Raw genomic sequence first — 55,269 nt, forward strand, 5'->3', positions numbered from 1 at the left:
TCGCGATCTCGATCGCCACATGCCCCGCCGGGAACGACGTCCTCGACACCTCACACGCCGTGTCCGACGCAGTCACCTTCACCGCGTCCGACGACGCCTTGTCGTCCTTCTTCTGCGAGCAGCCGGCCAGCGCGGCGCTCGCCACGGCAAGGGCGAGCAGCGTGGCGGCGGTGGAACGACGGGACGGCATGTGGGGGCTCCAAGCAGGGGGAAGGCAGGATCGACCAACCGCCCGGGCAGGCAGCCCCGTACAGTTAGCTTAGGCGTACCTTAATGAAAGAGGACCTGGTCGTCTACATCGCCGTAGTCGTCATCAGGGACGGGCACGGACGCTGGACGCGGGGCCCATCGAGGACAGGAGCGGCGTACATGTCGGACGGGAGCGACCCCAGGCGGCCGCACGGCGAGCTCGTGGCCGACGTGCTGGCCGCCCTCTGGGCGGCACCGGGGCCACTCACGGCCGGCCAGGTCAGGGATGCCCTCGGCAACCGGCTGGCCAGGACCACCGTGACGACCATCCTCACCCGCCTGCACGAGAAGGGGACGCTGCGGCGCGAACGCGACGGCCGCGGCTTCGTGTACTCCCCCGTGCACGACGCACCCGGCCTGACCGCCAGCCGGATGCACCGCGAGCTGCACAGCGACCCGCACCGGGCGCTCGTCCTGGAGCGCTTCGTCTCCGCCCTCTCCCCGGACGACGAGGACGTACTGCGCCGCCTGCTGCACACCGCCGAGGAGGGCGGCGAGTGAACGTCCTCGTCGTCGTCCTGCTGGTCCTGGCCCTCGTCTGGCCGTGGGCGGCCGTCCCCGCGGCGCGGCGTCTGGCCGACCTCCTCCCGCCGAAGGCCGCCGCCCTCACCCTGGTCGGCTCGGCCGTGGCCCTGGCCGGCAGCACGGTCTGGGCGCTGGGCGGCCTCGTCGCCGGCGGGCTGCTCGACCTCCAACTGCTCGTGTCCGACGGCACGCTCGCACACTCCTGGGCCGACGCGGATTCGTCCGCCGCCCTCGCGGCCGCCACGGTCGGCGCAGCCGCCCTGCTGGTCGTCGCGGGCCTGATGGCGCGCCTGTGGCGCCGGCAGCAGCAGCTGCTCGAACAGACCTGGCAGACCGTCGGCGGGCATCCGGACGGCGGCGAACTCGTGGTGGTCCCGGGAGAGTCCGCGGACGCCTTCGCACTTCCCGGCCACGGCGGTCGGACCGGCCGGATCGTGGTGACCGCGGCCATGCTGCGCACCCTCGACGTCCACGGGCGCGACGTCCTGCTCGCCCACGAGCGGTCCCACCTCGCCGGGCGCCACCACCTGCTCGCGCGGACGGTCCAGCTCTCCTCGGCCGCGCACCCGGCCGTCCGCGGCCTGGCGTCCGCGACGTCGTTCCAGCTGGAGCGGTGGGCGGACGAGGACGCGGCCACCGCGGTGGGGAACCGGAAGACGACGGCCGCCGCCGTCGCCCGCGCGGCCCTGGCCTCGGCCTCCTCGGGGCGGCACCCCAGCCTGCTTCCGGCCATGGGGACCGGTCCGGTCCCGCGCCGGGTCAGCGCACTGCTCGATCCTCCGCCCGCACCCCCGCGCGGGCGGGCCCTGCGGACGGCGGCCGTCGCGCTGCTCGGCGTCGTCGCCCTCTCGCTCACCCTGAGCGTCGGCTCCGCCTACGGCCTGCACGAGTACATCGAGCAGGTCCGGGAGATCGTCCAGCCGTAGCGCGGCCACCGGCCACCGGCGGCCGCGCGGTCCGCATCAGCGCAGCCCTTCGGCCTCCGACTCCGCCGACGCCGCAGCCGTGGACCCGGCGGACGGGGGCCGGCCGACCAGCGGGACCAGCGGCAGGGTCAGGCCGAGCCAGAACGCGGCGAGGAGCCAGCCGCCGACCACGTCGAGGGGCCAGTGCACGCCGAGGTAGACGCGGGTCAGGCCGACCGCGGCCGCGGTCAGGCCGAGCGCTGCAGCGACCGGCACCGCCCACTGCCGCCGGGCGCTGCGGAGGATCGCCCAGCCGAGCAGTCCGGCGGCGACGGCGGCGGTGAAGCTGTGGCCGGAGGGGTAGGCGTAGCCGCTGGGCGAGGCGGCGACCCAGTCCGCCACCGGCGGGCGCGGGCGACCGCAGGCCCTCATGAGTCCGTTGCGGACCAGCTGTCCCACGGCCAGCACCACCAGGGGTGCGCAGGCCCGGGCGATCCGGGCGGTCCGGCGCTCCGGACTCACCGGATTCGCCGGGCGCCGGGCGAGGAGGAGGCCCGCCGCGACGGCCGCGAGGTAGGGCGGGAGCCCGGTCCCCAGGTCCGTCACCAGGCCGGCGATGTGCACCGCCGACGGGGGGCGGTGCGCGACCGCCCAGGAGTGCAGGGCCGATTCCACCGGATACGGGCCCCAGCCGTGGACGGCGACCAGGGCGGTGAGCAGGCCGAAGAGCAGCAGGGGGATTCCGGCGGCCACGGCCGACCGCCCGGGGGGACGCGGCATGGGTCGGCACCTCTCGTCGGGGGATGCCTCCACATCCATCTCCGTCTACATTACTGTAGACATTCAGGAGCCAAGGACGCCAAGGACGCCCAGAACGCCGGGAACGCCTGAAGCACCGAGGGCGCCCGAGACACCGGTGACGGCCGCGGCGCGACCCGCCCCGGGCCCCGCACACGCCTTGCCGGACCGGCATCCCCGCACCACCCGATTCGTCTACACTTCCGTAGACGGTGCGCGCGGCTGTTCCCTGATACAGCCATCCCGGTCGACGGGCGCGCGGACACCGTGACCATGGCGGCGGAGCAGACGGCACAGCGGTCCGGCCGCACCCCGGCGAGGCGGACCCCAGGGCAGCCGTGCGGATGGAGCGCAGATGTACGACGGCCGGAAGGGATCTTCGAGCCCGCTCCACCAGGCCATCCACCTCCTGCCCCTGGCGGGCCAGGCCGCCGAGCTCCGGCTGGCCGAGCGCCTCGCCGAACGCGGCATGAGCCGGCGGCACCTGTCGGTGCTCGCGACGCTCACCGAGCACGGGCCGCACGGGAAGGCCGACCTGGCCGCTCGCATCGGACTCCCCCTCGCGGAGACGCTGCCGGTCGTGCAGGACCTCCTGACCGCCCGGCTCGTCGAGGTCTTCCACGTCCACCTCGACCGCCGCCACGAAGTGGTGATGGTGAACTCCGCCGGGCGGGAGGCGCTGGAGCGGATGCACGCCGACGCCGCCGCAGCCCAGGACGACCTCCTGCGCCCGCTCACCAAGGGCGAGCGCATCCAGCTGAACGCCCTGCTGCGCCGGGTCTGCGCCGCGGCGAACCGGACCGGGCCGAACAGGACCGCCCCGCCCGAGTCGCCTGCCGAAGCCCAGGACTGACGAACCGTCAGGAGCCCGGACGCAGCGGCCGGGTGGGGTGACACCGACGGCTCCGGCCGGGTCGAGCGCGCCGAGCCGCTCCCGGGGCGCGAGTCGAACGCCTCGACCCCGACCCCGGCACCCGCCCTGCGGCCGGGCGGGGTCCGGACCTCCCCGCCCCCCGGCCCTGCCGCCGCAATCGGAACGCGGGGAGACCACGCGTCGACAGCGACGTAGACAAGCACCTCGAAACTTAGGTTAGCCTCTCCTGCATGAATCACGCCCACCTGACCGTTGCGGCCGGCTACGCCATGCCCCCGCTCTATCGAATCCTCACCAAATCAGGCTATTTCGTCGGATTGTCCGGAGCCATCGGCGCCACGGTCACGTACGCCGCGGTGGTCCGCCCCGCCCTGCGCTCGGCGGCCGCAGCGGCCGGAGACACCGCGGTGCTGCGCCGAAGAACGGCGTCGTACCTGGCCTGGTCCGGGCTGGTCCTGCTGGTCGCCGGGTACTTCCAGCTGGCCGCCCGGGTGGCCAGGGCGGGCAAGGGCACGGCCTTCGGTGACGCCCTCGCGCCGGGGAGGATCTGGGACTACCTCCGGGCGCCGGCAGGCAAGGGCGCCTGGGTGGCCCAGGGCACGCTCTTCCTGGTCCAGAACGCCGTCCTGGTCCTGGCCTCCGCCGTCCTGCTCGCACTGTTCCTCCCGCAGGCCCGACGGCACCTGGACGCCCTCGCGCTGACCGCCCTTCCGCTGTCGCTCCTGGTGACGGTCATCGCGGGGATACCGGCGGTCAAGCCGAAGGACACGGACGCCACCGTCAATCCCGTCCTCGACCAACTGCACATCGTCAGCGGCGTGGTGTGGATCGGCGGCCTCGCCCTGCTGGTGGCGCTCGCCGGCGCCCGCCGCGCGCTCGGCGCCGGCGCCGGGGTGCTGTGGGCCGATCTCTGGCGCCGCTTCAGCCTGGTCGCCCTGGTCTGCGTCGGCGTGGTCCTCGTCTCCGGCCTGTGGCTCGGCTGGAAGCACGTCGGAGGCCTCGGCCAGCTCTGGACCACCGGCTACGGCTTCGCCCTGCTGGTCAAGATCCTGCTGGTCCTCGCCATGATCGTGGCGGGCGGTTTCAACCAGTTCTGGCTGATGCCCCGGATCGCCCGGGCCCGGCAGGCCGACTCGGCCGCCTCCCTGCTGCACCTCACGCTCCGGCACTTCCCGAAGGTCGTCTGGGTCGAGGTCGCCCTCGGCGTGGCGGTCCTCGGCGCCGTGCCCTTCCTCGCCGGGTCCGCCCGCACCGAGGCCGGCAGCCCGCCGGCCGTTTCGAGCGGCAGCATCTTCGCCGCGGGCGCCGCGCTCGTCCTCACCCTCGCGGCCTCCTTCCTCGTCACGGTGCGGGTCTCCGACGCCCTCGCGCGGCGCGAGGACGCCGTCACCGCCTGACGGCGGTCGGGCCCCGTCAGGTCCCGTCAAGTCCCGTCAGGCCCTGCCCGGGCCGGAGGACCTTCCGCAGCGCCAGCGCGTCGGGGGCGGCCGCGGTGAGCAGCGCGGTGTCCGGACCGGGCAGGGCGAGCAGGACCGCGTCGCCGCCGGCGGGCGCCGCGGGCGGCGGGCAGCCGACGGTCAGCAGCTGCCCGGTGGCGCGGTGGCCGCCGAGGACGGCGGGGCCGTCCCAGCCCGGGGCGCCGGCGCCGAGGTCGGTCTGCTGGTCGAGCAGCGTCCGCCCGGCCCGACGGACGGTCAGCCGGGAGGTGATCCGCCCGGGCGGGACCAGCCGCACCCAGTCGTGGTGGCGGCCGAGCACCTGCTCCTCGCGGTAGTGCAGCCGGGCGCCGGCGGCGAGGGTGATCCGGGTGCGCAGGAGGAGGTGGCTGCCGGCGGCGGCGATCACCGGCTCGGGCAGCCAGTCGAGCCGGCCGCCCTCCCCCACCGTCAGCTCGACCTCGTAGGAGGCGGGCCCGGTGCCCGGCCGCCCGGGGAGGCTGAGGGTGGCGGCCGCGCCGGTCACCGTGAGGGCCGCCCCGGGCGCCACCTCGACGGCCAGCGCGAGCCGGTCCCCGCCGAGCGGCGCGGCCATCGAGCCGACGATCACGACATGGGCGCCCGGCGCGGCGCCCGTGGTGCGGCGCGGGGCGAGCGGTCCGGCGCCGGCCAGGACGGGCAGGGCGGTGCCGCCCCGCCCGTCGGGCTCGGCCACGATCCGGGCCGGGGCCGCCGCGGCCGCCGTCACCGCGCCCCGCGCCAGTCGGCGAGCCGGTCCCGGAGCCAGGCCGCGACGGGCTGCACGCCCTCGGCGGAGGTGAGCGAGCAGAAGACGGTCGGCAGCGCGCCGCGCTGGGCGGCGGCGTCGCGCGCCATCACCTCCAGGTCGGCGCCGACCAGGGGGGCCAGATCGGTCTTGTTGATCACCAGCAGGTCGGAGGTGGAGACGCCGGGGCCGCCCTTGCGCGGGATCTTGTCCCCGCCGGAGACGTCGATGACGAAGATCTGGTGGTCGACCAGGCCCCGGCTGAAGGTGGCGGTGAGGTTGTCGCCGCCGGACTCCACCAGGACGAGGTCGAGCGGCCCGACCGCCTCCTCCAGGTCCTCGACGGCCTCCAGGTTGGCGGAGATGTCGTCGCGGATGGCGGTGTGCGGGCAGCAGCCGGTCTCGACCGCGGTGATCCGCTCGGGCGGCAGGACGGCGTTGCGGAGCAGGAACTCGGCGTCCTCGGTGGTGTAGATGTCGTTGGTGACGACGGCCAGCGAGAGCTCCTCGCGCAGCAGTCGGCAGAGCGCGGCGACGGTGGCGGTCTTGCCGGAGCCGACCGGGCCGCCGAGGCCGATCCGCAGGGCGCGGCGGGTGCCGTCGGCGGAGTGGGTGTGCCGGATCGGTGCGTCGACGGGGTCGACGTGGTCACGATGCAAAGAGGCGGACCTTCCAGGAGCTGTGCTGTTCGGCGTAGACGTCGAGCAGCGGGGCGGAGGCGGCGGGCAGGGCGTCCGGGTCGCCGAGCAGGGCCGCCGTCACGGCGGCCCCGGCCACGGCGTCGAGCTGCGGCGCGAGGCCGGCGAGCGCGGCGGCGACCTCGTACGGGTCGAGGCCCAGCAGCCGGACGCAGGCGGTGGCCGGGCCGTTGACGCTCTCGTAGGCGGCGACGGACGCGGTCTGTCCGGGGGTGAGTCCGGCGGCCAGGGCGGCGCTGCCCAGGGCCACCGGCTGGTGCGCGCCGCGCGGGAAGTGCTCGGCGAGCCGGTCGAGCCGCTCGTGCGGCCAGGCGGCGCGGGCGGCCCGCAGCAGCTGGCGGCCGAGGCGCCGACTGGTGTGGCGCAGCGCGGGCGAGGGGGTGCGGGCGTCCGCGGCCGCGTCGAGCAGGACGGTGTCCTGCCCGGCGGCGGCCGCGGCGGCGAGCGCGGCCGTGGTGAGGCCGGTGGTGTGCAGCCGTCCGGTGAGGAAGGCCGTCATGCTCGCGGTGTCGTGCACCCGGCCGGCCTTGACGGCCGCCTCGGCGCCGCCGGAGTGGGCGTGGCCGCCGGCCGGGAAGCGGCCGTCGGCGAGCAGCAGGAGCGCGGCGGTGGAGGCCATCGCGGCGCGCCGGTCAGAAGAGGAAGTACCGCTGGGCGAGCGGCAGTTCGGTGGCGGGTTCGGGGGTGACGACCTCGCCGTCGACGGTGACGGTGAAGGTGTCGGGATCGACCCGGACGTCCGGCCGGGCGTCGTTGTTGACCATGTGGTCCTTGGTGACCCCGCGGGTGTTCCGGATCGCGGTGAACTCCTTGGCCACGCCGAGCTGTTCGGCTAGCCGCTCGGGCAGGCCGCCCTCGATCGCGGCCCCTGACGTGAAGTTGAGCGAGTTGCCGGCCGCCGAGCGTCCGATGGCGCCGAACATCGGCCTGGGCAGCACGGGTTGGGGGGTGGGGATGGAGGCGTTGGCGTCGCCCGTCTGGGCCCGGGCGATCTGGCCGCCCTTGATCACCAGGTCGGGCTTGGCGCCGAAGAAGGCGGGCGTCCAGAGCACCAGGTCGGCGAGCTTGCCGGGTTCGACCGAGCCGATCTCGCCGTCGAGGCCCTGGGCGACGGCCGGGTTGATGGTGTACTTGGCGACGTAGCGCCGGGCCCGGTGGTTGTCGGCGCGGCCGTCGCCGGGCAGCGCGCCGCGCCGGGCCTTCATCACGTGGGCGGTCTGCCAGGTGCGCAGGACCACCTCGCCGATCCGGCCCATCGCCTGGGAGTCGGAGCTGATGATGGAGATCGCGCCGAGGTCGTGCAGGACGTCCTCGGCGGCGATGGTGGCGGGCCGGATCCGGGATTCGGCGAAGGCGAGGTCCTCCGGCACGTGCGGGCTGAGGTGGTGGCAGACCATCAGCATGTCGAGGTGCTCGTCGACGGTGTTGACGGTGTGCGGCCTGGTCGGGTTGGTGGAGCTGGGCAGCACGTTGGACTCGCTCACCACGGTGATGATGTCGGGGGCGTGCCCGCCGCCGGCGCCCTCGGTGTGGTAGGCGTGGATGCCCCGTCCGGCGATCGCGGCCAGGGTGTCGCCGACGAACCCGGCCTCGTTCAGGGTGTCGGTGTGGATGGCGAGTTGGGCGCCCGTCCGGTCGCAGACCCGCAGGCAGGCGTCGATCGCGGCCGGGGTGGCGCCCCAGTCCTCGTGGATCTTGAAGCCGAGCGCGCCGGAGCGCAGTTGGTCGTGCATTGACGTCTGGTTGACGGTGTTGCCCTTGCCGAGCAGACCGATGTTGACCGGCAGGTCGTCCATCGCGGCGAAGATCCGGCTCAGGTGCCAGGCCCCCGGGGTGATGGTGGTGGCCTTGGTGCCCTCGGCGGGGCCGGTGCCGCCGCCGACCAGGGTGGTGACCCCGGAGGAGAGCGCCTCGTCGACCAGTTGCGGGCAGATCAGGTGGACGTGGGCGTCGACGGCTCCGGCGGTGACGATCCTCCCGTTGCCGGAGATCACCTCGGTCTCCGGGCCGATCACCAGCCCGGGGTGGACGCCGTCCATGGTCTCGGGGTTGCCGGCCTTGCCGAGGGCGGTGATCCGGCCGTCGCGGATGCCGATGTCCGCCTTGACCACGCCCCAGTGGTCGAGCACCACGGCCCCGGTGATCACGGTGTCGGCGGCGCCCTCGGCGCGGCTGGTGCGCGCCTGGCCCATCGACTCGCGGATCACCTTGCCGCCGCCGAAGACGGCCTCGTCGCCGCCGCGGCTGCGGTCCTCCTCGATCTCGATCAGCAGGTTGGTGTCGCCGAGCCGGATCCGGTCGCCGGCGGTCGGCCCGTACAGGGCGGCGTAGCGCTCGCGGGTCAGGATCAGGGCGGGCCGGTCAGCCATCGAGCGGCCCGCCGGTCTCCCCGCGCAGGCCCGCGACCTCGCGGCGGCCTCCGATCGGGACGAGTCCGACCTCCGCCGGGATGCCCGGCTCGAAGCGGACGGCGGTGCCGGCGGGGATGTTCAGCCGCAGGCCGCGGGCGGCCGCGCGGTCGAACTCCAGGCCCGGGTTGGCCTCGGCGAAGTGGTAGTGCGAGCCGATCTGCACGGGCCGGTCGGCGGCGTTGACGACGATCAGACGGGTGACCGGAAGACCGGCGTTGAGCCGGATGTCGCCCTCGCCGTACAGGATCTGACCGGGGATCAGGCCCTCGCCGGTCGTCACAGGATCGGCCCGTGGACGGTGACCAGCTTGGTGCCGTCGGGGAAGGTCGCCTCGACCTGGACGTCCGGGATCATCTCGGCGATCCCGTCCATCACGTCCGCACGCGTGAGGACCTTGCGGCCGGACTCCATCAGCTCGGCCACCGTGCGGCCGTCCCGGGCGCCCTCCAGCACGTGCGAGCTGATCAGCGCGACGGCCTCGGGGTGGTTCAGCCGCAGGCCGCGGGCCCGGCGCGAGCGGGCCACGTCCGCGGCCACGTGGACGAGCAGGCGCTCCTGCTCGTGAGGGGTGAGTTTCATGCGCGCACCTTCGAGGGGGTAAGAGCGCGCGGACACGACGCTGTGCCGCGATGTGACGCATACCGTAGCCGACGAACGACCCTTGGAGGCAGGGCATCGTGGCGACCACGCCGGTATCACTATGCGTCGGCCACTATTTCTATAACCCTATGGGCCGTTAAGAATGCCCGACGGACGACGGAAGCTCAATTCATGCTCAAATGCTGAAACTACTCACGAGTCACGTAACACGCGCATGAACAGATGGCCCCCTACCTGCGAGGATATCCAGCAAAGTAGGTAAACATTCAGTAATGAAATCTGTGCATAGGCCTATGAATACGCCTACTGTGTGGCAACTCTCCGCGCTCCGACTGCGGGGCCCCCACACCACAGAGAGATTTCGCATGGCATCCCTCAACCAGCTCTCCCCGCCGGGTACCGACACCACCGGCACCGGGGCCCCCGCCCACCGCTCGCTGCGCCGCGAGGTCGGCCTGATCGGCCTCCTCTGGGCCTCGGTGGGCTCGATCATCGGCTCCGGCTGGCTGTTCGGCGCCAAGAACGCCGTCATCGTGGCCGGTCCGGCGGCGCTCATCTCCTGGGGCATCGGCGCCGTGGCGATCGTGCTGCTCGCCCTGGTGCACGCCGAGCTCGGCGGGCTCTTCCCCGTCGCCGGCGGCACCGCGCGCTACCCGCACTACGCGTTCGGCGGCCTGGCGGGCATGTCGTTCGGCTGGTTCTCCTGGCTGCAGGCCGCGACCGTCGCCCCGATCGAGGTCGAGGCGATGATCGGCTACGCGGGCCACTGGGAGTTCGCGAAGAGCTTCCTCAACGACAACGGCACCCTCACCACCAGCGGCTTCATCGTCGCCGTGCTGCTGATGGGCGTCTTCGTCGCGGTCAACTTCCTCGGTGTGAGGGTGCTGGCCCGCACCAACTCGGTCGCCACCTGGCTGAAGATCTTCGTGCCGCTGCTCGCGATCTTCGTCCTCGCGCTGACCAACTTCCACGGCTCGAACTTCACCTCGCACGGCTTCGCCCCGTTCGGCATCAAGGGCGTGCTCGCCGCGATCAGCTCCAGCGGCATCATCTTCGCGCTGCTCGGCTTCGAGCAGGCCATCCAGATCTCCGGTGAGAGCCGCAACCCCAAGCGCGACATCCCGCGCGCCGTGCTCGGCTCGGTGGCCATCGGCACCCTGATCTACGTCCTGCTGCAGGTCGTCTTCATCGGCGCGCTGCCGGCCAGCTCCTTCGCGGCCGGCTGGGACAAGCTCGACTTCCCCGGCATCGAGGGCCCGTTCGCCGGCCTCGCCACCCTGGTCGGCCTCGGCTGGCTCGCCTGGGTGCTGTACTTCGACGCCATCGTCTCCCCCGGCGGCACCGGCCTGATCTACACCACCTCCACCTCGCGCATCTCCTACGGCCTGAGCAAGAACGGCTACGCGCCGCAGAAGTTCGAGCAGCTCGACAGCCGCGGCGTGCCGTGGTTCGGCCTGATCCTCTCCTTCGTCACCGGCGTGATCTGCTTCCTGCCCTTCCCCAGCTGGCAGGAGCTGGTCGGCTTCATCACCTCCGCCAGCGTGCTGATGTACGCCGGCGCCCCGCTCGCCTTCGGCGCCCTGCGCCGCCGCCTGCCCGAGCGCGACCGCTCCTACCGGCTCCCGTTCGGCGGGGTGATCTCCCCGCTGGCCTTCGTGGTCGCCAGCCTGATCATCTACTGGGCCGGCTGGCACACCCTGTCCCGCCTGGGCATCGCGATCGTCCTCGGCTACGTCCTGCTCGGCAGCTACGCCGCCTACGCGATCCGCAAGGGCCTGCCGAACGCGCCGCGCCTGGACTGGCGCGCCGCCCAGTGGCTGCCGGTCTACCTCATCGGCCTGGGCCTGATCTCCTGGCAGGGCGGCTTCGGCGACGGCCGGGGCAACATCCCGATGTGGTGGGACATGGGCGCCGTCGCCGCCTTCGCCCTCGCCGTCTACTTCTGGGCGATCCGGGTGGCGCTGCCCGCCGACGCGATCGAGCAGAACATCGAGGACATCGAGGTGGTCGACGCGGGCGGCCACTGACACCCCCGTCACCGACGAACGGTCACACACCAGGACGGGCCCGCCGGTTCACCCCGGCGGGCCCGTCCCGTTGTGGCGCGGCCGGTGCTACGTGCTCAGCACCGTGCGCAGCGCCGCCTCCACCGCCGCCTCCGGGTCGTCCGCCGCGCCCGGCGAGCGCCAGGCGACGAAGCCGTCGGGGCGGACCAGCACCGCGCCGTCCGGCCGGAGGCCGTGCAGCTCGGCGAAGTCCGCGCCGGGCTCGGGCGCCAGGTCGTCCTCCGCGCCGGTGCCGATCCGGTAGGCGTCCAGCGGGACGGCCAGCCGGTCGGCCGCCCGCCGGGCGCCCTCGTGCCAGGCCGTGCCCTCGGGACCGGTCAGCAGCACCATCGCCTGCTCGTACAGGTCGAGCGTGGACAGCCGCACGCCGGCCCGCAGCAGCCACTGGTGCGGCGCCCGGCTGCCGGGCTCGCCCGCCGACTCGAACGCCTCCGGCACCACCGGGCCGTCGCGGTCCGTCCCGGCCACCGCGCCCGCCGGGTAGCGGTAGCCGAGCGCCACCGCCAGCACCCCGGCCTGCCGACCCACCCCCGGCACCACCGCGTACCCCGGGTGGCTGTGCTCCGCCGAGCGCGCCGAGGCCCGCTCACCGGTCACCTGCGCGACCGGCCGGCGCTCCTCGCCGTAGCTCTCCAACAGCCCCGGACCGGCCCAGCCGCAGAGCACCGCGGCCAGCTTCCAGGCCAGGTTGTGCGCGTCCTGGATACCGGTGTTGGAGCCGAACGCACCGGTCGGCGACATCTCGTGCGCCGAGTCGCCGGCCAGGAACACCCGACCGGTCGAGTACCGCTCGGCCACCCGCTCCGCCGCGTGCCAGGGCGCCTTCCCGGTGACCTCGACGTCGAGGTCCGGCATCCCGACGGCGGTCCGGATGTGCCGCACGCACCGCTCGTCGGTGAACGCCTCCAGCGGCTCCCCGTGCTCCGGGTGCCAGGGCGCGTGGAACACCCACTCCTCGTGGTTGTCCACCGGCAGCAGCGCGCCGTCGGCCTCCGGGTTGGTCAGGTAGCAGGCGATGAAGTGCCGGTCGCCCACCACCTCCGCCAGCCGCTTGGCCCGGAAGGTGATGCTGACGTTGTGGAACAGCTCGCCCTTGCCGCTCTGGCCGATCCCGAGCCGCTCCCGGACCGGGCTGCGCGGGCCGTCCGCCGCGATCAGGTACTGCGCCCGGACCGTCCGCTCCTCACCCGTCTCCCGGCTGCGCAGCAGCGCCGTCACCCCCTCGGCGTCCTGCTCGAAGGAGAGCAGCTCGGTGCTGAACCGCAGCTCGCCGCCCAGCTCGCGCGCCGCCCGCAGCAGCACCGGCTCCAGGTCGTTCTGGCTGCACAGGCACCACGAGCTGGGGCTGAACCGGGCCAGCCGACCACCCGGGTCGATCTCCCGGAACAGCCACTCCTGCTCCGGCCCGGTCAGTGAGGGGGCCTGCAGGATGCCGTGGTTCGCGGCGAGCACCGAGGCCGCCTCGCGGATCGGCTGCTCGATCCCGGCCCCCCGGTAGAGCTCCATCGTTCGGACGTTGTTGCCTCGGCCACGCGGGTGATGCGAGGTGTCCGCGTGCTTCTCGACCAGCAGGTGTCTGACACCCAGTCGGCCCAGGAAGAGCGACGCGGACAGCCCGACCAGCGAGCCCCCCACGATCAGGACCGGCACCCGGTCGTCAACCTTCGGATTCATCAATTGCTCCAGCCTGTACGGGGATCCGCGGCCCGGCTACGGGGCTCGGCGCCGCCCTCGGCGGGGCCCGCACACACGGCGGCCCCGTCCTTCCATCCCCCGCGCCGAGGGTCTTGTGCCGCCTCTTCGCTCGGATGGCCCGCATATCTCGCGCAGCCCGGGCCCGCCGCGCACGATCGACCTCAGGCCTGGCGCCGCCGCCCGGGCCGACCGACCACCGCACCCTCCGCCCGTCGGGGACCCTCGCCGGATGCCGCCCACCGCGCGGCCCGACGCGTGCGGCCCAGAGCAGAAAGTGGATCATGACGACTCTGTCCGAACCGCAGGCGCACCAGCACGCCGAGTCCCACACCCGGCTCCGCGTGATGCTGATGCTGGAGATCAAGGACGGCGCCCAGCAGCGCTTCCTCGACGTGTACGAGAAGCTGCGCCACCAGGTGGCCTCGGTCCCCGGCCACGTCAGCGACCAGCTCTGCCAGTCGATCAACGACCCCCGGCAGTGGCTGATCACCAGTGAGTGGAAGGACCAGGAGACGTTCCTGGAGTGGGTGGACAGCCCGGCGCACCGCGAGATGGTCAAGCCCATGCACGGCTGCGTCAGCGACACCTTCCGCTCGCTGCGCTACTCGATCCTGCGGGAGACCTCGGCGGCCGGTGCCACCGGCACCCGCAAGCCGGTGGAGGTGCCGCCCGGCCTGCCGCGCACCGTGCCGGCCGGGCACGTCGGCCCGCCGAAGGCCGCCCCCGGCCCGGACGGAGTGGTCCGGCACGCCCTGACCTTCACCGTGAAGCCCGGCAGCGAGCACCAGGTGGCCCGGATCCTCTCCGGCTACGCCTCCCCCAAGGCCGAGGTCGACGAGGAAACCCGGCTGCGCCGCACCTCGCTGTTCATGCACGGCAACCGGGTGGTCCGGGCCGTCGAGGTGATCGGCAACCTCGGCGACGCGCTGCGCCACGTCGCGATGCAGCCCGAGGTGCGGGCCGTCGAGGAGGCGATCAACCCCTTCCTGGAGGAGGCCCGCCAGCTCGGCGACCCGCAGGCCGCGCGGGCCTTCTTCGCCCGTGCCGCGCTGCCCGCCGAGCACCAGGCGATCGCCACCGCGCCGGCCGGGCGCCTGCACCGGCACGCCGTGCTCTACCCGGTGAAGCCCGGCAACGGCGACGCCGTGGCCGCGCTGCTGGCCGAGCACGACGACCTCGCCACCGCCGACCCGACCGGCCCGGTCGCGGCGAGCACCGTCTTCCACCGCGAGGACACCGTGGTCCGCCTGGTGGACCTGCGGGTGCCCGCCGAGGCCGACCCCGCGGCCGCGCTCGGCGTGGCGGGCGAGCGGGAGGCCGCGCTCCTCGGCCGGCTGCTCGACCTCGGCGCCGAGGGCGACCTGCGGACCGTCGCCGGACTCGGTGCCTTCCTCGCCGCCCGCTCCATGAGCCCGGTCACCGACCGCAGTTCGCAGGACGACTGACCGATCGCCCCACCCCCAGCCCAGATCCAGCCCGGAGGAAGTAACCATGTCCACGCAGTACCCACGGATCGTGAACGTCGACGAGGCACCGGAGAACCGCCGGCGCGGCGGCGATCTGCGCGCCATGCTCACCCCGGCCACCTGCGGTGCCACCAGCGGGTTCATGGGCCTGGCGATCGTCCGGCCCGGCGAGCGGATCGGCGAGCACTACCACCCGTACTCCGAGGAGTTCGTGTTCGTGGTGTGCGGTGACCTGGAGGTGGACCTGGACGGGGTCGCCCACCCGCTGAAGCCCAACCAGGGCCTGATGATCCCGCTCAACATGCGCCACCGTTTCCGCAACGTCGGCGACACCGAGGCCCGGATGGTCTTCCACCTCGGCCCGCTGGCCCCCCGCCCCGAACTCGGCCACGTCGACACCGAGGAGACCATCGCCGCCGGCCCGCCGGAACACGCCAAGGTGGCCTCGTGACCAGGCGCGTCGCCGTCACCGGGATCGGTGTGGTCGCCCCCGGCGGGGTGGGCGTGCCGGCCTTCTGGCGGCTGCTCACCTCCGGCCGGACGGCGACCCGGGGCATCACGCTCTTCGATCCCACCGGGTTCCGCTCCCGGATCGCCGCCGAGTGCGACTTCGACCCGGCGGCTCACGGGCTCGGCCCGGAGGACGTCCAACGGGCCGACCGCTACGTACAGTTCGCGATGGTGGCGGCGGACGAGGCGGTCGCCGACGCGGGCCTGGACCTGGCCGCGGAGGATCCGTGGCGGATCGGCGTCTCGCTCGGCACCGCGGTCGGCGGCACCACCCGGCTGGAGCACGACTACGCGCTGGTCAGCGCCGGCGGCGCCCGCTGGGACGTCGACCACCGCCGGGCCGAGCCCCAGCTGCACCGGGCCTTCGCGCCCAGCACGCTGGCCTCGGCCGTCGCCGAGCGGACCGGCGCCCACGGCCCGGTGCAGACCGTCTCCACCGGCTGCACCTCCGGTCTGGACGCGATCGGCTACGCCTTCCAGGCCGTCGAGGAGGGGCGCGCCGACATCTGCATCGCCGGCGCCTCCGACTCCCCGATCTCGCCGATCACCGTCGCCTGCTTCGACGCCATCAAGGCGACCAGCGAGCGCAACGACGACCCGGAGCACGCCTCCCGTCCCTTCGACGCCCACCGGGACGGCTTCGTCCTCGGCGAGGGCGGCGCCGTCCTGGTGCTGGAGGAACTGGAGCACGCCCGCCGCCGGGGCGCCCGGATCTACGGCGAGATCGGCGGCTTCGCCACCTTCGGCAACGCCTACCACATGACCGGCCTCACCCAGGAGGGGCTGGAGATGTCCCGGGCGATCGACAGCGCGCTCGCCCACGCCCGGGTGGACCGCACCGACGTCGACTACGTCAACGCGCACGGATCGGGCACCAAGCAGAACGACCGGCACGAGACCGCCGCCGTCAAGCGCTCGCTGGGCCGGCACGCCTACGAGACGCCGATGAGCTCGATCAAGTCGATGGTCGGGCACTCGCTCGGTGCGATCGGCGCGATCGAGCTGGTCGCCTGCACCCTCGCGCTCGCCCACGGCGTCGTCCCGCCGACGGCCAACTACGACACTCCGGACCCGGAGTGCGACCTCGACTACGTGCCGCGCACCGCGCGCGAGCTGCCGCTCAGTCACATCCTGTCGGTCGGCAGCGGATTCGGCGGATTCCAGTCCGCCGTCGTGCTCAACAGAACGGGGTGAGATCCATGACGTCACGTCAGCAGGGCCGCCGGGCCGTGGTCACCGGCCTCGGGGTGGTGGCGCCGAACGGTGTCGGAGCAGACGCCTTCTGGAAGGCCACCAGGCAGGGCGTGAGCGTCCTCGACCGGATATCGCGCGACGGATGCGCGGACTTTCCCCTGCGCATCGCGGGCCAGGTGCGGGACTTCGCCCCGCAGGACGCGATCGACAGCCGCTTCCTGGTCCAGACCGACCGGTTCACGCACTACGCGATGGCCGCCGCCGACCTCGCCGTCGCGGACGCCGGCTTCGTACCCGACCCGCAGGATCCGTTCGGCGTGGGCGTGGTGACCGCGGCCGGCTCCGGCGGAGGCGAGTTCGGCCAGCGCGAGCTCCAGCAACTCTGGGGCCAGGGACCGCAGTTCGTCGGCCCGTACCAGTCCATCGCCTGGTTCTACGCGGCCAGCACCGGCCAGATCTCGATCCGCGGCGGCTACAAGGGCCCGTGCGGGGTGGTCGCCAGCGACGAGGCCGGCGGCCTGGACGCCCTCGCCCACGCCGCCCGGGCCATCCGGCGCGGCACCGACGCGGTGGTGGTCGGCGCGGCCGAGGCCCCGCTGGCCCCGTACTCGATGGTCTGCCAGCTCGGCTACCCCGAGCTCAGCCTCGCCGAGGACCCGGCGCGGGCCTACCTGCCGTTCTCACCGGCGGCCACCGGCTTCGCTCCCGCCGAGGGCGGCGCGATGCTGCTGCTGGAGGACGAGGAGACGGCCCGCGCACGCGGCGCCAGGGTCCGGGCCCGGCTGGCCGGGCACGGCGCCACCTTCACCGGCGCCTCCCGCTGGGAGGACTCCCGGGCGGGCCTGGCCCACGCCGTCCGGATCGCCCTGGAGGAGGCCCGGATCTCCCCCGAGGAGATCGACGTGGTCTTCGCCGACGCCCTGGGCGTCCCCGCCGCCGACCGGGCCGAGGCCCTCGCGCTGGCCGACGCCCTCGGCACGTACGCCGAACGCGTCCCGGTCACCGCGCCCAAGGCCGGTATCGGGCGGGCGTACTGCGGTGCGCCGATGCTCGACGTGGCCGCCGCCGTGCTCGCCATGGAGGACGGCATCCTGCCGCCCACCCCCAACGTCACCGAGGTCTGCCACGACCTCGCCCTGGTGACCGACCGCGCCCGACCGGCCGAACTGCGCACCGCGCTGGTGCTCAGCCGCGGGCTGATGGGCTCCAACGCCGCACTGGTGGTCCGGCGCGACGAGCGGGGCTGAGCCCTGCCGGCCCCCTCGTCCCCGCCCGGTCCGCTTTCGATCCGCCCCTGATCCGCCTTGATCCGAAGGGAACACCCCGTGAGCAACACCCTCAGTTATCCCGAACTGGCCGCGCTGATCCAGGCCCGGGCCGGCGTCGTGATCGACCCGCTCGACCTGGAGCGCCCGGGCTCCGACTTCGACGAGTTCGGCGTCGACTCCCTCGGTCTGCTCGGCGTGGTCGGCGAGTTGGAGAACCGGCACGGCCTGAAGGTCACCAACGGCGCGGAGTCGGCCAAGACCCCGGCCGAGTTCCTGGACCTGGTCAACTCCTCGCTCGCCACGAAGGCGGGTGCCTGAGATGCCCGGACACACCGACAACGAGATCGTCATCGCCGCGCCGCTCGACCTGGTCTGGGAGATCACCAACGACCTGGAGAACTGGCCGCAGCTGTTCAGCGAGTACGCCTCGGTCGAGGTGCTGGAGCGCGAGGGCGACAGCGTCACGTTCCGGCTCACCATGCACCCCGACGAGAACGGCCAGGTGTGGAGCTGGGTCTCCGAGCGCACCACCGACCGCTCCTCGCTCGCGGTGCGCGCCCGCCGGGTCGAGCCCGGCCCGTTCGAGTTCATGGACATCCGCTGGGAGTACGCGGAGGTCCCGGCCGGCACCAGGATGCGCTGGATCCAGGACTTCGCGATGAAGCCGACCGCGCCCGTCGACGACGACGGCATGGTCAACCACATCAACCGCAACTCGCGGATCCAGCTGCAGCTGATCCGCGAGAAGGTCGAGAAGAGGGCTGGGGACGCATGAGCCCGATGCATCGCGCCCTCATCGTCGCCCGGATGAAGCCGGACGCCGCCCAGGGCATCGCCGAGGTGTTCGCCGAGTCCGACCGGGGCGAACTGCCGCACCTGATCGGTGTCACCGGCCGGAGCCTGTTCCAGTTCGGCGATGTCTACCTGCATCTGATCGAGGCCGACCGACCGCCGGGCCCGGCCGTGGCCAAGGTGGCCGGGCACCCGGAGTTCCGGGACGTCAGCGACCGCCTCACCGCCTACGTCCAGGCGTTCGACCCGCTCACCTGGCGCGAGCCCAAGGACGCCATGGCACGCGAGTTCTACCGCTGGGAGCGCGGCGCCGGCCTCAACTGACCCCGCCTCCCCCGAGGGGACCGACCCGGCAGCGGCCGGGGCGGTCCCCTCGGGCGTCGGGCCGCCCTACGGTCCGTTCGACGACGGCCCCGGCGGTTCGGCGGAGCTCAGGGACACTGCCGCCAGGCGAGGTGGTAGACGGTGTTGATGCTGCCGTCGGTGGAGTCCATGGTCATGAAGCTGGTGGTCCGGGTCTGGTCCGAGGTGCCGGCGCTGACCCGGAGCTCGGTGTTGATGTTGAAGTTGCGCAGTTCCCCGCAGGGCGCCCAGACCAGGGCCGCGACGGCGACGCTGTCGGTCGCCTGCCAGCTGTCGTCGAGCCTCCCGGTGAACTGGTGGCTGAGCGAGGCGGTCTGGGGCGAGCCCTGGAAGTAGTAGTTGGCCTTCTGCACGGCACTCGCCCCCTTCTCCAGGTGCGCGAAGCCCCGGTAGTCGGCGGAGGCGATCGCGTAGGTGAAGCCCTGCGGGACGTGGACGTTCAGGTTGAGCTGACAGTTCTTCCGGAAGTCGGTGGGCTTGGATCCGACACCCACCTGGGCGACGTACTGGCTGTACGTGACGGTGAAGGCCGTGTTGTCCGGGGAGACGGCGACGGCGGCCGTCCCGGCCGGGCAGCCGGACCCGTTGACGGTGGCCACGTCGATGACGATCTTGTCCGGGGGAGGCGTGCTCCAGCCGGTGGTGGCGGCGCCGCCGGCGCCGCCGAGGACCGAGGAGCCGAGCAGTGCAGCCGCTGCACCGGCGACGGCCAGCATGCGTATAGTCACGGGCGTTTCCTTCCGCTCGCCCACCGGCCCAGGGCCACGCACCCCCACGTGCGGACCGCCGATGGGTTGTCGCGTCCATGTCACCACCGGAACTCCGCCGCGGACAGGGGCGCAGCCCGGCGCATCACAGAGCGCCGGGGCGGACGCGGCAGCGCCCGCAGCACCCCGGGGCGGGCGCCGCGCCGAACACGCCGCACCGGACCGGCTACCGGGAGCGGCCATCCGGTTCGCATACGTTGTTCCGCGACGGAGGTGCCACCATGGCCAAGAGCCGACGCGACATCAACTCCCTCGCCCCTGCGGAACTGGACGACTACGTCCACGCGCTCGGGATCCTGCGCGCGCGGTCCGCGGCGGACCCGGCGGACCCGAGCGGGTACGACCACCAGGCCGCGCTGCACAACGACCAGCTGGTGGGCCCCTGCGAGCACGGCAGCGACCTCTTCCTGCCCTGGCACCGCGCACACCTCTGGTACTTCGAGCGGCTGCTGCAGGAGTCCGACCCGCCGCGGACGGCGAACGTCACGGTGCCGTACTGGGACTGGCTGCACCCGCAGCCGGGCGGGAAGTTCCCGCCCGCGTTCGCCACGCCCGGGCTGTTCGCCGACGGACGCAGCGAGGCGCCGGTGGGACTGCCGCCCGACACCCTGCGGATCGTGACGGCCGAGACCGACCAGGGCGCGTTCGGCGGCTACCCGAAGGCCCACCCGGGCGGCGACTACGGGCGGCTGGAGCTCGGGCCGCACAACTTCATGCACTCCGACTTCATCGGCGGCCTGATGGCGGACCCGGAGACGGCGGCGCTGGACCCGATCTACTTCAGCTTCCACAGCTTCCTCGACCTGCTCTGGGCCGAGTGGCAGCGGCGCAACGGGTCGCCCGCCCCCACCTCACCCACCCGCGACCTGCGCGGCTTCCTCTCCCAGCCACGGCACAAGGTGGCGGACTTCGCGGACACCCCGGCGCTGGACTACGCCTACGAGTACACCGCGCAGCTCGCGGCGGCCTTCGGCACCGCGACCCCGCCGGCCGTCGCACGCACGCTGCTGGCGACCCGGCCGCTGGGCCTGGACTCCTCGACCGACCTCACGACCGAGCTGCGGGAGACCTCCCGGGCCCGGTTCGGCCTCCCGGCCCCGCCCGCCCGCGGGCGGAGGGTGGTCGTGCGGCTCGACGAACTGAGGATCCCGGTGACCGGCAGCTACGTGGTGCGCGGCTTCGTCCACCCCGCCGACGTCGCGTTCCGCGGCGAGGACCCGGAGTTCGCGGAGCGCTACGGCGTCGGCTACGCCGCGCTGTGGAAGGCGCACCACGGCGCCGTCGAACACGACCACGGCGGCGGACCCGCCGGCCACGGGGACGGACACCCCGGCCACCCGGGCGACGCCCACCCGCACCCGCACCACCCGACCGCCTGCACGGCCCGCTTCGACGTCACCGCGGTCCTCGCGGCGTCGCCCTCCGCCCCCGAAACGCACGTACTCACCCTTCAGTACCTCCCCTCGCCCACCTCCACCGGGCTGCCCCAGCACCCGCCGGGCCTGGTCGGGGAAGTGGCCCTGAAGGACGTCATGATGGAGGTCTACAGCTGATATGCGCACTCCCGTCTTCGAGCTCCACATCCGACCCATGTTCCGGGCCACCGACCGCGAGCACATGGCCTTCGCGGTCGACCTCTGGGACTTCGACTCCGTCGTCGAGAACGCCGACGACATCCTCGCCCGGATCGACGGCGCCGGTATGCCGCCGGACGCCGACGGCGGGCCGTGGCCCGAGGAGTGGATCGCGCTCTTCCGCCGCTGGCACACGAGCGGGCACAAGCGCCTGCAGCCGGGCACGGCGTCCTTCACCCTCACCCGGACGGCATCCGCCGTGACCGTCACCGCGACCGGCACCTTCCCCGCCGCCGGCTTCACGGGCTGGCTCCAGCTGGAGAACGAGACGGACAGCGCCAAGACGTACGCCCTCTCCCTCGAACCGCCGGACGCCCCGGTCGCCGGCACGCCCACCGCCTTCACCCTGAAGGAGCGCTACCTCCCCACCGACACCCGCCTGGTCTTCGCCCGTGACAGCGCGGGTGTGCAACAGCTGCACTGATCCGGGCGGCGGCCCTGCCCCGGGAGACCCCGGGGCACCCGATCAGACCTCCCCGGACGGGAATCACTCGGATCGCCGGGCCAGCCGGGTGAACATCCCCGGGAGTCCACTCGAAGGGCGCACGTCGGCGCCCGTCACCGCCTCCCTCCGGTGGCAGCGGCCACCACGGTGGTTGACGGTGGATCAGGCGCACCTCCGCGAGTCCCCTTGCCAGACGACCTGTCGGCAGTCGCGGCCGGCGCCGGAAAAGGATCACCCTCATGCGTTCTGCACGTACTCGCACGCTGCTCGCCGGAGCGGCCGTCGCCGCCGTCCTGGCCGTCGGCTCCCCCCTCGCCTTCGCGGACGGCACCCCCGACCAGGGCGCGAACCTCACCTGGCAGGAGAAGCAGGAGAAGTCCGCCAGCCCGGAGGGCCAGAAGACCTGGGAGGAGAAGCAGAGCGGCTCCTCGGGCGAGGAGCACAAGGCCGACTCGAAGTCCGAATCGAAGTCCGACTCCAAGAGCGAGTCCAAGGGTGAGTCCAAGGGCGAGTCCAAGGCCGAGGAGTACAAGGCCCCGCACGGTGGCGTGCACACCGGCGGTGGCGGCCTCGCGCTGTCCGGCGGCGGTCTCGCCTCGGGTGCCGTGCTGCTGCTCGGCGGCCTCGGGGCCGGCGCCCTCGCGCTGCGCCGCGGTCGCCGGACCGCGGGCGCCGCGGTCTGACCCGGCGCCGCTCCCCGTGCCTCCCCGCCGTGGCCGCCGCCTCACCGCGTCGGCCACGGCGGGGGCGCCGGGGGCGGTGCACGCACCGGACGGGAGGAGTGAGTGATGGCCGGTGTGGTCCATGGGACGTCCCGGCTGCTGCGCGCGGGGGTGGGCGCGGCGGCGGTCGGTCTGCTGGTGATGTACAACTCGGTCGACACGGCGCCCTCGTCCGCGCCCGAGCCGGTCCAGGCCGCTCCCCCGGCGGCCTCCGCCCCCGCCGTACCGGGCGCGGGCCCGGCGGCCGCTGCCGCGGCCGCTCCGAAGGCGACGCCCGCCGCGCCCGCGGCGCCGGTTCTGAAGTCGGCCAAGCCGACCCGGCTGCGGATTCCGCAGATCGGCGTCGACGCGCCGTTCACCGAGCTGACGCTGAACCCCGGCGGGCAGCTCGACGCGCCGCCTCCGGACGACAAGAACCTGGTGGGCTGGTACCGCGGCGGCGCCACCCCCGGCGAGCGCGGCAGCGCCGTGGTGGCCGGGCACGTGGACACCGCCAAGGGCCCTGCGGTGTTCCTGCTGCTGAGCCTGCTGCTGCCCGGCAACAAGGTCGAGGTGTCGCGCGCGGACGGCACGGTCGCCGTCTTCTCGGTGGACTCCGTGGAGACCTTCGCCAAGTCCGCGTTCCCCGACCAGAAGGTCTACGGGAAGACCCCGGACGCCCAGCTGCGGTTGATCACCTGCGGCGGCACCTACGACAAGAAGCGCAAGGACTACCTGGACAACGTGGTGGTCTTCGCCCACCTGGAGTCCTCGCACAAGGCCTGAGCGACCACGCTCGCCGAGGCCGGGCGACCACGAGTCGCGACGAACGGACCGCCCGCACCGATCCGGTGCGGGCGGTCCGTCGTCCTGTCGGCCCTGCGGCGGGTGTCAGCCGCGCACGGTGGCCTCGAAGGCGTGCAGGTACGGGTTGACCGGGCGGACCTCGGCGATGTCCAGGCCGGCCTCCTCCATCAGCCGCACCATGCTCTCCTTGGAGTGCTTGGCGCCGCCGACGTTGAGCAGCAGCATCAGGTCCATGGCGGTGGTGAAGCGCATCGACGGGCTGTCGTCGACCAGGTTCTCGACCACCACGACCCGGGCGCCCGGGCGGGCCGCCGCGACCACGTTGGCGAGGGTGCGCCGGGTGCTGGCGTCGTCCCACTCCAGGATGTTCTTGATGATGTAGAGGTCGGCGCGGACCGGGATGTCCACCCGGCAGTCGCCGGGCACCAGCCGCGCCCGGGCGGAGAACGCGCCGCCCTCGCGGAGCCGCGGGTCCGCGCCGGCCACCACCTTGGGCAGGTCGAGCAGGGTGCCGTGCAGCGCCGGGTGCTTCTCCAGCAGGCTGGCCAGCACGTGGCCCTGGCCCCCACCGATGTCGACCACGGAGTCGATCCCGGTGAGGTCGAGGTAGTCGGCGAAGTCCGCGGCGGACTGCCGGCTGGAGGTGGTCATCGCCTTGTCGAAGACCTTGGCCGAGTCACCCCCTTCGCTGTGCAGGTAGTCGAAGAACTCCTTGCCGAACAGCTCGGGGAAGACGTTGCGGCCGGAGCGGACGGCCTCGTCCAGCTTCGGCCAGGCCTCCCAGGTCCACGGCTCGGTGCACCAGAGCGAGATGTAGCGCAGGCTGTTGGGCGCGTCCTCGCGCAGCAGGCGGGACATCTCGGTGTGCTCGAAGCGGTCGTCGCCGACCTCGGTGAAGATGCCGTAGCAGGTGAGGGCGCGCAGCAGGCGGCGCAGCGGCTTGGGCTCGGTGTCGAGCGCGGCCGCGAGGTCGGTGACGGTGGTCGGGGTGTCGCCGAGCGCGTCGGCGACGCCGAGCCGGGCGGCCGCACGGACGGCGGCGGCGCAGGCGGCGCCGAAGACGAGCTCCCGCAGGCGCATCGCTGCCTGCGGGGTGGTGGCGGGTGCGGTGGTCATGTGCCGTCTTTCGGTTGGGGGCGGGGCGGGGCAGGGCTGGGGGTGGTGGGGTGCGGTGGCCGGTTCGGGGCGGGCCTGGTCAGCAGTGGCCGGCCGGCTCGGAGACCACGCAGTGGTTGCGCGCGAAGGAGTTGCTGGTGCCGGTGTCGCGGTCGGCGAGGTCCGCCGGGCCGTTGCCGAGGACGAGGTTGCCGGTGACGGTGTTGCTGGCGTTGGCGACGCCGACGACGCTGCGGAAGAGGACGATGCCGCCGGACATCGGCGAGGCCCCGACGTTGCCGCTGACCTGGTTGTCCGTCACCGTGGTCTGCTCGGCGCCGGTGAGCAGGATGCCGGTGCCCTGGATGTAGTCCAGCCGGGGGTTGGGCGGGCAGTACTTGTTGTTGGCGACCACCCGGTTCCGGGTGACCGTCAGCGCGCCCGCGCGCGGCACGCCCTCGTCGCCGACGATGAAGACACCGCCGCAGTTGCCGTGGATCTCGTTCTGCTCGACGCTCAGGTCGCGCAGGCGCCGGACGGTGACGCCGATCCGGTTGTCGGCGAGCACGTTGCCGCTGACCACGGTGCCGTCCGTGCTGAGGGCGCCGCCCTCGCTGTCCACGCTGTTGGCGAGGAAGACGCCGGACTGGCCGTTGCGGGTCGACTCGTTGCCGACGATCACGGCCCGGGTGGAGCGCTCCTGGCTGATGCCCTGCTGGCCGTTGTCGTGCACCTGGACGGCGCGGACTGTCATACCGGTGGTCCCGCTGGCGTCGATGCCGTTCTTGCGGAAGCCGGTGACGGCCAGCGCCTCGATCCGGACGTCGGCGAGGGGGTGGCCCTCGGTGCCGACGACACAGAGGCCGTGGCCGGCGGCGGCGCAGGCGTTGCCGTCCGCGGTGTCACCCGGGGTGATCACGCTCTCCGCGCCCGCGCCGCGCAGGGTGAGGCCCGCGGTGGTGATCCGGACGCTGCCCCGGTAGGTGCCGGGCAGCAGTTGGACGGTGTCGCCGGGCTGGGCGGCGTCGACGGCCTGCTGAATCGATTCGCCCGGCTGGACCAGGTGCAGGGCGTCGGCGGCGTGGGCCGGGGGCGCGGTGCCGAGGGTGGCGAGCGAGGTGGTCAGAGCGGTGGTCAGGGCCGCGGCGGTGGCGGCGGCGAGGTGGTGGACCCGTCGCGTGGGCATGAGTGGTGACCTGCTTTCTTACGCGCTCGCGGGACGCCGGCGCGGTGACGCGATGTGAGCGGAGGATGACGGCCGGTGGGACTGTCGGCCGAATCGACGCTATGGGCGCACCGGTGGCCCCGCCACCAGGGCTGGGCTGCGGGACTGACGGAGCGTCGGCCAGTGGTGGTAGCGCGGCGGGCGAGCGGGTTGAAAACTGGCCTGCGGGTGTGGGGGCCGACCGGGGGTCGCGGGGGTGGCCGGAGCGGGTGGCGGGGTGGCGGCGGGAAGGCAGGTAGGCAGGGCGGCGGCGTCCGGCGGCGGGCATGGCGACGCGCCCGGCCGCATGGGCGGTCGGGCGCGGGCATGGAGGCGTGGGAGGCGGGGCGACGGAGGGTCAGAACCGAGGTGGCGCAGGCGGAGGGTCAGAGGCGGACGGGCAGGGCGGCGAGGTGCCAGGCGACCGGGTTCGGCCCGCGCTCGATGGCGTCCGGGTCGACGGCGAGGGCGAGGTCGGGGTAGCTGCGCAGCAGCGCGCCGAAGGCGACGACGGCCTCCTCGTGGGCGAGCGCGGCGCCGATGCAGCGGTGGGCGCCGTGGCCGAAGCCGAGGTGGACCTCGTGGTGCGGCGCGGCGGCCCGGCAGACGTCGAGGCGCTCGGGCTCGGCGAACACCCGGGGGTCGTGGTTGGCCCCGGCGAGGATCGGCATCACCGCCTCGCCCCTGCGGATCAGCGTGCCGGCCAGGGTGAGGTCCTCGGTGGCGTAGCGCGGCAGCGCCCCGAGGGTCGGGCCGCACCAGCGCATCAGCTCGTCGACGGCGGCGGGCAGTAGGCCGGGATCGGCGCGCAGCAGGGCGAGTTGCCCGGGGTGGGCGAGCAGCGCGGCCATGCCGTTGCCGATCAGGGTGGCGGTGGTCTCGTGGCCGGCGACGATGAGGTTGAGGATCAGCGAGACGGTCTCGACCGGGTCGAGCGTGCCGCCCTCGGCTGCGGCCAGCCGGGAGACCAGGTCGTCGCCGGGCTCGGCCCGGCGGCGGTCGATCAGCTCCCGGGCGGCCTCGATCATCGCGCGCAGCGCGTCGTCCAGCCCCGGCCCGGCGCCGCGGCCGAGGTAGGAGCTCCACTCGCGCCACTGCGGCCGGTCCGGTTCGGGGATGCCGAGCAGCTCGCAGATGACGGTGACCGGCAGCGGGTAGGCGAAGTGGGCGATCAGGTCGACGACGCCGGCCTCGTCGGCGTGCTCCCGCAGGGCGTGGGCGTACTGCTCGGCGAGCCGCTCGATCCGCGGGCGCAGCCGGCCGACGGTGCCGGCGGTGAAGGAAGGGTGGACCAGCCCGCGCAGACGCCGGTGCTCGGCGCCGTCCGCGTCGAATACGCCCGCGCGCAGGTACTGCTCGCACTCCGGCGGCAGGCCGCGGGCCCGCCAGACCTGCTCGGTGCGGTGGGCGGGCGCGGCGCCGGGCACGTTCGCGGCGTCGTTGACGAAGCGCGGGTCGGTGAGCACGGCGCGGACGTCCTCGTAACGGGTGGCGATCCAGACCGGCTCCACCCCGGGGATGGTCCCGCGGGCGAGCGGGGCGCGCTCGCGGATCCGGGAGAAGGCGGCGAACGGGTCCCCCACCAGCTGGGCGGCGCGCAGGTCCACCGTCTCGACGGGCTCGACCGTGGTCATGGATGCCTCCGCTGGGTCATGGGTCGGTCACGTCTGGTAACTACCCGGGGGCTGCCCGGCCTAACGTTCGGGTCCGGGTTTCACTCGATCGGGTACAGAGGACGCCCCGGTGGTGGCACCGTCGCCCGGTGCCGGCCGGGTCGGGGCGGCGTGGCATGCTCGGGGCCATGAACACCGCCGCTCCGCCCGCCCTCCCGACGACCGCTCCGCCGTCCGTGGTGACCGTCCGCAATCCGATCGGCGCCCACGTGCCGGTGGCGGCCCGGGGGCTGGCCGGGACGGGGCTGGCGTACGCGCGGCGGGTGGGCGCCGAGTCGGTGCAGGTGTTCGTGGCGAACCCGCGCGGCTGGGCCACTCCCCCGGGCAACCCGGCGCAGGACGAGGAGTTCCGGACCGCCTGCGCCGAGCAGGGCATCCCCGCGTACGTGCACGCGCCGTACCTGATCAACTTCGGTTCGGACAGCGCGGCGACCCGCGAGCACTCGATCGCCTCGCTGCGGCACTCGCTGCTGCGCGGGCACGCGATCGGCGCGCTGGGCGTGGTGGTGCACACCGGTTCGGCGGTCGGTTCGGCGCCCGGCGGCGGCTCCCGGCGGGCGGAGGCGATGGCGCAGGTCCGCGCGGACGTCCGCCCGCTGCTGGACGAGCTGGACGCGCTCGGCGGGACGGCGCCCCTGCTGCTGGAGCCGACGGCCGGTCAGGGCAGCTCGCTCTGCTCGCGGATGGAGGACCTCGCCGAGTACGTGGACGCGCTCGACGGCCACCCGGGGGTCGGGGTCTGCCTGGACACCTGTCACGCCTTCGCGGCCGGCCACGACCTGGCCGCCCCCGGCGGTGTCCGGGAGGCGCTGGACGCGCTGGTCGCGGCCGCCGGGCCGGGGCGGCTGCGGCTGATCCACGCCAACGACTCGGAGGACGTGGTCGGCGCACGCAAGGACCGCCACGCCAACATCGGCGCCGGGCGGATCGGCGCGGAGCCGTTCCGGGAGCTGTTCGAGCACCCGGAGACGGCAGGGGTCCCGCTGATCGTCGAGACCCCGGACCGCAAGCACGGTGGCGACGGAGCCGGCCACGCGCTGGACATCGCGCTGCTCAAGGAGCTGCGCGAGCGGGCCGCCGTCCCGATCTAGGACTTGGCGGGGCTCCCCCGTGCGGGTGGCCCCCTGGGCCGGCCGCCCCGGGCTGCCGGGTCGCCGGGGCGGTGGGAGGCTGGGACGACTGATGCCCGAGGCCCTGGGGGTTTCCCGATGAGCCCGATCCGGAGACTGGCCGCACTGCCGTGCGGGCGGCGCAGCAAGTGGGTGGTGCTGGCCCTGTGGCTGGTCCTGCTGGTGGTGGCGGGCCCGCTGGCCGGCAAACTCACCGACGCGGAGGACAATCAGGCCTCCAGCTGGCTGCCCGGCAACGCGGAGTCCACCCAGGTCCTCAACGAGCAGCGCGCCTTCCAGCCGGTGGACACCGCACAGGCCGTGGTCGTGTACCAGCGCGACAGCGGGATCACGATCGCCGACCGGGCCGAGGCCGCCCGGGACGCGGCGGCCTTCGCCACCGCCCCGCACGTGGTGGGCCCGGTGATCGGCCCGGTGGTGTCGACGGACGGCCAGGCGATGCAGACCATCGTGCCGATCGACATCGGCACCGGCGGCTGGCAGGACCTGCGTCCGGCGGTGGACAGCCTGCGCGCGACCGCGGACACCGACAGCAACGGCATGGCCACCCACGTCACCGGCCCCGCCGGGGTGGGCGCCGACCAGGCGGAGGCGTTCGCGGGCATCGACGGCACCCTGCTGTTCGCCACCGTCAGCGTCGTGATCGTCCTGCTGCTGCTGACCTACCGCAGCCCGGTCCTGTGGACCCTGCCGCTCATCTCCGCGGCCGGGGCGCTGGTGGTCGCGCAGGCGGTCATCTACCTGCTGGCCGAACACAGCGGGCTCACCGTCAACGCGCAGAGCGCCGGCATCCTGATCGTGCTGGTCCTGGGGGCGGGGACGGACTACGCGCTGCTGCTCACCGCGCGCTACCGCGAGGAGCTGAGACGTCACGAGGACCGGCACGAGGCGATGGCCTTCGCCCTGCACCGGGCCGGCCCGGCGATCCTGGCCTCCTCGGCGACGGTGATCGCCTCGATGCTCTGCCTGCTGGTCGCCGAGATGAACTCCACCCGCGGCCTCGGCCCGGTCTGCGCGATCGGTGTGGTGGTGGCCCTGGCCGCCATGACGACCCTGCTGCCGGCCCTGCTGGTGATCATGGGCCGCTGGGTGTTCTGGCCGGTCAAGCCCGGGTACGGGACGCCGGAGCCGACCAGGTCCGGCCGCTGGGCGCACATCGGCGGGTGGATCGGCGCCCGGCCGCGCAAGGTCTGGGTGGGCACCGCGCTGGCGCTGGCGGCCTGCTGCGTGGGGCTGGTGTCGCTGAACGCCACCGGCCTGAGCACGGCGGGCTCCTTCACCGGCACACCGGACTCGGTGGTCGGCCAGCAGGTGCTGGAGCAGCACTTCCCCGGCGGGACGGGCGCCCCGCTGACCGTCATCGGCACGGCGGACACCGCGGGCACCGTGCGGGCCGTGACGCAGGCGACGCAGGGCGTGGCGGGCACCTCGGAGCCCGTGACGCACGAGGGACAGGCACTGTTCCAGGCCACCCTGGCCGATCCGCCGGACAGCCAGGCCGCCAAGGACACCGTGGACCGGGTGCGCGCGAACGTGCACGCCGTACCCGGCGCGGACGCCCAGGTGGGCGGCAGCACCGCGGTGATCCTGGACGCCGGCCGGGCCGCCACGAACGACAACCGGGCGATCATCCCGCTGGTCCTGGGCGTGGTGCTGGTGATCCTGGCGCTGCTGCTGCGGGCGGTCACCGCGCCGCTGGTGCTGATCGCGACGGTGGTGCTGAGCTACGCGGCGGCCCTCGGCATCAGCGTGTTCTTCTTCGAGCACGTCTTCCACTTCGAGGGCGAGGACAGCGCGTTCCCGCTGTTCGTCTTCGTCTTCCTGGTCGCGCTCGGGATCGACTACAACATCTTCCTGATGACGCGGGTACGGGAGGAGTCCGCCCAGCACGGCACCCGCAAGGGCGCGGTGGCCGGGCTGGCCGCGACCGGCGGGGTGATCACCTCGGCCGGGCTGATCCTGGCCAGCACCTTCGCGGTGCTGGGGACGCTGCCGGTGGTGGGGTTCGCCGAGATCGGCTTCGCGGTGGCGCTCGGCGTGCTGCTGGACACCCTGGTGGTGCGCTCGGTGCTGGTGACAGCGCTGACCATGGACCTGGACCGGCACATGTGGTGGCCGGGCAAGTTGTCCAGGCAAGTCGATCGGGAGGAGGGGGAGTTGGCCAGACATCTCTGAGTTACCGATGAGTTCACACGGTTCTCGTCAGAAGTCTTGCCGGGCGTGGTCGACGGCGCGTTGACTGCGCGCATGCCAACTCCCGCCACCCTCCGTCGCGGTTCGCGACTCGCCGCCGCGTGCGCGGCCGCCGCCACCCTGCTCGCCCCGCTGGCCGCCGCGCCGGGCGCCTCGGCCGCTCCCGCTCTCGGGGCTGCCGCCGGTTCCGCTGCTTCCGCTGGTGCCGCTGGTGCCGCTGGTGCCGCCGGTTCCGTGCCGGCGCTCAACGTCCTGACGTACAACGTCTTCCTGATGAGCAAGAACCTCTACCCCAACTGGGGCCAGGACTACCGGGCCAAGGCGATCCCCGCCGCCGACGTCTTCCAGGGCCACGACGTGGTCGTGCTCCAGGAGGCCTTCGACAACGCCGCGTCCGACCTGCTCACCGCACAGGCCTCCGGTGCGTACCCGTACCACACCCCGGTCGTCGGCCGGTCCACCAGCGGCTGGGACGCCACCGGCGGCAGCTTCTCCTCCAGCACCCCGGAGGACGGCGGGGTGACGCTGCTCAGCAAGTGGCCGATCCTGCGCAAGGAGCAGTACGTCTTCAAGGACGCCTGCGGAAGCGACTGGTGGTCGAACAAGGGCTTCGTCTACGCCGTGCTGAACGTCAACGGCGTGCGCACCCACGTCATCGGCACGCACCTGCAGTCCACCGACACCGGGTGCTCGGCCGGACAGCCGGCGGCGGTGCGGGCGGCCCAGCTGCAGACGATGCGGTCCTTCATCGACGGCAAGAACATCCCGGCCGCCGAGCCGGTGCTGATCGCGGGCGACCTCAACATCGACTCGCACGGCTCCGAGTACCCCTCGCTGCTCGCCAACGCGAACGTCGCACCGGCCGACACCCGGACGGGCTGGCCGTACTCCTTCGACACGGTCGACAACTCGATCGCCGCCTACCGGTACCCCGGTGAGCCGAAGGAGGACCTCGACTACGTCCTCTACCGTGCCGACCACGCGCGGCCTGCCACCTACACCAACACGGTGGTCCGTTCCCACAGCGCGCCGTGGACGGTGAGCAGTTGGGGCAAGAGCTACACCTACCAGGACCTCTCCGACCACTACCCGCTGACGGCCGGTTAGTCCACCGGGGACCTGCGCCGGGCGCCGTGAGGCCGTGAGGCCGTGGGCTCCCGGCGCGGGCGCGGGCGCGGGGCTGGGGCGGGGCCGACGCGGGGCTCAGCGCGGGGTTTCGTCTACGGTTCGGACCGGTAGAGGTGCTCGCGTCCCTCGGTGTCCGCGAACTCGACGGTGTAGGGCAACCCCAGGTCCGCCAGGGCCTCCAGCAGGACACCGATGCGGTCCGGGATCCGTTCGCAGCCGGGCCTCCCGGTCCCCGTTTCGGCATCTTGCCCCGTCGGCCGACCAGCGGCTCCGCGGGCACCGTCCGCTCAGCACTGCCAGAGGAACACGGCGCGGCCGCACGGCGGGCAGGCGAAGGCGTAGCCGCGCCCGCTGCCGAAGTTCATGGCGCTCAGGGGGTCGGGGCCCTCCTCCAGTTGGACGGCCAGCGGCATGGCGCCGGCGCAGGACGGGCAGGAGGGCGTCTCGTCGTTCTGGAGCCAGGACGGGGTACCGCCGACCTGGCCCAGCACCTGCCTGCGGGAGCGTCCGGTCCGATCCGCCCAGGCGGTGCGGGCGCTGCCGTAGTCGGGCTCGCCGCTGTCGTACCGGGCGGCGGCGCGGACGGCGCCCAGGACGAGGACGCTGTCGTCGTCGTCCTCGTCGTCATCCTCGTCGTCGTCCTCTTCGTCGTCCTCTTCGTCCTCGTCGTCTTCGTCCTCGTCTTCGTCGAGGTCGGGCAGTGCGATCTGTTCCAGGCCGGGGGCGGCGAACAGCAGCGCGCGGTTGGCACCCGAGGCGGGGTTCCAGTCCTGGCAGCCACCCGGGTCGTTCTGACAGGCGAACAGCGCCAGGACACCGGCATCGGGGCCGTTCTCGTCCAGCAGGAGCTGGGCGAGGAACTGAAGCGGCCCGCCGCAGGAGGCGCAGCGGGGCCATCCGGTGCCGGGCGGGGCCAGGGGCAGGCCTCCGATGCGGGTCACCAGGGCGTCGTCGGGCACCGGCCCGGCATCGATCAGCAGGGTCGTCATGGTGCCCGACTGTAGGAGACGGCGCCGACAGGCCCCGCGCCGGGTCCCGCGGCCCGCCCGGCTCAGGGGGCCAGCAGGCCGCGCCCCACCCAGTCCCCCGGCTCGACGCCGCCGGGGACGGCGAACAAGGCGGACGCCTCGTGGACCACGTACCGGCCCAGGCCGTCGGTGCGGGCGAGGCGTCGCTGCACGGGGACGAACCCCGTCCGGGGGTCCGCCTGCCAGGCCGTGAAGAGCGTCCCCGCGTCCGGGGTGCCGTCGGGGCGCAGGCCGTCGTAGTACGACCAGCTGGGCCGCAGCATGGTCGCGCCGTCGTTGGAGGCGGGCGCGGCCAGCCGGATGTGCGCGTTGGCGGCTATCACCGGGACACCGTCGGGGCGGGCGGCGCCGAGGTCGGCCGGGGTGTGCTCGGTGCCGCCGGTCAGCGGTGCGCCGTCGGCGACCCGGCGGCCGACGGCCTGTTCGCGGTGGTCCAGGGGGAGAGTGTCCCAGTGGTCGAGGAGCATCCGGATTCGCCGCACGACCACGTACGAGCCGCCCGCCAACCAGCCCGGTGCGTCGGGAGCCGTGACAACGATCCGGGCCCGCTGGACGGGGTCGGCCGCGGCGCCGCCCCCGGCGAGGGCCACGAGGCCGCCCGCACCGAGCAGGGCCCGCCGGGCCACCGGCCGACCCGCGGTGGCGCGCCCAGCCGCGTCCGGCTCAGCGGCCACCGTCGACCGCCTGGTCAACGGTTCCGACCCACACCTGGTTGAGCTCGGAGACGTAGCGCCCGCCCTTGGTGTCCTGCGGTACCACCAGGCTCGGCCCTGCGGCGTCGTCGAAGGGCGTGCCGTCCTGCGAAACGGCCAGCAGCACCTGTGACTTGGCGAAGTCCGGGTCGAGCTCGGCCCAGCCGAACACCGCGCGGTAGTCGCCACCCCCGGTGGCCGCGACGACCCCGCGCAGGGCGCCGTTCTTCTTGCTCCGGTCGAAGCGCGGCGCGGCCGCCGTCAGCACGGTGTGCAGCGGTACGCCGTCGAAGCTGTGCGCCTGCGGGCCCTTGGCGCTGGTGTAGGTGACGGACACCGTGACCAGCGGCAGCTTGCGCAGGTCCGCCAGGGTGAGGGTGTACGGCTTGTCCACCTGCCCGGCCACCCGCACCTCACCGGGCTTGAGCGGAACGGCCGGGGTGGGGGCGGTCTGGGTCGGGGTGGCCGGGGTGGTCCGGGTGGTCGGCGCTGTCGAGGCGGTCGGCGCGGCCGCGGGTACAGCCGCGCCGGACGAGCTCGCGCACCCGGTGACGAACAGGGCGACCACGGCCGCGGCGGAGGTGAGCACGGCACGGCGGGTGCGGCGGCTCTGACGGTGAATCACTGGGTTGGTTCCTCTCGGCGCGGGCGTGAAGGTCCGCGCGCAGCCGTGGGGGAACCGGGGCCGCAGTAGGAACGTCCGGCGCGGCGTCCGAATCCGCGGCCCACCGTCTGCGCCGTCCTGGTAGGGCGATTGAAGCAACCCGGCCCGGCAGGCACGAGTGGCGTGGAACACCAACCGCCCGCCCCCGCACTGGACGATCACCCAGCGGCCGCCACCCCAATCCGGGCAGGGGTGCCGGGTGCGCCCACGCGCGCCGGCACGGCAGGATCCGAGGAAGGCAATTTAGGTGGGCCCGCTCCCGGGCATGTGCGTGTCCACGGTGAGGACCACCTCGTCGTCCATCCCGACCATGGTGCCGACGTCAGGCGTGATCTTGACAATGATGAACTTCCGGCTCACCGACAGGTCATCGTCGAGGACATCGTGACCGTCCGGGGCCACGGCCTGCGTGACATTGAAGCAGTCGAGCTCCCCGACCATCGAGTACCCGACGCCATTGCCAATCGCCGCAGTTGGGATCGGCTGCGGCCATTTCCGCTTCGGGCAGGGGACTGACCGGGCATCGAAGGACGGGCTGCCGGCGGACGTTGCGGGCGCGGCAGCCGTGGTGGTCGTGGAACTCTCCGCGCAGGCGCACAGGCTGCCGGCGAGAACAGCACCCAGGAGTATCGACATGACGGAGTGGCGGCGCACAGGTCTCCCCCGAGGCTACAACGAGCAATTCCGCAGGTCAGAGTAGTCGAACGAGGCGAAGCTCCCCTCACCCGCCCCGCCACGACCCGATGCCCGCGACTGCGCCGACAGCGGCCCCGGCCCTGGTCTTGGTTCACGGTCTCTTGGGTGGCCCGAACGCCCGTCGGGCACGGGCTCCTGGGGGCGCGGCGTTACTGTCGGCGCTGGCCGGGGACGGTGCGGTCGCGTTGGAGGTCGAGGAGTTCGCGGAAGAGGCCGTCGCGGCGCTCGGCGAGCTGGTCCCACGTTCCGGTCTGCACGATGCGCCCCTGGTCCATGACGACGATGCGGTCCGCGAGACGGGCGTTGGCGAGGTTGTGGGTGACCAGCAGGGTGATCCGGCCAGCCGCGAAACCGCGCAGGGCGTGGAGGATCCTGTGCTCGGCACGGGGGTCGAGGTCGGAGGTCGGCTCGTCGAGGATGAGCAGGCCCGGGTGGCGGGCGGTGCGGTAGAAGGCCCGGGCGACGGCGGCGCGCTGCCAGCCTCCGCCCGACAACTCGGCCCCGCCCAGCCAGCCCTGCGCCAGCAAGGTGCGCCAGCCCGACCGCAGCCGGGCCACGATCTCGTCGAAGCCGGTGAGTTCGGCGGCCTCGGCCACCGCCTCGTCGGGGTCTCCGTCGTGGTGCCCGAGGTGCAGGTTCTCGGAGGCCGGGAGGGGCCAACGGGCGAACTCCTGGGGGACGCGGGCGACATGTCGCCACAGCCCGTCCGCGTCCAGCGTCTCGATCGGCACGCCGTCCCAGGTGATCGACCCTCCGCCGGGCTGCGTCAGGTACAGGCCGGACAGCAGCTTGAGGAACGTCGACTTGCCGCTTCCGTTCTGCCCGATCACGGCGACGATCTCCCCCTCGGTGAGAGTGAGGGTGACGCCGCGGAGCGCGGGCTTCTGCTGCTCGCCCGGGTAGGCGTAGGTGAGGTCGGTGGCCTGGATCGTCTTCGGCGGTCCCGGCACGGCGCTGCCGCGGGCGATGCGGTGGCCACCGGCCTCGTCCAGGAAGCGGAAGAAGTCGTCGAGGTACAGGCCCATGCGGTAGAGGCGGGCGCCGTGCCCGACCATTCCTTGGATGCCGCCGGCCGCGGTGCGCAGGGCGAAGGTGGCGGAGCCGGCGGCGGCGAGGTCGATGCGGCCGGTGGAGAAGAGGAGCAGCAGGGTGCCCCAGATCAGGGCGGACCCGGTGCCGGTCCCGATGGCCGCGAGGAGGGAGACCTTGGCGGCCCTGCGGCCGGCGTCGTCGGTGGCGGCGACGATCCGGGCCTCGGTCTGCCGGTACTTCTGCATCATGAACGGGGTGACCTGGTCGGAACGCACCTGGTCGGCTCGGCCCTTGTCGATCAGGAACCAGCGGTAGATCCGCAGGGCCTGGCGTTCCTCGCTGGTCGTCACGGTGGCGAGGTAGTGGATGCGGGCGGTGTGCACCGCGGCGACCCCGGTGGGAACGGAGCCGAGCAGCAGGAAGGGGACGAGCAGGGGGTGCAGCGTGGTGAGGACGCCGGCCGCCGCGACCAGGGAGACGGCGGAGGCGATGACGTCCTGTGCGTTGGACAGCAGGTCGGGGGTGGTGGCGGCACCCCGGTCGGCGGCCTCCCAGTTCGCCCCGTAGGACGGTTCGTCGTACGCGGCGAGTTCGGCGGAGCACCCGGCCTCGATGAGCGCGAGGTCGGCTTCGCGGTTGATGCGGGGCGCGACCCGGCTGGACAGGGTGGTGACGGCGATGCCGAGGACGGCGCGCAGGACGGCCGCGACGGTGAGGACGGTCAGCGGGGAGGCGGCGGCCTGCAGGTGCTCGGCGACGGGGCCGGGGACGAGCAGCGCGGCCAGGGTGTCGGTGGTGGAGTACAGGGCGAGCGCGCCGAACACTCCGGAGGCGGCCTGGCAGAGCAGCAGGAGCACGGTGGAGCGCGGGTCGACGGCCCAGGCGAGGGCGAGGGCGCGGCGGATCAGCTGGGGCAGACGGCGCAGCATGGCGGCGGTGGAGATCGACGCCCCGGCCTCCAGGCGCTTGTCGCCGTGGTAGCGGGCCCGGAACTCCTCCGGGTGCTCCTCGGGCTCGGGGGCCTCCGGGGTCGGAGTCTGTTTCACGCTGGGCTTGGTCACGTTGCTCCCTGGGTCGGCGGCGGGGTGCTTGGGGACGGCGGGGGTGCGCGGGGTGCGCGGGCAGGCCGGATGGCCGGGCGGCCGATGCGCGGCCTCCCGGCGGCGGGCGTACTCGGGTGGCAGCGGTGCCGGGCGGCACTCTGCGAGGGGCGGGGCTGCTGGTGCGGTCCCTGATCCTGGCAGGGCGGCGGCGGCTCGTTCGGCGTGTCGTCCCGGGTCTCACTCCTTCCGGGTAAATCGACGCGGGCATCGGCGAGTTGGTGGATGTCGATCACGATCGGAGTGCGGTGCGGGCGGCGGCCGGAGGTTCGGGGCAGGGCAGCCTCCGGCGGATGATCGCGCGGCCGTCCGGAGCAACCGTCCGATGGACGGCGGGGGCGGGACGCACCCGGCCCGAGCTGCCCCGTTCGGGGTGGTCGTGACCCGTTTGGCGGAAACCCGAATGCCTCATCTGACAAGCGGCAGAAGGGGTTTGGGCCTACGTTGCCGTTCGAGGGGGCTCCCTGAACGAGAGGTTTCCACTGTCATGGCTGGCAAGTTCGAGCTCTACACCGACGAGACCGGGATGCACCGGTTCAGGCTCAAGGCGAGCAACGGCACCGTCGTGGTGACCGGCGACCCGCAGGAGAGCCGGGACGAATGCATCAAGAGCATCGAGTCGCTCCGGAAGCTCGCGCCCTATGCGGACCTCAAGGAGACGGCAGGCTCGGCCTGAGGTCTCGTGCGGCCCCGCGTGAGGCGGGGCCGCGGGCGGTCTGCCGACTGCGGTCCGTGATCGACGGACCGGCAGACCGGCGGTAACGCGGGTCGGCGGTACAAATCGCCGACCTGCGTTCGTTTGTACGACAGATCCCTTTGGCCGCGTGCACGCCGGGTGCGGACAGAACTCTGACATGCGCGTCGTCATCGTCACCGAATCCTTCCCTCCCGAGGTCAACGGAGTCGCCCACAGCGTGCTGCGGACGGCCGAGCATCTGGTGCGCCGGGGCCACCAACCGCTCGTCATCACCCCGGCCCCCGCCCGCGGCGCCGAGTGCCCGCCGCACACGTTCGGTGCGGGCGGCGGCACCGGCCCCGATGCCGGGGAGCCGGCTTTCGGGGCCGGGGACGGGGTGGGGGAACTGCCCGTGGTCCGGATCCCGTCCATGCCGCTGCCCGGCTACCCGCAGGTCCGGATCGCGCTGCCCAGTCGGCGGCTGGCCGCCGCCGTCGCGGGGCACCGGCCCGACATAGTGCACCTGGCCAGCCCGTTCGTGCTCGGGGCGCGCGGCATGCAGGTCGCCACCCGGCTGGGCGTACCCGCCGTCGCCGTCTACCAGACCGACCTCGCCGGCTATGCGCACGCCTACCGGGCCGGGCGCGGCCTCGGCGAGGCCGCCGCCTGGCACCGCATCCGGACCATCCACGGCGCGGCCGCCCGCACCCTGGCGCCGTCCACGCCCGCCGCGCAGGACCTCACCGCGCACGGCGTCCCCCGGGTCCAGCTGTGGCCGCGCGGGGTGGACTCCGTCCGCTTCCACCCGCGCCACCGGGACGAGGCCCTGCACCGGGCGCTCGCACCCGGCGGGGAGGTGCTGGTCGGGTACGTCGGGCGGCTCGCACCCGAGAAACGGCTCGACCTGCTGGCGGCGGCCTCCGCGCTGCCCGGGGTCCGGGTGGTGGTGATCGGCGACGGGCCGAGCGCGCCCGGGCTCAAAGCCGCGATGCCCGGCGCCGTCTTCCTCGGCCGCCGGACCGGGGACGAACTGGCCCGCTGTTTCGCCACCTTGGACGTCTTCGTGCACACCGGCCCGCTGGAGACCTTCTGCCAGACCATCCAGGAGGCGATGGCCAGCGGGGTACCGGTGATCGGTCCGGCCGCCGGGGGTCCGCTGGACCTCGTCGCCCACCACCGCACCGGGCTGCTCGTCCCGCCCCGGGACGGCGAGGCGGTGGCCCGGGCGGTGACGGCGCTGGCCGGGGACCAGGAGTTGCGGGCCGCGTACGGGCGCGCCGGGCGGGCGGAGGTGACGGCCCGCACCTGGGAGGCGGTCGGGGACCTTCTGCTGCGGCACTACGCGGAGGTCCTGGCGGAGCACCGGGGGGTGGCCCTGCCGGTCGCACCGTCGGTGGCACCATCGGCCGCGGCTCCGGTCGCACCGCCGGTCGCACCGCCGACCGTGGCTCCCGCTGTGGCCCCCGCCGTGGTGCAGCCCGTGGTGGCGGAGGAGTTGCCGGCATGAGGACGACGGTATGAGCACGACTGGCGGGCTGCGAATCGTCCGGGTGGCGAACTTCGTCACCCCGGTGTCGGGCGGGCTGCGGACCGCGCTGCGACACCTCGGCGCGGGCTACCTGGCCGCCGGGCACGAGGCGGTGCTGGTCGTACCCGGAGCGGCGCGGGCGGAGGAGGAGAGCGAGCAGGGGCTGGTCGTCACGCTGCCGGGACCGGTCCTGCCCGGCAGCGGCGGCTACCGGCTGCTCACCGACCGGCGGGCGGTGGCGCGCGAGCTGGAACGGCTGGCGCCCGACCGCTTGGAGGTCTCCGACCGCACCACCCTGCGCTGGACGGGCGCGTGGGCGCGGCGGCACGGCGTGCGCTCCGTGATGGTGTCGCACGAGAGTGCCGCCGGGCTGCTGCGCACCTGGGGTGTCCCGGACGGCCTGGCCGGTGCGGCGGCGGACCGGCTCAACGGCCGCACCGCGCGGGCGTACGACACCGTGGTCTGTACGACCGGTTGGGCCGCCGCCGAGTTCCACCGCCTCGGTGTGCGAAACCTGGCGCGGGCTCCACTGGGTGTGGACCTGGTGGCCATGCGCCCGTCGGCAGCGACCGCGCGGGCGTACGAGCGGGCGCAGTACGCGGAGCCGGAGCAGGTGCTGCTGGTGCTCTGCTCCCGGCTGTCGGCGGAGAAGCAGCCCGAGCGGGCCCTCGACGCGCTCGCCCTGCTGCGGTCGGGCGGCCTTCCGGCCGTCCTGGCGGTGGCCGGCACGGGACCGTTGCGGGAGCGGCTCGCCGCCCAGGCCGGGCGGCTACGGCTGCCGGTGCACTTCCTCGGGCACGTCGGCGGGCGCGCGGCTCTGGCCCGGTTGCTGGGGTGCGCCGATGTGGTGCTCGCGCCCGGCCCGGTGGAGACCTTCGGCCTGGCCGCCATGGAGGCGCTCGCCTGTGGGACACCGGTGGCGGTGAGCCGTTCCTCGGCCCTTCCCGGGCTGGTCGGCCCGGCGGGCGTGGCGGCCGAGGACAGTGGCGCGGGGTTCGCCGAGGCGGCTCGCGAGCTGTTGTCGCGGCCGGAGGCGGACCGCCGGGCGGTGGCGCGCGCCCAGGCCGAACAGTTCGGCTGGCCGGCGGCGGTGGAGGCGTTCCTGGCCGCGCACGGTGCGCGGGCGGGCGTTGGTGAGGCGGGCGTTGCTAGGGCGGGCGTTGCTGGGGCGAGCGGCGGGGTGGAGGGGTCCGGCGATGGTTCAGGGGTGGGCGGTGCAGCGGAGGCGTTGAGTGGGAAGTCGGACCGGCCGACTTCCCACTCCGGCGAGAGGCAGGGAGAGCGGGAAGGGCGGGGCGAGCGGTCGGGGCGGGGCGAGAAAGGAGAGCTGGGAGGGAGGTCCGGGCGGGGCAGGGCGGGAGGGCAGGGCTAGGAGGGTCAGGAGGGCGAGGAGGGAGGACGGGGAAAGCGATGAGCGAGCTGACGGAGGGGCAGGGTGCGCGGCTGGCGAGTGAAATATGTAGACCGGTCTACATGGAATGCGAAGGACAGGCGGGCCAGCCTGGGGAAATATGTCGACCGGTCTATAGATTTGAGCCTTTGGGGTGCGGCGATGCTGCGACGGGAGAAGGAATATGTCGACCGGTCGACATATTCAAGGGCGGCGACGGGCGGGAGCCCACTCCCGCGAAACTATGTAGACCGGTCGACATATTTTTGGCAGGCGAGACCCTGCGGACCGAGGGGCGGGAGGCCTCTCGCGAGGTGCGAGGTCAGACGGTGACAGTGACGGTGGGGGGCGCGAACGGAGATGGCCGGCCGGTCGGGGAGCCGGTGCGGTTCGTGGCGCTCGGGGATTCACTGACGGAGGGGGTGGGCGACCCGGTGGGCGGCGGATGGCGGGGGTGGGCGGCGTTGCTGGCACGGTCGCTGGCGCCGGCGGAGACGGGCGTCGAGTTCAGCAACCTCGCCCGCAGCGGCGCGCTGGCCGCCGACCTCGCAGCGGAACAGTTGCCCGCCGCCCTGGCGCTGCGCCCCGACGTGGCCGCCGTGGTGGTCGGGGGCAACGACACCCTGCGTGCCGGGTTCGACATCCGGCGCACCACGCTGGAGTTGGATGCCACGCTGGGCGAACTGTCCGCCGGCGGTGCGGTGTTGCTCACCGCCTGCCTACCCGATCCGGGCACGCTGCTGCGGCTGCCACGGCCGCTGGCCCGTCCGCTGGCCCGGCGGATGCGGGCGGTGAACACCGTGGTGCACGCACTGTCCGCGCGGCACCGGGCCGTGCACCTGCACATCGCCGACCTGCCCTGGTCGGCGGAACGGCGGCTGCTGAGCGTCGACCGGCTGCACCCCAGCACGGAGGGGCACCACCTGATCGCCCGGGGCTTCCACCACCAACTCGCCACGGTCGGCCGACCACTCGGACCCGCACCCGTCGCCGAGCCGGCCGAACCGCCTCCCGGCCTGGCCAACGACCTGTGGTGGATGGCCACCAAGGGCACCCGCTGGGTCGTCGACCGCAGCACCGACCTCCTCCCCGGCCTGCTCGCCCTGGCCGCCGCCGAAGGCCTGGCCCGCATCCGGGGCGGCACCGGCCGATACGACGAGCAGATGGCCCGAGCGGCAGCGGCCGCTCTCAACTCCCTCGGCTAGGAGCGATAGGACCGAGAGGAGCGATAGGACCGCCCGGCAAATGGGTCGTGTGAGGCATCGGGTCGCGGGGCGGCTGCCCCCGCGGCAGCGGCCGGTCGCACGGCGGATGAGCATGCGGAGCGTGACGAGTGCAGCGGCACGGTAGGGGTCCACGGCCACCCACGGATTCCCGGCCACCCAACGTTCACGGCCATCCGACGTTCACGGCCACCCACCGCTTCCCGGCCCGTCCGTGGACCGGTATCCACCGATTGGTATGTTGACGTCCGCAACGAGGCAGTCCGGGAGGACCTGGTGGGGAGACGAGACGGGCGCCGGGGTGCCGGGGTGCTGTGGGCACGGAGTGCGGTCGGCCTGGCGGTCCTGGGCGGAGTCAGCCGGCTGTTGGCACTCGGCGTGGCCCCACCCGAGGGGTCCATCGAGGCCTTGGCGGGGCGGGGGCCTCGGAGTCTCGCCGCTTCGGTGCTGGGCGCGGCCGCTGCCGGGTCCTGGATGGCCGCGTCCGGTGCGCTCGGGATTGCGCTGGTCATCGGGGCGGTGGACACCGTCCGGGGCTGGTGGCGCGCTGGTCGCCGGGCGGGCATGAGCGCCGGGGCCCTGCTGGCCGTGGGCGTGGCCGGTGGGGCGGTCCTGGCGTGGGTGCACGGGTTGCTGGCGGACGCCGTCCCGGAAGGCTCCGTCGAGGTGTGGTCACACCCGGGCGCCGTGGGGTTCATCGAAGTCTCCTACGGGCCTGATCTGGCAGTGATCGTGCTGACGGTCGTGGCGGTGGGCCTTGTCCGGGGCTGTCGGCATGCCAGTCGTCGGCTTGGCGGCCAGGAGCCGAACGCCCGCGCCTAGACCGGCGCATGGTGGTGGCCGCGGCGGGTGCCGTCCCGGATGCGGTGGCGGGTACGAGCGCGGCGTCGGCGCGCAGCCGCGGCCGCACGACATGGCAGCGGGTCGCAGACGCCTCCTGCCGACAACGTACGGACCTCCCGACCTGGGAAGATGACCAGGGCCCCTGTTATTGTGCGCCGATGTCAACGATCAAAGAGTTCCAAGTGACCTTCGACTGCGCGGACCCTGTGCGCCTCGCCGAATTCTGGTGCGAGGTGCTGGGGTACGTCGTGCCGACGGTCCCGGAGGGCTTCGCCACATGGGAGGAGTGCTACCGCTCACTGCCGCCCGAGGATGCGATCTACTTCGCGTGCACTGATCCCTCGGGTGTGGCCCCGCGCCTGCTCTTCCAGCGAGTTCCCGAGGGCAAGGCCGTCAAGAACCGGGTGCATCTCGATGTGCGGGCCGGCGTCGGGCTCGTGGGTGACGAGCGCCTGGCCACACTCGAGGCCGAATGCGCACGGCTGATGGCGCTCGGCGCGAAACACGTGCTGACGCAGCGCGCCGATGGCGTCAACGAGTCGTGCATCACGATGCAGGACATCGAGGGCAACGAGTTCTGCCTCGCCTGATTCTCCTCCGAGACTGCGAGGTGGGGAGCCGTCTCCCGGGGACCTCTCAGGTCCCGCATACGGCGGGATCCATCCCGTGAGAGCAAGGTCGTGCAGGCGGGCAACGCCGTGCATCGCGTGCCGCACACCGTTGCCTCTCAGGCGGCAGTCGCACAGGATCTTCCAGGTCTTCATCCGCGCGAAGGCGTGCTCGACGCGGGCGCGAACCCGTTGGTGGTCGTGGTTGTGTTCGGCCTGCCAGCCGGTCAGTTCGCCGCCTCGGGGCGGGCGGTGCGGGATGACGAGGCCGGTTCCGGGGTAGCCGCCGTCGGCGATCGTGATTGTCCGGCCGACGGCGGCCCTGGCCTCCCGGATTCCTCCCATGCCCTGCAGTTGTTGCGGTTGCGACGAATCGGACGTCCACGGCTTCGCGCTCCCGGTCGTGGCCGGGAGCGTGAAGCCCGGAGCACGAAGCCCGGAGCACGAAGCCGTGGACGCGCGGGGCGCACCGCGCCTCACCGCGCCTCACCGCGCCTCACCGCAGGGTGAGCGCGGTCTCGGTCTCGATGCGGTTCAGCTTCTCGGGGTTGCGGACGTAGTAGAGGCCGGTGATGCGGTCGTCCTCGACACTGACCGAGATGATGCCGTCGATCTCGCCGTCGAGGTGGACGAGGAGTGCGGGGCTGCCGTTGACCACGGTGGGGGCAACGGTGATCGGGAGGTTGTTCTTGCCGAGACCGCCGACCAGCAGGCGCGCCACCTTGTCCGCACCGACGATCGGCCGCAGCGCGGCCCGCTTGACGCCGCCGCCGTCGCCCACCAGGACGACCCCCGGGGCGAGCAGGTCGAGGAGTTCCTGCGGGTTCCCGGTTTCGAGGACGCGCTGGAACGACGCCAGAGCCGCCCGGGTCTCGCGCTGGGAGACCCTCTTGCGAGGGCGGCGGGCATCGACGTGCTGTCGGGCGCGGTGGGCGATCTGACGGACGGCCGCAGGGCTCTTGTCGACGGCGGCGGCGATCTCGTCGTAGCCGACGGCGAAGGCCTCGCGCAGCACGAAGACGGCGCGCTCGGTCGGGGACAGCGTTTCGAGGACGAGCATCATCGCCATCGACACGCTCTCGGCGAGCTCGACGTCCTCGGCCACGTCCGGCGCGGTGAGCATCGGCTCGGGCAGCCACTGGCCGACGTACGTCTCCCGGCGGCGCTTCATCGTGCGCAGCCGGTTGAGCGCCTGCCGGGTCGCGATCCGGACCAGGTAGGCGCGCTGGTCCCGGACCTGCGCGAGGTCGACCTTGACCCACCGCAGCCAGGTCTCCTGGAGAACGTCCTCGGCGTCGGAGGCCGAGCCGAGCATCTCGTAGGCGACGGTGAACAGCAGGTTGCGGTGGGCGACGAAGCTCCCGGTCGCCTGGTCGCCGAGCTGGTCGCCAGCCTGGTCGCCGAGCTGGTCGCCAGCCTGGTCGCCGAGCTGGTCGCCGGCCTGGTCGCTCACTGCTCGGCCCCTGTTCCGCGCGGCCGGCCCTGGTCGCCGAAATCCTTCAGACGTGCATCCACAGCATGATCCTTCTACGTTGGCAGCCGCTCGATTCTGACCCACCCGTTCGGTGCGGTCACGAGGGGGACACCGCCCGGCGCACGGCTGTGACACGTCAAAACATGCCAAGACGCACCAAGACGTACCCACACCCGCCGCGTCGACGGCGATCCTTGACGAGCCGTCGCCCCGGGACCGCCGACGAAGCGCGTGTGGTGGCACCCGGCGATCGGGCGTCGCCGCACGGCAGGTGCTGTCGGCGCTCGAAGGGGCCCCGGAACAGGACGGGATGGCGGGGTCCGGGCGGAGCGCCACCCCGACGGTCGGGGGTGGGGACGGTCGCGGTGGGGAATCGGGTGGGTACGGGTCGATGTCGTGGTGGGGCGGAGGAAGTCGTGGTGGGTGAGGGACGCGAGTTGCTGGCGGCTGCCGGGGTGCTGTTCCCGGACGAGCGGGGGCGGGTGCTGGTGGTGCGGCTGCCGTACGACCAGCGGCATCCGGTGGCCGTTCCGGGTGGGGGCTGGGAGCCGCAGGACGCGTCGCCGCGGCGGACGGCCGAGCGGGAGATCGCCGAGGAGTTGGGCTTCACACCCCGGCTCGGGGCGCTGGCGTGCATCGACTGGGCGGTCGACTACTTCCGTCCGCCCATCGCGGCACACCTGTACTGGGCCGAGCCGCTCACCCCGGAGCAGTCTGCCGCGATCACTCCGGACGCGGCGGAGGTCGGAGGCTGGGCCTGGCTGACGCCGGAGCAGGCGCGGCACGCGTTGCCGCCCCGGCTCTCCCGGCGGGTCGGCGCCTGTCTGCGGGCGCCGCGCTCGGCCGGGCCGCTGGAGTTGGAGGAGAGCCTGCCGGTCGGGCACACCCTGGAGTATCTGGCGGTCGAACCGCCCTCCGAGTACACGCGGTTGGCGGGTCTGCCGCTGGCCGAGGGCGCGGTCGGGACGCAGGAGCCCCCGTTGGACCGGGCGACCTACATCGCCACCCGGCCCCGGATCCGGGCCAAGGCGCGGATGCTGTTCACGGACGCGGCCGGCCGGGTGCTGCTGGTTCGGCTCAAACCGTGGGAGCCCGGGGGCGAGGAGCCGTACTGGGTCCTGCCGGGCGGCGGCATCGAGGCGGACCGGGAGCTGCCCCGGACGGCGGCCCGGCGGGAGATCCGCGAGGAGCTGGGGTGGGAGCGCGCACCGGGCCGGCTGCTGGCCCTGGACTGGCTGCCGGGCCGCGCGGCGGAGCCGGTGAGCGGGCGCGACACGGCGGTGCTCGTGTACGTCTTCGACGGCGGGGTGGTGACGGACGCCCAGCTCGCCGCGATTCGCCTGGCCGAGGACGAGTTGGTGGAGTGGCGGCTGTGCGATCCGGCCGAGGCGCGGGCACTGCTGTCCGGGTCGTCCTGGGCCCGGACGGCCGCCGCGCTCGCCGCCCGGGCGGGGGCGGGCGGCCCGGCCGAGCTGGTCGGGGGCCGGCCCGCCGGCTGATCGCCCGCCTTGTCGATCGGGGGTGGCGCGTACCCGTGGTGGTTCACACTGGGGGCATGCGGAACCTGATCGAGGACGTACTGGTCGGCCGTCGGGTGGAGTCGGTCGCGGGCGGCGTCCATCTCGACATCGCGCTCGACGGACCGGTGACCGTGCGGGTGGAGCACGACTTCCGGTTCGCCGCGCCGACCGAGGTGGAGCACTTCTACCCGGGGCTGGGCTTCCGGCCCTCGGGCGCGCTGCTCGCGCTGGTGGGCCGGACCGTCGGCGCCGCACGGGTGACGATGGCCGGTGGACTGGAGCTCGCCTTCGAGGGCGGCGGCACGCTGTCCGTGCCGCCGCACGCGCAGGTCGCGCCCTGGAGTGTGGGCACGCCGGAGGGCGCCGTCTGCACCGCGCTGGCCGGTGGCGAGGTGAAGTGGGCGCAGGAGGCCCCGTAGGGCCGCTCAGCCCTGGGCGGCGGCCGGATCCATCCAGAACCCCTCCCACAGGTGGCCGTCGAGGTCCGCGAAGCTCCGCCCGTACATGAAGCCCTCGTCGGTGGCCTCGCGGGGCTCCGTGGCGCCGGCGGCGAGGGCCTTGCCGACCAGCTCGTCCACCTCCGCGCGGCTGTCGAGGGCGAGCGCGAGGATCGCCTGGGCGGACGTGGTGGTGTCCGGGATCGCCAGGCCGGTGAAGGACTTGAAGTACGGCTCCACCAGCAGCATCGCGAAGATGGAGTCGCTGATCACCAGGCAGCCGGCGTTGTCGTCGGTGAACTTCGGGTTGAAGGTGTAGCCGAGCTCGGTGAAGAACTCCATGGACCGGGCGAGGTCCCGGACAGGCAGGTTGACGAAGATCTTGGTGGACGACACGGGGGACCCTTTCGGTGGTCTCGGCTGAACGGCAGTCAGCCTGGCAGACGGCACCGACAATCCGGCCGGACCCCGCGCCGGGCGGCGCGGGGTCCGTAGCCCGGACGGCGTAGCGCGGCCGCCCGTGCGCGGCCGGGCCCAGGGCCGGCCGAAGGCCCGCCCGAAGGGCAGTCCGCCGGGGCGTCCCGTCTGCGCCGCCCGGCGGGGCGTCCCGCCGTCAGACCTCCAGGTCGGCCTCGATCTTGGTGAGCTGGTGGCGGGCCATCGCCAGGTTGGCCCGACCCTTGTCCAGCGCAAGGTAGAGGAACAGGCCCTTGCTGCCGCGGCCGGTGAGCGGGCGGATCAGGTGGTACTGGCTGCTGAGGGTGATGAGGATGTCCTCGATCCCGTCCTGCAGGCCCAGCATGTCCATGGTGCGCATCTTGGCGCGGACCACGTCGGTGTTCCCGGCGGCGGCCACGTTCAGGTCGATCCCGCCGGGACCGTCGAGGGTGGCGAGCGCCATGCCGCTGTTGTAGTCCACGAGGGCGGCTCCGAGGGCGCCTTCGATCACGGTCATGGTCTGCTTGAGCGCGCCGGCTGCGTCGGTCATGTCGTTTCTCCAGTTCGTTCGGTGGTACGGCAGATGAGGTGGATGGGTGGATGGGTGGGTGGGACGGACAGGGCGGGGCGGCCCGGTGGGGCCGGCCCCGGCGGTTTCGGGAGGATCCGGGGGCGGCGGTCAGACCACCTCCCTGGGTTCCTTGGGCGCGAGTGCGTCGTTGAGGAGCACGGCGATCCGCTGGGCGGAACGGCGGGCCTCCAGGTGCAGTCGGCCGACGTTCACGTCCGGGTGCGCCAGCATGGTGAGCACGCAGCTGCCGCCGGCCGCGTAGGTGGCGACGTAGCCGTGCTCGCCACGGACCAGCGACTCGCGGAAGTCCCCCTGCCCGGTGGTGTCGGCGAGCCGTTGTGCGAGGCTCAGCGAGGCTGCGGTCATCGCCGCCAGGCCCGAGGGTTCGGTCCCGTGGGTGTCGTGCGCGACCAGCAGGCCGTCCACGCTGGCCACCAGACCGCCCGCGAGGTGCGGTACCCGGTGTTTGAGCGCGCGGAGTTCGGCGAGCAGCTCGGTCTCCAAGGCGATCAGTTGTCTCCTTCCGACACGCTGCTTGAGCGCCCGCCTCATGACCGCGAGCGCGGGGTCGCGGGCGGAGAGTGGTTCAAAGTCGGGCCTCCAGAAGGATTCGGACCCGGGTCAGCAGCGCGATGTCCGGGTCGGGGGCGATCAGCGGGTTCGCCGCGTCCGTCGTCGTGGTCGTGGTCGGCGCGCGGGCGGAGCGGGTGGGACCGGCCGGCGGGAGTCCGGCCAACGTGGCGCCGGGGACTCGGCGGTGGAGCCCGCCGGCGGTCCGGGGCGGCACGGAGGCGGCCGTCGGGATGCCCGGCACGGTCTCGGGCGGGGTCCCGGGCGGGGTCCCGGGCGAACGGGCGTCGTACTGACGCGCCTCGGGCACCCGGGCCTCGCTCGGCCCGGGCCTCGGGGCGGCGTGCCGCGGAGCCTCCCGACCGGTGGACGCCCCATCGGTGGACGTCTGACCGGTGGGCGCCCGACCGGTGGCCTCGCACCCCGGCGTGGCCAGCAGCCCGGCGGCGGCGAGCCGGCGGACGTCCACCGTCGTCGCGAACGCCGAGCGGCCGAGCAGCCGGGCCAGCTCCGCCGGGGTTCTTCGGCCGTCCGCGTGGGCGAGCAGCTCGCACTGGCGGCGGGTGGGCGGACGGCGGCGCAGGCCCCGGCCGCCCGGGTCGGCGCACGCGTCCCGGCCGTCCGGCAGCCGGGCCGGCCGGACCGGCGCGGTGTCGAGCTGCGGCCAGGGCCAGACGCGCTCCAGCAGCCGCCGGCGGCGTTCGGTCTCCCGGCACAGCCGGTGGGCGGCGACCGCCGTCACCGGGCCGAGCCAGTGCCGGGCGCCCGGTTCGAAGTGCCAGGGGCCCGCGGTGGCGGAGTCGAGCAGGAAGAACGCCGCGTCGTAGAGCGCACCGAGGTGGCAGAGCTCCAACTCGCCCCGGGTGATCAGGTTCTGGGCGATCAGCGCGTCGCCGACGGAGCCGTGCGGGCCGAACAGGCGGACGGTCTCCCGCCAGGTCTCGGGGGCGATCCGGCCGCAGCCGGTCAGCAGCGCGGCCAGGTCGGGAGCCGGCTCGGACTCGGCGTGCACCACCAGACCCTCGGCGAGGTAGACGGTACCCACCGGGCCGGACAGGGCGCCGGTGGCGCGTTCGCCGGCCAGGCGCTCGACCGTCTCGGCCGGGGTCCGCGGGAGTCGGACCGGTACGGCGAGGCGGGGCAAGGCGTTCACGTCCACCCCCGGCGCTCGGTGAGCGGGCGGCCCTGTGGCCGAAACACGATGGCGGGAGCCGGGCGCCCACCTGCATGGTTCGCAAGCGGATTCGTCACCCGAGCACCAGTTCCTCGGCGAGGCCCTGCAGGCGGTGGCGGGCGGCGGCGAGGTTGCCCTCGACGCGGTCCAGCCAGAGGTGCAGGACGAGTCGGCTGTCGAAGACGGTATCGATGAAGCAAAGAAGGTGGTAACTACGGCCCGCGGTGACGATGATGTCCTGCAACGGTGCCCGGACGTCCTCCGCCCCGGTGAAGGTCGGGCTCTCAACCGCCGCCCGCACCAGGTCGGTTGCCTCCGCGGCGGAGGTCTCGTGGTCGCCGGTGGGGCTCACCCCGACGCTGCCGAGGGCGAGTCCGCTGCTCCAGTCGATCAGGCTCGCGGCACGGGCGCCGGCGATCGCCATCGCCCCGGACAGGCATTCGTCGATACCCGGCACACGGGCTCCTTCGGAGGTTCGGGGACGGTCGAGGGTTGGGCGAACACCCGACCGAGCCGCCACGACGAGTGGCGGGTTCGACACGGAAGGCTACTGCCGGATTCCATATGACGAACATTCCAATGGCATATTCAGACCACAGGGGGCTTGATTCAGCCATCCTCTGACGGTCCGTCAGTTCCGACTGCTGGGCGAACCCGCTGGCCCGCGCCCCGGCCGGACGAGGGCCCACCGGCCGACCTGGACCGGGACCTTGGCCGGTTGTCGGCCACGCCGCAGGGTTTCGAACGCGTGATGCGATAAGGCCGACGCATCGGCCACGCGCGACGGGAACGGCCAGGCCGGCCGCCGAGACACGAAGGTGCGGAGGTGCGAACGGCGCACCGCACGGACCACCCCGGGCCGCCACCGCGGACCGCGCCGGGAAACGCGAAGGGCGGCCGTTCCGAAGAGGAACGGCCGCCCTGCGATGGAGCGCCAGGCCCGGGTTGAACGGACTCTTCCTACTGAAAGTAGGACGTGCTCCGGTAGCACCACTGACGCCTGTTCGAGAGATCGTTTCCTCTCGACGGGAAGAACACTAGCAGGCCATCAGGCCTGGTCAAAAATCGAACAGTCGGCGGGCGAGAGACCTCGGCGCCGCCGCTCAGGCCGTCGGCGGCAGCTCGCCCGGGCGCTGCGTCGGCAGGGCGTCGGCGGAGGCGCGCAGGTCGACGCGGTGGAGCTGCGGCGGCAGCTCGGCGCGGCTGCGGACCAGGCCGAGCCGGCGGACCGTCGCGGCGACGATGACCTCGGCGGTGACCTCCACCTCCGGCGGGCTCTGGATCACCATCGCCAGCCGGACGTCGCCGAGCAGCGGGTGGTTCGGCAGGGCCCGCAGGTGCCACTCCGGGTCGCTCTGGCCGCGGCCCAGCGCGGTCACGTACCGGTCCTCGCGGTTCCCGCTGCGGCTGTACTCCACCGACGGCTCGACGAAGCCGAGCGGGGCGGCGACCGCGATCCGGAAGGACCGGTCGGTGGGGGCGGCGGCCGTCTGCGGGGCCAGGGCGAGGGCGACCGGCTGCGGCCCGTCGCCCGGTGTGCTCAGCCGTACCCCGATCCGCGACTCCGTGAAGGGCGCGGAGCCCGGGTCGGCGTCCGGCCGGTAGGTGCAGTAGAAGGCCAGCACGAAGTAGTCGTCGTCGGCCGGCAGGCCCGCCAGCAGCGCCGGGTCCACGTCGACCTCGGCCAGCCCGGCCCGGGTGAGGCGGGTGACGAACGGCCGGCGGCTGACGGCCAGCCGGCCCCTGATGCGCTCCTCGGTGGACGGCCGCTGCAGGGTGGCCGGTACGACCAGGTCCACCTCGCCGGGCTCCAGGGCGGGGATGTCGATCGGCACGTCAGTCGGTCCCTTCGTCGTACCGGCCCCAGCTGCCGGAGTAGGTGAACGCACCCCAGTCGCGGTACTGCGGGTGGTGCGCCCGGGTCTCGGTCTGGGCCAGCCGGAAGGCCTCCAGCGGGCCGCGGCCCGCGGCCAGGGCCCGGTACAGCGCGGCGAAGAAGCTGGTCGCGGTCTCGGTCCGGACCGGCCAGAGGCAGCCGACCACCGCACGGGCGCCGGCCAGCAGGAAGGCGGCGGGCAGACCACGCAGGCCGTCACCGAGGTCGAAGCGGCCCAGCGCCGACTCGCAGGCGCTGAGGGTCACCAGCTCCACCCCGCGCAGGTCCGCCGAGACGACCTCGTGGGCGAACAGGCGTCCGTCGGCGCCGTCCTGCGGCGGGTTGAGGTAGAGGCACTGGAACCAGGGCGCCACCGGGCTGTGCGATCCGTGCGCCGCGAGGTGGAGGTAGCGGTGGCCGGGCGCGCGCTCCAGCAGCGCCCGGGCGGTGGCGTCGGCACCGGTCAGCGCGGTGCCGCCGGCCTGCCCGGCCACCGCCCTGACGTGCTCGTCCAGTTCGGGCTCGGGCGGCAGCCCCCAGGCGGCCCCGCCGTGCGCGGCGCCCAGGGCGAGCAGCCCGGAGCCGTGGCTGTGCGGGGCGGGTGCGGTGAGACAGGCGGGGCTCGGCGCGGCGGTGACCGTCCAGCGGTCCGCCAGCGGGCGGCCGTCCACGTGCAGGAGGTGGAACGGCAGGTAGTGGAACGGCCCGTGCGCCCAGACACAGAGGTGGCGGTAGCCCTCGTCGTGCAACCGATCGAGCGTCCCGGCCAGGCCGGCACCCAGGTTGTTCTCCAGCGCCAGCCGCTCCTCCCCCGCACGGGTGACCGGGCGGTGCAGGGGGTCGTCGAGGACGGCGGAGCGCACCTCCTGCACGTCGAGGGCGAAGGGGTGCAGGGTGTGGCTGTAGCCGTCCTTGCCGAGCCTGAGCAGTGCGGAGGGCAGTCCGGCGGTCGGCACCACGCGGGCCTCCACCACGCCCTCCCGCGTCATCGTGACCAGGTAGAGGGCGGCCGTACTCTCCTCCGAACCCTCCGAACCTGCCGCATCCTCCGCCCCCTCGGTGCCGTCCGAAGGCGCGGAGGTGGCCGGAGCCGCGGCCTGCGGTGTGACGCCCATGAAGAGCGAGAGCAGCACGGTGTCCGCCGACAGGGCCCGGCACAGCCCGTCCAGATCGGTGTCGGCCGGATCGCCCGGGCCCGCCAACGCGGGCGGCGCCCCGTACAGCCGCCGGGAGAACTCCCGGTCGAACGCCCGGCGCAGGTTGTCCAGGTAGGCGCGGTCGTCCTGGCCGTCGCCGGTCTCCTGGGCGCCGGCGTAGCTGAGCATGTGCAGGTCCTCGCCCAGCTCGGCGAGCCGGGGCGACTCCGGGGCGGCCACCTCGCGTTCGCGGCGCGCGATCTCGCCCAGCAGCTCGGGGAGCCCCGACCCGATCGGGCGCGGCCCGCGGTGGGCGGCGAGCGCCGTCCCGAAGTCGAGACCCTTGGCGGCGGTCATCAGGGCGAGCAAAGCGACCGGGTACGAGCGGCCGGTGCCCAGGGCGGCGACCAGCAGCTGGCAGGCGCGGTACAGCGCGAAGGAGACGTCGGCCCGGGGGTCCGCCGACAGGACCGGGACGAGGGACTCGCGCAGGATCACGGCGGCGAGGACGATCGTGTCCGGCGTGGTCGCCCGGGCCACCAGGTGGCCGAGCTGCTGGACGGCGAGATCGGACAACCCGAGGGAGGCGTAGCCGACCGCGGCGTGCCCGTGCATCCTCAGGGCCTCGTCGGGCTCCCCGGCCTCGGCGTTCTCCGGCGCCGCGCGGGAGGCGACGGCGGCGCGCAGGTGGAGGACGGCTGCCACGTCGCGCTCGCGATCGGACCGGTCCGGGCTGCCGGGCGAGCTGTCGGCCGCGGCCCGCCGGAGGAGCTGCCAGGCGGTCCGGGCGCTGCCGTCGCGGTGGTAGAGGTGCGCGGCCAGGTGCAGGGCGGCCGCCGACCGGGCGGACGGGTCGGGGTCGTCCAGCGCGGTGGAGTAGAGCAGGTCGGCGCCGGCCTGGTCGGCCGGACAGGGGTGGTCGCAACCGGGCAGGACGTGGACCTGGCTCTCCCAGAGCTCCAGCCGGCGCTCCGGGTCGTCAAGGTCGGGCAGGTCCGCGTACGCCTCGGCGACGAGCGCGCGCAGCGCCTCGCTGTTCCCGGCCTCGCGGAAGAGGCAGAGCGCTTGGTCCACCACGGCGCCCGCCTCCCGGCTGCCGCTCAGCCGGACCAGGTCCGCGACCGGCAGGCCCAGCACCTCGTGGACGGTCCGCGGGACGGGTGACCGGTCGGCGGCGGCGACCATGCGCAGCAGCCGGATCCGGTTGTACGGGTCGAGGGCGGGGTCGAGCAGGGCCGCGGCCTCCCGCGCGACGCGCAGCACCTCGTCGTCGATCCAGGGCGCGTCGCCCGCCGTTCGGGAGAGCAGGGCCAGCCCCTCCCCCAGCCCGGTGAGGCAGCGGCCGCGCAGGTGGCCCTCACTGAGGGCCACCGCACCGTACAGGTAGGGCAGCGCCTCCAGGGCGGCGTCGCGGGGGTGCGGCATTCCGCCGGGTTTCCCGTCGGGCTCGGCGCCGCGGCCGAACGGCGCCCGCCGCTCCGCCCGGGCCAGCTGCCGGGCGAGCAGTTCCTCCGGGGGCAGGCCGGCCCGGGCGACGCCCATGAACGGGTGCAGGCGCAGGATCCCGGCCGCGTACATCGTCTCGGCCAGCTCGTCCAGCTCGCGGTCCGCCCGCAGGGTGCGGATCTGCTCGTCGGCGATCGCGCAGGCGAGGCGCAGCCGGGCACCGTCGGGCTCCGCCACCAGCAACAGCCGTGCGGACTCGACCAGTTGGTCGGCCGCCCACCACCACGGGCTCTGCCGACTGCGCCCCCAGCGGACGTCCGCCGCCTCCAGGACCAGTCGTGCCAGCAGGTAGCCGCCGGAGGCCTGGGTGCTGCGGGTGTGGCCGATGCCGACCCGGACGAGGTACCGGGCCTGGTCCTCGGTGAGTTCCCAGGAGCGGTCGCGGACCCGTTCGACGGCGGTCGCCTCGCTCAGGTGGTGCCCGTGGACGTCCCTGACGAGTCCGATGACGGCCCGGACGGCAGGGTCGCTGCGGTGGTCGTCCATGCCTCTGCCCCCTTCGGCCCCTCCCCGTGGGGCCTGCCGAGGATCATGGCACAACGCGGCGCGGTGGCCGGGGGTTTCGCAGCGAGGTCGGTACCGGGTGGATCGCGCGGGCAGGCCACCCGGGTCGGGCGGCCGGTTGTGACGGAGCACCGTTCCGCGGCCGGGGAAACTGACGGGACATCAGGACCGCCTCGCGGTACGGTCGGGGGCACAGGTGTCGACACGGGGGTCGCTGATGCTGTCCGAAGCGTTGACCGCGCTGGCCACGACCGGTGGCACGGCGGTGATGACCGCCGCCGGTACGGAGGCCTGGGAGGGTGTCCGGTGCAGGGTGGCGGCCTGGTTCAGCCGAGGGAACGGCGAGCGCGAGGCCACCGAGCTGGAGCGGCTGGACCGCACCGCCGCCGAGCTCGCCGGCGCCGGGGCCGACCAGCTGGAGCGGCTGCGGATCCGTCAGGAGGCCTCCTGGCAGGCGCGGTTCGAGGCCTTCCTGGAAGACCTGTCGGAGGACGAACGGGAGCAGGCCGGACAGGCGCTGCGGGCTCTGCTGCAGGAGGCCGCGGCCCAGGGCGCCCAGGTCTCGGCCGGGGACGGCGGGCTGGCCGTCGGCGGGAACGCGCAGTTCAGCGCCGACCGCGGTTCGGTTGCCGCCGGAGTGATCCACGGGGGTGTGTCCGTCGGCCACCCTCCGGTGCCGGATCCGTCCCAGGGCTGAACGGACCGGCTGAGCAGAGCCCAGCAGAACCGTCCGGCACCCAGGTGCGGGCGGAGAACCACAGCGTCGCGATCGGCCATGCCGACCAGGTGTCGTACTTCACCGGCCGACGGGCGCCCGCGAGCTTCCCGTACCAGGTCGGCGCGCTGCCGAACGCCGCACACTGCTTCCAGCGCAGGGCCCTGCCCGACGCCCCGGCGGGGTGTCGGATCCTGCTCGGCACCGCCGGGGTCGGCAAGACCCAACTGGCCGTGCACGAGGCCCGCACCGCCTGGCAGCAGGGGCGGCTCGACCTGCTGGTCTGGGTCGCCGCCGACAGCCGGGCGGCGATCCTGGCGGCCTACGCCCGGACCATGGCCGAGCTGAACGGCACCGAGCCGGGCGATCCCGAACCGGGCGCCCGGGATTTCCTGGCCTGGCTGCGGCCGGGCGGCGCCGGGCGGGCGGTGCGCTGGATGGTCGTGCTGGACGGCCTGGTCGACCCCGACGACCT

At 73.8% G+C, this 55,269-nt stretch carries 54 protein-coding genes and 2 pseudogenes (1 of these 56 only partly in view); 29 read left to right on the plus strand and 27 right to left on the minus strand.

Going from position 1 to position 55,269, the window contains the following annotated elements:
- A pseudogene (locus ACFVVX_RS24190) lies at positions 1-190 on the minus strand (peptidase M75); the annotation flags it as partial.
- A 179-nt stretch (positions 191-369) separates the two neighbouring features.
- Between ACFVVX_RS24190 and ACFVVX_RS24195 the strand changes: the two are divergent.
- Positions 370-750, plus strand: coding sequence for a BlaI/MecI/CopY family transcriptional regulator (locus ACFVVX_RS24195; protein ID WP_387948683.1), 381 nt, complete (start codon positions 370-372; stop codon positions 748-750).
- Positions 747-1,700 (plus strand): M48 family metalloprotease, encoded by a 954-nt coding sequence (locus tag ACFVVX_RS24200; protein ID WP_387948684.1) that lies wholly within the window; start codon positions 747-749, stop codon positions 1,698-1,700. Before ACFVVX_RS24195 ends, ACFVVX_RS24200 begins: the two co-directional genes overlap by 4 nt.
- 36 nt (positions 1,701-1,736) lie before the next feature.
- Here the strand turns inward: ACFVVX_RS24200 and ACFVVX_RS24205 are convergent, their stop codons facing one another.
- Positions 1,737-2,459: a phosphatase PAP2 family protein gene (locus tag ACFVVX_RS24205; RefSeq protein ID WP_387948685.1), complete on the minus strand. Its 723-nt coding sequence runs from the start codon at positions 2,457-2,459 to the stop codon at positions 1,737-1,739.
- Positions 2,460-2,832: 373 nt separating this feature from the next.
- Here ACFVVX_RS24205 and ACFVVX_RS24210 point away from each other — a divergent pair, with 373 nt between their 5' ends.
- Entirely contained in the window at positions 2,833-3,330 is a 498-nt protein-coding gene (locus ACFVVX_RS24210; RefSeq protein ID WP_387948686.1) for a MarR family winged helix-turn-helix transcriptional regulator, read from the plus strand.
- Positions 3,331-3,581: 251 nt separating this feature from the next.
- Positions 3,582-4,748 (plus strand): copper resistance D family protein, encoded by a 1,167-nt coding sequence (locus ACFVVX_RS24215; RefSeq protein WP_387948687.1) that lies wholly within the window; start codon positions 3,582-3,584, stop codon positions 4,746-4,748.
- A gap of 16 nt (positions 4,749-4,764) precedes the next feature.
- On the opposite strand, the gene ACFVVX_RS24220 is transcribed toward ACFVVX_RS24215, so the two are convergent.
- The 6 genes from ACFVVX_RS24220 to ACFVVX_RS24245 are packed head-to-tail and all read right to left on the minus strand — an operon-like array spanning position 4,765 to position 9,241.
- Positions 4,765-5,535: an urease accessory protein UreD gene (locus tag ACFVVX_RS24220; RefSeq protein WP_387948688.1), complete on the minus strand. Its 771-nt coding sequence runs from the start codon at positions 5,533-5,535 to the stop codon at positions 4,765-4,767.
- On the minus strand, positions 5,532-6,212 hold the full coding sequence (gene ureG, locus ACFVVX_RS24225) for an urease accessory protein UreG (RefSeq protein WP_387948689.1): 681 nt from the start codon (positions 6,210-6,212) through the stop codon (positions 5,532-5,534). Before ureG ends, ACFVVX_RS24220 begins: the two co-directional genes overlap by 4 nt.
- Complete coding sequence (locus ACFVVX_RS24230; protein WP_387948690.1) at positions 6,202-6,870, minus strand: urease accessory protein UreF; 669 nt, start codon at positions 6,868-6,870, stop codon at positions 6,202-6,204. Before ACFVVX_RS24230 ends, ureG begins: the two co-directional genes overlap by 11 nt.
- Positions 6,871-6,883: 13 nt before the next feature.
- Complete coding sequence (locus ACFVVX_RS24235; RefSeq protein WP_387948691.1) at positions 6,884-8,620, minus strand: urease subunit alpha; 1,737 nt, start codon at positions 8,618-8,620, stop codon at positions 6,884-6,886.
- Positions 8,613-8,924: an urease subunit beta gene (locus ACFVVX_RS24240; protein ID WP_387948840.1), complete on the minus strand. Its 312-nt coding sequence runs from the start codon at positions 8,922-8,924 to the stop codon at positions 8,613-8,615. The genes ACFVVX_RS24235 and ACFVVX_RS24240 overlap by 8 nt, the downstream gene beginning before the upstream one ends.
- Before the next feature lie 14 nt (positions 8,925-8,938).
- Positions 8,939-9,241 carry an urease subunit gamma gene (locus tag ACFVVX_RS24245; protein WP_387948692.1) on the minus strand — a complete coding sequence of 101 codons (303 nt, stop codon included), beginning with the start codon at positions 9,239-9,241 and terminating at the stop codon, positions 8,939-8,941.
- Between the two features lie 386 nt (positions 9,242-9,627).
- Here ACFVVX_RS24245 and ACFVVX_RS24250 point away from each other — a divergent pair, with 386 nt between their 5' ends.
- On the plus strand, positions 9,628-11,289 hold the full coding sequence (locus ACFVVX_RS24250; protein ID WP_387948693.1) for an APC family permease: 1,662 nt from the start codon (positions 9,628-9,630) through the stop codon (positions 11,287-11,289).
- An 87-nt stretch (positions 11,290-11,376) separates the two neighbouring features.
- On the opposite strand, the gene ACFVVX_RS24255 is transcribed toward ACFVVX_RS24250, so the two are convergent.
- Entirely contained in the window at positions 11,377-13,002 is a 1,626-nt protein-coding gene (locus ACFVVX_RS24255; RefSeq protein ID WP_387948694.1) for an FAD-dependent oxidoreductase, read from the minus strand.
- Between the two features lie 302 nt (positions 13,003-13,304).
- On the opposite strand from ACFVVX_RS24255, the gene ACFVVX_RS24260 reads away from it, so the two are divergent.
- The 7 genes from ACFVVX_RS24260 (at position 13,305) to ACFVVX_RS24290 (ending at position 18,577) form a co-directional block, all read left to right on the plus strand.
- On the plus strand, positions 13,305-14,468 hold the full coding sequence (locus tag ACFVVX_RS24260) for a SchA/CurD-like domain-containing protein (RefSeq protein ID WP_387948695.1): 1,164 nt from the start codon (positions 13,305-13,307) through the stop codon (positions 14,466-14,468).
- Between the two features lie 46 nt (positions 14,469-14,514).
- Entirely contained in the window at positions 14,515-14,940 is a 426-nt protein-coding gene (locus ACFVVX_RS24265; protein ID WP_387948696.1) for a cupin domain-containing protein, read from the plus strand.
- The gene (locus ACFVVX_RS24270) at positions 14,937-16,193 is read left to right on the plus strand and encodes a beta-ketoacyl-[acyl-carrier-protein] synthase family protein (RefSeq protein ID WP_387948697.1); all 1,257 of its coding nucleotides are present in this window, start codon (positions 14,937-14,939) and stop codon (positions 16,191-16,193) included. The genes ACFVVX_RS24265 and ACFVVX_RS24270 overlap by 4 nt, the downstream gene beginning before the upstream one ends.
- A 5-nt stretch (positions 16,194-16,198) precedes the next feature.
- Positions 16,199-17,440: a beta-ketoacyl synthase N-terminal-like domain-containing protein gene (locus tag ACFVVX_RS24275; protein WP_387948698.1), complete on the plus strand. Its 1,242-nt coding sequence runs from the start codon at positions 16,199-16,201 to the stop codon at positions 17,438-17,440.
- A gap of 78 nt (positions 17,441-17,518) precedes the next feature.
- Complete coding sequence (locus tag ACFVVX_RS24280; RefSeq protein ID WP_387948699.1) at positions 17,519-17,779, plus strand: acyl carrier protein; 261 nt, start codon at positions 17,519-17,521, stop codon at positions 17,777-17,779.
- A 1-nt stretch (position 17,780) separates the two neighbouring features.
- On the plus strand, positions 17,781-18,236 hold the full coding sequence (locus ACFVVX_RS24285) for an SRPBCC family protein (RefSeq protein ID WP_387948700.1): 456 nt from the start codon (positions 17,781-17,783) through the stop codon (positions 18,234-18,236).
- A 5-nt stretch (positions 18,237-18,241) separates the two neighbouring features.
- Positions 18,242-18,577, plus strand: a complete 336-nt coding sequence (locus ACFVVX_RS24290) for a TcmI family type II polyketide cyclase (RefSeq protein ID WP_387948841.1) — start codon at positions 18,242-18,244, stop codon at positions 18,575-18,577.
- 107 nt (positions 18,578-18,684) lie between these two features.
- Here the strand turns inward: ACFVVX_RS24290 and ACFVVX_RS24295 are convergent, their stop codons facing one another.
- Complete coding sequence (locus ACFVVX_RS24295) at positions 18,685-19,332, minus strand: DUF4360 domain-containing protein (RefSeq protein ID WP_387948842.1); 648 nt, start codon at positions 19,330-19,332, stop codon at positions 18,685-18,687.
- 272 nt (positions 19,333-19,604) lie between these two features.
- Between ACFVVX_RS24295 and ACFVVX_RS24300 the strand changes: the two genes are divergently transcribed.
- The 4 genes from ACFVVX_RS24300 (at position 19,605) to ACFVVX_RS24315 (ending at position 22,949) form a co-directional block, all read left to right on the plus strand.
- On the plus strand, positions 19,605-20,936 hold the full coding sequence (locus tag ACFVVX_RS24300) for a tyrosinase family protein (RefSeq protein WP_387948701.1): 1,332 nt from the start codon (positions 19,605-19,607) through the stop codon (positions 20,934-20,936).
- A gap of 1 nt (position 20,937) precedes the next feature.
- The gene (locus ACFVVX_RS24305) at positions 20,938-21,441 is read left to right on the plus strand and encodes a hypothetical protein (protein ID WP_387948702.1); all 504 of its coding nucleotides are present in this window, start codon (positions 20,938-20,940) and stop codon (positions 21,439-21,441) included.
- 260 nt (positions 21,442-21,701) lie between these two features.
- Positions 21,702-22,145 carry a hypothetical protein gene (locus ACFVVX_RS24310; protein ID WP_387948703.1) on the plus strand — a complete coding sequence of 148 codons (444 nt, stop codon included), beginning with the start codon at positions 21,702-21,704 and terminating at the stop codon, positions 22,143-22,145.
- Positions 22,146-22,250: 105 nt separating this feature from the next.
- Entirely contained in the window at positions 22,251-22,949 is a 699-nt protein-coding gene (locus ACFVVX_RS24315) for a class F sortase (protein WP_387948704.1), read from the plus strand.
- A gap of 105 nt (positions 22,950-23,054) precedes the next feature.
- Here the strand turns inward: ACFVVX_RS24315 and ACFVVX_RS24320 are convergent, their stop codons facing one another.
- From ACFVVX_RS24320 to ACFVVX_RS24330, 3 genes are all read right to left on the minus strand, one after another.
- The gene (locus ACFVVX_RS24320) at positions 23,055-24,086 is read right to left on the minus strand and encodes a methyltransferase (RefSeq protein ID WP_387948705.1); all 1,032 of its coding nucleotides are present in this window, start codon (positions 24,084-24,086) and stop codon (positions 23,055-23,057) included.
- A gap of 79 nt (positions 24,087-24,165) precedes the next feature.
- The gene (locus ACFVVX_RS24325) at positions 24,166-25,251 is read right to left on the minus strand and encodes a nitrous oxide reductase family maturation protein NosD (RefSeq protein WP_387948706.1); all 1,086 of its coding nucleotides are present in this window, start codon (positions 25,249-25,251) and stop codon (positions 24,166-24,168) included.
- Between the two features lie 404 nt (positions 25,252-25,655).
- Complete coding sequence (locus ACFVVX_RS24330) at positions 25,656-26,903, minus strand: cytochrome P450 (protein ID WP_387948707.1); 1,248 nt, start codon at positions 26,901-26,903, stop codon at positions 25,656-25,658.
- A gap of 167 nt (positions 26,904-27,070) precedes the next feature.
- Between ACFVVX_RS24330 and ACFVVX_RS24335 the strand changes: the two genes are divergently transcribed.
- From ACFVVX_RS24335 to sph, 3 genes are all read left to right on the plus strand, one after another.
- Positions 27,071-28,033 (plus strand): deoxyribonuclease IV, encoded by a 963-nt coding sequence (locus ACFVVX_RS24335; RefSeq protein WP_387948708.1) that lies wholly within the window; start codon positions 27,071-27,073, stop codon positions 28,031-28,033.
- A gap of 117 nt (positions 28,034-28,150) precedes the next feature.
- Positions 28,151-30,247, plus strand: coding sequence for an MMPL family transporter (locus tag ACFVVX_RS24340; RefSeq protein ID WP_387948709.1), 2,097 nt, complete (start codon positions 28,151-28,153; stop codon positions 30,245-30,247).
- Positions 30,248-30,319: 72 nt separating this feature from the next.
- Entirely contained in the window at positions 30,320-31,372 is a 1,053-nt protein-coding gene (gene sph / locus ACFVVX_RS24345) for a sphingomyelin phosphodiesterase (protein WP_387948710.1), read from the plus strand.
- 308 nt (positions 31,373-31,680) lie between these two features.
- On the opposite strand, the gene ACFVVX_RS24350 is transcribed toward sph, so the two are convergent.
- The 5 genes from ACFVVX_RS24350 to ACFVVX_RS24370 all read right to left on the minus strand — a co-directional run bounded on the left by ACFVVX_RS24350 (position 31,681) and on the right by ACFVVX_RS24370 (position 36,551).
- Positions 31,681-32,382, minus strand: a complete 702-nt coding sequence (locus ACFVVX_RS24350; RefSeq protein WP_387948711.1) for a DUF1963 domain-containing protein — start codon at positions 32,380-32,382, stop codon at positions 31,681-31,683.
- Positions 32,383-32,444: 62 nt separating this feature from the next.
- Positions 32,445-33,095: a Dyp-type peroxidase gene (locus ACFVVX_RS24355; RefSeq protein WP_387948712.1), complete on the minus strand. Its 651-nt coding sequence runs from the start codon at positions 33,093-33,095 to the stop codon at positions 32,445-32,447.
- Entirely contained in the window at positions 33,085-33,738 is a 654-nt protein-coding gene (locus tag ACFVVX_RS24360) for a molybdopterin-dependent oxidoreductase (RefSeq protein WP_387948713.1), read from the minus strand. The genes ACFVVX_RS24355 and ACFVVX_RS24360 overlap by 11 nt, the downstream gene beginning before the upstream one ends.
- Positions 33,739-34,020: 282 nt before the next feature.
- On the minus strand, positions 34,021-34,413 hold the full coding sequence (locus tag ACFVVX_RS24365; protein WP_387948714.1) for a hypothetical protein: 393 nt from the start codon (positions 34,411-34,413) through the stop codon (positions 34,021-34,023).
- Between the two features lie 209 nt (positions 34,414-34,622).
- Positions 34,623-36,551 (minus strand): ATP-binding cassette domain-containing protein, encoded by a 1,929-nt coding sequence (locus ACFVVX_RS24370; protein ID WP_387948715.1) that lies wholly within the window; start codon positions 36,549-36,551, stop codon positions 34,623-34,625.
- Positions 36,552-37,092: 541 nt separating this feature from the next.
- Between ACFVVX_RS24370 and ACFVVX_RS24375 the strand changes: the two genes are divergently transcribed.
- From ACFVVX_RS24375 to ACFVVX_RS24400, 6 genes are all read left to right on the plus strand, one after another.
- Positions 37,093-37,281: a YegP family protein gene (locus tag ACFVVX_RS24375; RefSeq protein ID WP_387948716.1), complete on the plus strand. Its 189-nt coding sequence runs from the start codon at positions 37,093-37,095 to the stop codon at positions 37,279-37,281.
- 178 nt (positions 37,282-37,459) lie between these two features.
- A complete protein-coding gene (locus tag ACFVVX_RS24380) occupies positions 37,460-38,788 on the plus strand; it encodes a glycosyltransferase family 4 protein (protein ID WP_387948717.1) in 1,329 nt (442 codons plus the stop codon).
- Between the two features lie 10 nt (positions 38,789-38,798).
- A complete protein-coding gene (locus tag ACFVVX_RS24385; protein ID WP_387948718.1) occupies positions 38,799-40,181 on the plus strand; it encodes a glycosyltransferase in 1,383 nt (460 codons plus the stop codon).
- A 410-nt stretch (positions 40,182-40,591) separates the two neighbouring features.
- A complete protein-coding gene (locus ACFVVX_RS24390; RefSeq protein WP_387948719.1) occupies positions 40,592-41,404 on the plus strand; it encodes an SGNH/GDSL hydrolase family protein in 813 nt (270 codons plus the stop codon).
- A gap of 492 nt (positions 41,405-41,896) precedes the next feature.
- Positions 41,897-42,244 (plus strand): hypothetical protein, encoded by a 348-nt coding sequence (locus ACFVVX_RS24395; RefSeq protein WP_387948720.1) that lies wholly within the window; start codon positions 41,897-41,899, stop codon positions 42,242-42,244.
- Positions 42,245-42,423: 179 nt separating this feature from the next.
- Entirely contained in the window at positions 42,424-42,855 is a 432-nt protein-coding gene (locus tag ACFVVX_RS24400; RefSeq protein ID WP_387948721.1) for a VOC family protein, read from the plus strand.
- Positions 42,856-42,927: 72 nt separating this feature from the next.
- Here the strand turns inward: ACFVVX_RS24400 and ACFVVX_RS24405 are convergent.
- Together ACFVVX_RS24405 and ACFVVX_RS24410 are read right to left on the minus strand one after the other, a co-directional pair.
- Positions 42,928-43,256: pseudogene (locus ACFVVX_RS24405) on the minus strand (transposase family protein); the annotation flags it as partial.
- Positions 43,257-43,369: 113 nt separating this feature from the next.
- Positions 43,370-44,326 (minus strand): RNA polymerase sigma-70 factor, encoded by a 957-nt coding sequence (locus ACFVVX_RS24410; RefSeq protein ID WP_387948722.1) that lies wholly within the window; start codon positions 44,324-44,326, stop codon positions 43,370-43,372.
- Between the two features lie 440 nt (positions 44,327-44,766).
- Here ACFVVX_RS24410 and ACFVVX_RS24415 point away from each other — a divergent pair, with 440 nt between their 5' ends.
- Both ACFVVX_RS24415 and ACFVVX_RS24420 read left to right on the plus strand, forming a co-directional pair.
- Entirely contained in the window at positions 44,767-45,846 is a 1,080-nt protein-coding gene (locus tag ACFVVX_RS24415) for an NUDIX domain-containing protein (RefSeq protein ID WP_387948723.1), read from the plus strand.
- A 56-nt stretch (positions 45,847-45,902) separates the two neighbouring features.
- Positions 45,903-46,286, plus strand: a complete 384-nt coding sequence (locus ACFVVX_RS24420) for a DUF6188 family protein (RefSeq protein WP_387948724.1) — start codon at positions 45,903-45,905, stop codon at positions 46,284-46,286.
- Between the two features lie 6 nt (positions 46,287-46,292).
- On the opposite strand, the gene ACFVVX_RS24425 is transcribed toward ACFVVX_RS24420, so the two are convergent.
- The 7 genes from ACFVVX_RS24425 to ACFVVX_RS24455 form a co-directional block, all read right to left on the minus strand.
- Positions 46,293-46,646: a VOC family protein gene (locus ACFVVX_RS24425; RefSeq protein ID WP_387948843.1), complete on the minus strand. Its 354-nt coding sequence runs from the start codon at positions 46,644-46,646 to the stop codon at positions 46,293-46,295.
- Between the two features lie 271 nt (positions 46,647-46,917).
- Positions 46,918-47,292 carry a hypothetical protein gene (locus ACFVVX_RS24430; protein ID WP_387948725.1) on the minus strand — a complete coding sequence of 125 codons (375 nt, stop codon included), beginning with the start codon at positions 47,290-47,292 and terminating at the stop codon, positions 46,918-46,920.
- A 129-nt stretch (positions 47,293-47,421) separates the two neighbouring features.
- A complete protein-coding gene (locus ACFVVX_RS24435) occupies positions 47,422-47,817 on the minus strand; it encodes a roadblock/LC7 domain-containing protein (RefSeq protein ID WP_387948726.1) in 396 nt (131 codons plus the stop codon).
- Between the two features lie 82 nt (positions 47,818-47,899).
- Positions 47,900-49,036, minus strand: coding sequence for a hypothetical protein (locus ACFVVX_RS24440; protein ID WP_387948727.1), 1,137 nt, complete (start codon positions 49,034-49,036; stop codon positions 47,900-47,902).
- Positions 49,037-49,130: 94 nt separating this feature from the next.
- On the minus strand, positions 49,131-49,514 hold the full coding sequence (locus ACFVVX_RS24445; RefSeq protein ID WP_387948728.1) for a hypothetical protein: 384 nt from the start codon (positions 49,512-49,514) through the stop codon (positions 49,131-49,133).
- Positions 49,515-50,160: 646 nt separating this feature from the next.
- Positions 50,161-50,892, minus strand: coding sequence for a hypothetical protein (locus tag ACFVVX_RS24450; RefSeq protein WP_387948729.1), 732 nt, complete (start codon positions 50,890-50,892; stop codon positions 50,161-50,163).
- Between the two features lies 1 nt (position 50,893).
- On the minus strand, positions 50,894-54,061 hold the full coding sequence (locus ACFVVX_RS24455; RefSeq protein WP_387948730.1) for a CHAT domain-containing protein: 3,168 nt from the start codon (positions 54,059-54,061) through the stop codon (positions 50,894-50,896).
- Positions 54,062-54,296: 235 nt separating this feature from the next.
- Between ACFVVX_RS24455 and ACFVVX_RS24460 the strand changes: the two genes are divergently transcribed.
- Together ACFVVX_RS24460 and ACFVVX_RS24465 are read left to right on the plus strand one after the other, a co-directional pair.
- Complete coding sequence (locus ACFVVX_RS24460; protein ID WP_387948731.1) at positions 54,297-54,776, plus strand: hypothetical protein; 480 nt, start codon at positions 54,297-54,299, stop codon at positions 54,774-54,776.
- Between the two features lie 44 nt (positions 54,777-54,820).
- Positions 54,821-55,269, plus strand: partial view of a hypothetical protein gene (locus tag ACFVVX_RS24465; protein WP_387948732.1) — the start only. 1,843 nt of this gene lie beyond the right edge of the window; 449 of the gene's 2,292 nt are visible here — the first part of the coding sequence; it begins with the start codon at positions 54,821-54,823; the stop codon falls past the right edge of the window.

The organism is Kitasatospora sp. NPDC058170 (assembly GCF_042883905.1).
Classification (GTDB): domain Bacteria; phylum Actinomycetota; class Actinomycetes; order Streptomycetales; family Streptomycetaceae; genus Kitasatospora.

What these genes read in the sequence shown, in the direction of transcription:
- ACFVVX_RS24320 (WP_387948705.1), bottom strand. Translation starts at nt 24,086, where the DNA reads ATGACCACCGCACCCGCCACCACCCCGCAGGCAGCGATGCGCCTGCGG.
- ACFVVX_RS24265 (WP_387948696.1), top strand. Translation starts at nt 14,515, where the DNA reads ATGTCCACGCAGTACCCACGGATCGTGAACGTCGACGAGGCACCGGAG.
- ACFVVX_RS24275 (WP_387948698.1), top strand. Translation starts at nt 16,199, where the DNA reads ATGACGTCACGTCAGCAGGGCCGCCGGGCCGTGGTCACCGGCCTCGGG.
- ACFVVX_RS24395 (WP_387948720.1), top strand. Translation starts at nt 41,897, where the DNA reads ATGGCCGCGTCCGGTGCGCTCGGGATTGCGCTGGTCATCGGGGCGGTG.
- ACFVVX_RS24255 (WP_387948694.1), bottom strand. Translation starts at nt 13,002, where the DNA reads ATGAATCCGAAGGTTGACGACCGGGTGCCGGTCCTGATCGTGGGGGGC.
- ACFVVX_RS24230 (WP_387948690.1), bottom strand. Translation starts at nt 6,870, where the DNA reads ATGGCCTCCACCGCCGCGCTCCTGCTGCTCGCCGACGGCCGCTTCCCG.
- ACFVVX_RS24250 (WP_387948693.1), top strand. Translation starts at nt 9,628, where the DNA reads ATGGCATCCCTCAACCAGCTCTCCCCGCCGGGTACCGACACCACCGGC.
- ACFVVX_RS24385 (WP_387948718.1), top strand. Translation starts at nt 38,799, where the DNA reads ATGAGCACGACTGGCGGGCTGCGAATCGTCCGGGTGGCGAACTTCGTC.
- ACFVVX_RS24375 (WP_387948716.1), top strand. Translation starts at nt 37,093, where the DNA reads ATGGCTGGCAAGTTCGAGCTCTACACCGACGAGACCGGGATGCACCGG.
- ACFVVX_RS24195 (WP_387948683.1), top strand. Translation starts at nt 370, where the DNA reads ATGTCGGACGGGAGCGACCCCAGGCGGCCGCACGGCGAGCTCGTGGCC.
- ACFVVX_RS24425 (WP_387948843.1), bottom strand. Translation starts at nt 46,646, where the DNA reads ATGGAGTTCTTCACCGAGCTCGGCTACACCTTCAACCCGAAGTTCACC.
- ACFVVX_RS24245 (WP_387948692.1), bottom strand. Translation starts at nt 9,241, where the DNA reads ATGAAACTCACCCCTCACGAGCAGGAGCGCCTGCTCGTCCACGTGGCC.
- ACFVVX_RS24430 (WP_387948725.1), bottom strand. Translation starts at nt 47,292, where the DNA reads ATGACCGACGCAGCCGGCGCGCTCAAGCAGACCATGACCGTGATCGAA.
- ACFVVX_RS24295 (WP_387948842.1), bottom strand. Translation starts at nt 19,332, where the DNA reads ATGCTGGCCGTCGCCGGTGCAGCGGCTGCACTGCTCGGCTCCTCGGTC.
- ACFVVX_RS24380 (WP_387948717.1), top strand. Translation starts at nt 37,460, where the DNA reads ATGCGCGTCGTCATCGTCACCGAATCCTTCCCTCCCGAGGTCAACGGA.
- ACFVVX_RS24260 (WP_387948695.1), top strand. Translation starts at nt 13,305, where the DNA reads ATGACGACTCTGTCCGAACCGCAGGCGCACCAGCACGCCGAGTCCCAC.
- ACFVVX_RS24235 (WP_387948691.1), bottom strand. Translation starts at nt 8,620, where the DNA reads ATGGCTGACCGGCCCGCCCTGATCCTGACCCGCGAGCGCTACGCCGCC.
- ACFVVX_RS24305 (WP_387948702.1), top strand. Translation starts at nt 20,938, where the DNA reads ATGCGCACTCCCGTCTTCGAGCTCCACATCCGACCCATGTTCCGGGCC.
- ACFVVX_RS24400 (WP_387948721.1), top strand. Translation starts at nt 42,424, where the DNA reads ATGTCAACGATCAAAGAGTTCCAAGTGACCTTCGACTGCGCGGACCCT.
- ACFVVX_RS24310 (WP_387948703.1), top strand. Translation starts at nt 21,702, where the DNA reads ATGCGTTCTGCACGTACTCGCACGCTGCTCGCCGGAGCGGCCGTCGCC.
- ACFVVX_RS24315 (WP_387948704.1), top strand. Translation starts at nt 22,251, where the DNA reads ATGGCCGGTGTGGTCCATGGGACGTCCCGGCTGCTGCGCGCGGGGGTG.
- ACFVVX_RS24350 (WP_387948711.1), bottom strand. Translation starts at nt 32,382, where the DNA reads ATGACGACCCTGCTGATCGATGCCGGGCCGGTGCCCGACGACGCCCTG.
- ACFVVX_RS24365 (WP_387948714.1), bottom strand. Translation starts at nt 34,413, where the DNA reads ATGTCGATACTCCTGGGTGCTGTTCTCGCCGGCAGCCTGTGCGCCTGC.
- ACFVVX_RS24340 (WP_387948709.1), top strand. Translation starts at nt 28,151, where the DNA reads ATGAGCCCGATCCGGAGACTGGCCGCACTGCCGTGCGGGCGGCGCAGC.
- ACFVVX_RS24290 (WP_387948841.1), top strand. Translation starts at nt 18,242, where the DNA reads ATGCATCGCGCCCTCATCGTCGCCCGGATGAAGCCGGACGCCGCCCAG.
- ACFVVX_RS24330 (WP_387948707.1), bottom strand. Translation starts at nt 26,903, where the DNA reads ATGACCACGGTCGAGCCCGTCGAGACGGTGGACCTGCGCGCCGCCCAG.
- ACFVVX_RS24210 (WP_387948686.1), top strand. Translation starts at nt 2,833, where the DNA reads ATGTACGACGGCCGGAAGGGATCTTCGAGCCCGCTCCACCAGGCCATC.
- ACFVVX_RS24205 (WP_387948685.1), bottom strand. Translation starts at nt 2,459, where the DNA reads ATGCCGCGTCCCCCCGGGCGGTCGGCCGTGGCCGCCGGAATCCCCCTG.
- ACFVVX_RS24325 (WP_387948706.1), bottom strand. Translation starts at nt 25,251, where the DNA reads ATGCCCACGCGACGGGTCCACCACCTCGCCGCCGCCACCGCCGCGGCC.
- ACFVVX_RS24285 (WP_387948700.1), top strand. Translation starts at nt 17,781, where the DNA reads ATGCCCGGACACACCGACAACGAGATCGTCATCGCCGCGCCGCTCGAC.
- ACFVVX_RS24300 (WP_387948701.1), top strand. Translation starts at nt 19,605, where the DNA reads ATGGCCAAGAGCCGACGCGACATCAACTCCCTCGCCCCTGCGGAACTG.
- ACFVVX_RS24215 (WP_387948687.1), top strand. Translation starts at nt 3,582, where the DNA reads ATGAATCACGCCCACCTGACCGTTGCGGCCGGCTACGCCATGCCCCCG.
- ACFVVX_RS24460 (WP_387948731.1), top strand. Translation starts at nt 54,297, where the DNA reads ATGCTGTCCGAAGCGTTGACCGCGCTGGCCACGACCGGTGGCACGGCG.
- ACFVVX_RS24420 (WP_387948724.1), top strand. Translation starts at nt 45,903, where the DNA reads ATGCGGAACCTGATCGAGGACGTACTGGTCGGCCGTCGGGTGGAGTCG.
- ACFVVX_RS24335 (WP_387948708.1), top strand. Translation starts at nt 27,071, where the DNA reads ATGAACACCGCCGCTCCGCCCGCCCTCCCGACGACCGCTCCGCCGTCC.
- ACFVVX_RS24455 (WP_387948730.1), bottom strand. Translation starts at nt 54,061, where the DNA reads ATGGACGACCACCGCAGCGACCCTGCCGTCCGGGCCGTCATCGGACTC.
- sph (WP_387948710.1), top strand. Translation starts at nt 30,320, where the DNA reads ATGCCAACTCCCGCCACCCTCCGTCGCGGTTCGCGACTCGCCGCCGCG.